The sequence below is a fragment of the Aquipuribacter nitratireducens genome, from assembly GCF_037860835.1.
GTDB classification, from domain to species: Bacteria; Actinomycetota; Actinomycetes; order Actinomycetales; family JBBAYJ01; genus Aquipuribacter; species Aquipuribacter nitratireducens.
The window spans coordinates 1-57,671 of sequence record NZ_JBBEOG010000009.1; the positions used below are offsets into that span (position 1 = coordinate 1).

A 57,671-nucleotide genomic window follows, 5' to 3' on the forward strand; every position below is an offset into this window, starting at 1 on the left:
TTCCCCGGCCTCAAGCGGCGCCTCGGCGCGTCACCTCCGCACCACACTCAATGGCGAAGAGCCCCCATTTGGAAGGACCGTAGGCTCCCGACCCGCTGGCCTCGGCAAGCGCCTCGCCAGCTCTTCAGAGATCACGAAGACCTCGTCAGCCCGCCGACCAAGATCGAGGTATGACTCGCGAAAGGCAGCCCGGTACGGCGCCTCGCGCGGACTGGACAACCAGTCGTCGCGCCCGTAGTAGACGACACCCGCAACCCAATGAGCCGTGGCCCACGCAGCGACGAAGGGATGGACGGTCACGAGCACTGCGCCGTCGAGGGCAGCGCGACGACCGATCTCCAACGCATATTTGTGATACGAGCGGCGCAACGAGTTCGGCGACGCGGAATCGCGGCGCCTTAATCGGTGAGGGCGGACGTGAAGCGCCGAAGACGCGGCGACCTGCACGCGCCGGGCGGAATAGAGACTCCTACCTCTGGCGACGTCGCTTACGACCGAACGCCACGGGTCGACGACGACGACGCGCCCGGGGAAGGCCCCGATCAGAGCCAAGAGAATCTGATCCGGAGGTCGACAAAACTCCCGGCGCTCAACGTCGGCGAGAGTCTCATATGACAAGACGAAGACAACATCACGGTTCACTAGACGCCTCGAATCGGTAAATGAGGGGTGCCGACACTCCTTGATGCGCGTCGAGTACTCCACGCAGCATGGCCATCCCGTTGCGAATACCGTCGCGTCCCGACGTGACCTCTCCTAACCACCAGCGAAAAAGTTCGCTGCTAGTCACGACGGGTGGCCTCAACCGGCGAACTTCAGGGTCAGCGCACAAGAGTGTCGAGTTCCTGCCGATCCAGTAGTGACGACGTCTACCATGGCCGCTTGTCGCCGTACGTAGGAGCCACGAACGGCGACGTCGGCTGGCATCACCGAAACCGTGCGTCATGTCCGCAGTTTCACACACCGCAAGCGTGTAGCCCGCTCGCCTGGCTCGGGCAGAGAACTCAAAATCAACGACGTCCACGAAAAAGTCTTCTCGGAAGGGCCCGATGTCGCTGAGCGACTGCGAGGACAGTGTAAGCCCAGAAGTCAGCAGCCGATGCGCGTCATCGGTCGAACCTTTTGCAAGATTGGGACGACCAGGCGAGAAGTGGCTGCCTTGCGCAACAACCCGTGGCCATGCAGGGTGCCGACGCATGAAGTCTAAGAGGACTGACAAGTAATTGGCAGCGGGCTCGGTGTCCTGGTCAAAGCAGCTGACCACGTCATCAGGTGCAGGCCGAAGCTGCGCGATGCCTGCGTTGAGAGCAGCGGCCAGGCCGACGTTTCCTCCACTGTAAATGTATTCGACGCCGCACTGGAAAGCGATCTGGGCAGTCACCGGCCGATGACTGTTGTCGACTAAGGCGACGCGGTCGTACTGCCGGCAGAGGGACTCTAGAACGCTGCGGAATGCCTGCAGATCGGGCTCGAAGGCGACCACTACAGCGTGGGAGATCACGTCCGATTCACCGCCCTGCTGTCCGAGTCGGCGCTAGGCGTCTTGTGGCCGCCTGACCGTCGTGCGGAGCAGCCATTCGGACGACACGGTCGAAGGCTGCGCAAATGCCGAGCATTAGCATGGTTGCAGACAGCGATTGAGTGAACGAGAATGTGTCGTAGGTAAGTGTTGAGAAGGAGAGTGCGCCTACTCCTCCTGTAAGTGCCCAAGCCAGAGACTTCACGCTTGCATTGCCAGGCACGGCGCGACGAGCGCGCCGACACAACAGCACGGCGCACACGATCGCTGCGAGCCAAGCCACAAGCCCCAGAACCCCCTGCTCAACGACCGTGAGAAGAGCCTGGTTGTCGAGGAATCGGTAAACTTCGGGCCGATAGGTTCCGATGCCTATTCCGATGACAGGGCTCCCGAGCCACAATTCGCTGATCTCGGCGTAGTCCTCCGTCCGAGCTGTGACGCTCGGATCCGTCGAGGCGTTGCGGAACAGGCTAGCGACGGTTCCGAGCACGCCGGGGGAAACAGCACGAAATAAGACGACGAATGCGATGCCGAGGATGACCACATTCACTCGCACTCGCTTTGACCAGCCGAAGGCTGCTAGAATCACGGCCACTCCAGCCGCCAGAACAGCGGAGCGCGAGACGGCAAGCGGCAACGCGGTCGCCATCAGACCCGCGGCCGCAAAATGGACGATCCGGGTCGCCCCCCGCGTTTGCGTTACGCACCATATGGCGATCGGGAGGGCAATGGCGGTGAGGACAGAGAACTCGATGGGATGCGCCGTGCCGCCGGAAACCCGTAGGAACTCCGACCTCGTGTTGACGTCAGTGTTCCCGTTGACTGCCAGGGGCAACACCTTGGTGATTACGCCGATGTCGAGGCCCAGCGCCCACTGGGCGAGCGCGAGCGCCGCCCCAGCCCCTCCTGCGATGGACCAGACGCTCAGGATGCGACCGAGACGGCGGGTCGACACGATGCTGGTGCTTCCCCACAGCGCCAAGCCCGACGCCGCGAGAAGCGCAATCATTGCCCGTTGAGAGCCTGCCAATTCCGCTCCTGCAGCTGGTCGCAACGGAGCCCAAGCCCAGGAGAACAGCGCAACTCCGAGGATCACGAGGACGCAGATGGCCATGGGTTGCCGGAGAGCGCCCGAGGTGGAGCGAAAAGACCGAAGACCCCAGAGAACTAGGAGGAAGCCTCCTAGTAGCCGGATAGGCGCGCCATGGGACTCGAGTGGGCCGGGCAGAACGTAAGTCGAGGGCAGCAGATAGATCAGGACGACCACTAGCCCCATGCCGGCTAGCGACGCGTCGCGAGGCTCAGGTGCCCCTGAAGAGCGGGGCGCGTCGTGACTCATCGTCCGTCGCGCGAGAGGACCGACCTTCTCGTGCGAGACCCTGCAGCCTCGCCGTCGGAAAGTGTCGCGGTGGTCGGACTACGTGACTCTAGCCCCTCGAAGAAGTCATTTGAGTCGTTATCAAAATCGGTCTCCATGGCTGGCTCTTCGCGACCTCGCCGACGCCGCCGCCTGGCATTCAACGCGGCATCGACGGCGAGGGACAGCACGCCGGCTAGGGCCGCGCTCCCGAGAACAAGAACCGCAACGTTCCGGCTCCGACCGGGACGCTCGAGAGTCGGTTCGTTGGTCGGCACAGCTCGTGCGGCCACGAAGTAGGACCCTTCAGCAGCAGCCGCCTCCCGCTGGATCTCTTCGGTGAGCGGTGCCGCCTCTGCGACAACAGCGTCCGCCGTGGCCACCACCTGCTCCGCACTGGTTCCCACGACTTCCACCTCGACGATGGAGAAGTAGCGGTCGACCGAGGTTGTGTAGGCGGCCGTCCCCCCGCGCGCCGCGATCTGCGCACGGGTGTTCGTCGACTCGAGGTTGTCGGCGAGGACGGTGGCCATGAAACGGGCACCACCCGTCGTGAGATACGTGTTGTCGAACACCTCCTCGCTGTCAGGGGTCGGGGCGAGAACGACGACAGCAGTCGAGGATCGCCAGGTCTCCGGGTAGGTGTCATATGTTTGCCAAGCAAGGAGGGAACCCAGAACCAAGACCGGGACGAAGACGTACCAGCGGCGCAGACACGCCATCAGAGCGGACACCGCATCCATCGTTGCCTCCGTAACCGGACGAGGGCCCGCCGTCAGGCGAGCCCTCGTCGCTGTCAGCTCCAGCCGCCGGGCGGCGCGACCACCCGACCGCTCGTGTCGATATTGCCGTACCAGACGATCCACGTGCGGGCGGATGCGTCACCTCGAGCGATCGCATCCGCCCGCTCCTGCTCGGTCCTCACGAACCGTGTGCCAGCCTCCGGCGAGATCGGTGTGCCTCCGCCGAACACGTTATTCCTCACTGTGATCATCTGCGGGCGGCCGTGACCACCGTCCCTGGAGTACATAGTGAAGTAGCCCGTGGGGTTCGCGAGGTAGTTCTCCTCGATGAGCACATTGTTGATGGGGCCGAAGTCGGTCTTGATCATGATTGCACTGGTGTTCCAGCCCGAGATCCAGTTCCTCCGGATGGTCGTGTCTCCCCCCTGCCAGAACTGGACGCCGTCATGGTGCTTGTCCTGATAGCGCGTACCGTCGCGCCAGATCTTGTTGTACTCGATGACCGTCTTGGCGGTGCCGCTCGAGCGGACAGGGTTGAGACCGTCGGTGTTGCCGGTGATGTTGCTGTGTCGCACCACCATCGCCTCGCCGCCCACGGCCGCGCCACCCGTGTTCATCGTCGAGCGCTCGACGACCGCACGCCCACTACGAACCAAGAGCTTGTCGGAGAAGACCGAGTTGCGGAAACCGGTGTCAACACCATAGACGTCCTGTCGGGCAGTGATCGACTTGTCGGCGTGAACGACCCCGTCCTGCTCGAGCATGCCGTAGGCGCCGCCGTTAAAGAGTGCCTTTGTGCCCGCCACAGCGCCCGCGTTGGCGGCCCAGTCGTAAGTCAACGGGTTGAAGGCGAGCGTAGCTTGTGGCGTCGACGTGGCGGTAGCAGTCGGTGACGGGACGGGAGCCGACGTCGCGGTGGCGATGGACCCGTTCGAAACGCCGAAGGAGGTGGTGACCAGCGTCTGCAGCCCCCCTTGCGTCACGCGAGCCGTTAGACGATGAGTGCCGTTCGCGAGCCGCGTGGTGTCCAGCGCGTTCGCCAGTTCCGCCGTCCCGCCCTCAAGGTCGTAGGGAGCGTTGGACTCGGACTGACTCGGTTGCGTATCCGTGCCGCTGTCGAGCCAGAAGTCGACCTTGTCCGCGGCACCGCCACTCACCGAGAGGAAGATGTACGCGGTCCCGCTGACGGTCGTACCAGCAAGTGCGGACGCAGGCGAACGGGTGGCCGACTGGCTCCAGCTGAACGTGGCGCTCCCGCCACCGACCAGGCTGCCCGCTGGCGCCGTGGCAGCTGCAGTCGGGCTGGGGGTCGACGAAGTGGTAGAGGCCGTGGGCGACGGCTGGGCGGTCGTAGGCGGCGTCGTGGACGTGCTCGACGCACTACCGGTCACCGAGGGCGTGGCGCTGGGGGACGGAGGCGGCGCCTGGGTGGCACTGGCACTGACTGTCGTTGACGGGCTCGGCGACGAAGTTGGCAGCGGTGCGGTCTTGTCCACCGTGAAGGTGGCAGACGAACGACTTTCCCCTGCCGAGCTCCTCACGATCACGCTGACCGTGTACGCCCCATTCGGGAGCGCAGAAACCTGCAGTGGGACAGGATGACCCTTGGCCGTGTCGCCCAACAGATCGTACGGCGCTGTGCGCTCCACTCGCGGTGCGTCGAGGAGGTTCTCTGCAGAGAACGTCACGCTCGCGCCCTTCGGGACGTTGACGAGCTCGACGTACACGGCGCCGGAGTTGACGACCGCGCCTGACAGCGGCCGCTCCGAGCCGTTTGCCACCGTGGCGTAGACGAGCGTGGGCGTCGCGGTCACCACGGCGGCGTAAGCCGTACCGGTGACAACGAGGAGGGACAGCACAGTGATTTTCGCCGTTAGGGCGAGCCGGCGGATGGGACGAGGCAGGTTCATTTCGGTTCCTTCGAGGGGGAGACTCGGCTCCACGTCCATCGGGGCGCTGCCCCCTCGAGGTGACGAGTTCTGAGCAGATTCCACTGTATGGAGCACGATTAGCCCGATCGGCCCAGTGAGCGGGCGTGCGCGGAGCGCGGATGAGGCATTGAGGCGCTCCTCGGATCAGTCACGGAGGCTCCGCGCCTCGCGGTAGCGGGCGAAGACTGCGAGGAGGCGCATGCCTCCCTCGCCTAGGACGTAGTTGAGTCTGTCACGCAGCGGAAGCTGCCCACGACCGGCTAGCACCTTGCCCATGGCGCCGAGCGGGAGCCGGAAGCCTCGAACCGCCTCGATCAAGGGCGACCGGAGGTCTTCGCCCGCCTTGACTCGCTGCTCGAAGACGCCCCGTGAGGTCCGACGCAGCTTCTCGAGCATCTCGCTGTAGGTGACCCGGGCCGGGTGCCGGACGACAAGTTTGTCGTCATACAACAGGGGCACGCCAGCGCGGGAGACCCGCAGGCCCCACTCGCGGTCGCCACCGGACATCAGGTCCGCGTCGAAGAGGCCGTAGGAGTCGAAGAGCGCGGCGGCGCAGAAGAGATTCGCCGTGACTGCCCAGCCATCCTCGACGTAGCGCTCCTGGGGGAAGGCGGACAGTGTCTCCCACATCTCGACCGGACCGGGCCGACCAGGGGAGATCGCCTCTACCCGGACGTTGCCCGCCACGCGCAGGTACCCCTTCCGCACCCATGCGGTACCGCGTTCGACCCAGTCCGCCTCAGGCAGGCAGTCAGCGTCGGTGAAGGCGATCACGTCCCCTCGGGCGACGCGGATGGCGGCGTTGCGGGCACGGTACGAGCCAGCCTCCTCGACATACATGTAGCGCGACACCGGACTCCGATCCACGACATCCTTTAAACCGGGACAAGGCCCTCCGTTCTCGACGACCAGAACCTCGTAGTCGGTGACCGTCCGTTGTGACTCGAGTAGAGCAAGGGTCTTACTGAGAGTAGGTGCAGGACCACGCACGGGGATCACAACTGTTGTGACTGACATCACAACCCTCTCCTCATCACTGTCCGGACAGCATCCCGAAGTCCCCGCTGCACCGCTCCCAGCACAACGAAGAGCGCTGCCCATGTCGCCACCAGGACGACGAGACGATCCCCGGGCTCCCACTCGCGCAACGCCAGCGCGACGGCTGCGCAACCGCCGGCGACGACTGCGGCGGCGAGTAGCGGGACCGCGACCGCTCTCGCCCATGCGAAGGGAGGCACCGGAGTCCCTCGTGTGGCCACGGCCATGCTCGGCACGAGAAGCAGTGCGGTGACGCAGGCGTAAGCCAACCCGACATCCCGGGCTGTTCCACCCAGCGCGAGGCCAAGGACAAAGGCCATCACGATGAGGGGCCGCGTGACGAGCCCCCAGTACAGCTGTGCGCGGGTCCTGCCAGATGACGCATAGAGCCACCCGGTTGTGGCGCTCATCACCTGTGCGAGGGCCGCCACCGCTAGCACCTGAAATATGGGAACGGCACCCACCCATGCCTGCCCCAGGACGACTGGGACGCCGTCCGGCGCCGCAACAAGCAAGAGCAGGGTGAGGCTAATCCCCGCGTAGGTGGTAGGGCGCAGGAGCCGAACGTAGGCCTCGACATACCGGGCGTTGTCAGCTTGCAACCGAGACAGAGCCGACACGGCCACCGGGGCGATGGCATGCGTAATTTGTTGGACCGGCAGGAGGGTGAGTGTGTAGGCCCGGCCGTACAGGCCCAGCGCGGCCGCCCCAAGGTATCGGCCGATAAGGACGTTGTCAGCGTTTCGCGCCAAGTAGTTCAACACGCTGAATGCAGTTACATCGACACCGAAGGTGATAAAGCCTCTGAGTCCGGGCGCACGCAATGTCGGGCGACCCGGCCGCCAGTCGCACGACACCCATACGCTCAGGGTCCTGACGAGCGCCTGGACAAGCTGGAGCACGACTAGAGCCCACACTCCGGCGCCCAGCACAGCCGCGACAACCCCTGCCGCCGAACCCGCCACATAAGCCGAGACATCGCGTGCCGCTAACGATCCGAACCGCATCCGGCGCATGAGCAACGCCTGATGCTGCACCCCGAAGCCGGACACGAAGAAGACGGCGCTGAGGGCCAGCGCCACCGGTAGAACCGCCTCCTCGCCGTAAAAGCGAGCCAGCGCCGGGGCCGTGGCGGCCAGCGCAAGACAGAGACCCGCTCCGACGACCACGTTAATCCAGAAGAGGGCGTTGACCTGCTGCAACGTGACAGCCCTCCGCTGAACGACCGCGGCTGAGAGGCCTGCCTCCTTGAGCTGGTCGGCGAGAGCGGTCACAGCGACAACCATGCCCACTACACCGAAGTCGGCTGGCGTGAGCAGCCTGGCTAGGACGACCGTCGACCCAACTTGCAGCACGAAACGCGCCGCCTGGGCCGCGACCATGTACAACCCGCCTCGTCCGGCCCGTCCGCCCAGTGATTCCCGGGACGGGTCGGTCTCCCAACCGTCCCCGGAGGGCGGAGCGGTCACTGTCACTGCACTCTTTCTGCTTCGTAGGCCGGGCTAACTCGGCGGCGCAAGCACCTCATGGCTCACGTCCGTCGAGAAGCCTGCCACTCGGCCACCACCGACGACGTGCAACTGGCCGTCGATCACCCCAGCCGCCGCGCCATGCCGCCCGGTTGGCATCTCACGCCAGGACGACCAAGCGCCCGTCGCTGGGTCGAAGACCTCCACGGCGCTGAAGGCGAGGCCGTCCGCTCGTGCCTCGCCACCCGCGACGACCACCTTGCCGTCGAGGACGCCTGCCGCAGCGGTGCGTCGACCAGTTGGCATCGAGGGACCCGGCACCCAAGCGGACGCGTCGACGTCGAGGACCTCCATCGACGCCAGGGTCGGTGCCGTTGTGACGCCGGTTGACTCACGCGTTCGTCCCCCGACGACGTACATCCGAGTGCCGACGACGGCCGATGCCGCATTGTCCCGAGGCGTCGCCAGGCGCGGTCCGGCGGACCACCGTTCGGTCGTCGGATCGTAGATCTCAACCGTGTCCACGGAACGACCCTCCGTGTCCATTCCACCCACGACGATGAGGCGGCCCTGCAGCCACTGCGCCGTAGCGCCGCCCCGGGGGGTGGGCAGAGGGGGCAATGTAGTCCAGGAGTCCGTTGCCGGGTCGTAACTTGCGAACTGAGAGGTGGCGCCCGCGAAAGCCTCTGTAGATCCCCCCGCGACGTACAAGCGCCCTAGGTATGCCGTGACGGCAGGGTTTTCGACCGCGACACCGGGCAGCGGGGCACGCAGCGACCATGACTCGGATTCCGCGTCGTAAACGCGCAGCGTCGACTTCGGTCCAGAGCCGTTCTTTCCACCGATTACGTAGAGCTGGCGATCGATAGCCGTCCCTCCCGCGTCGAGGATGTCCTGCGGCAGCGGTGCGGCCTCCTGCCAACACCCGGTTTCGCGAGGGACAAGCACGGTCACCTGGCCGGCACCGAACTCCCCGACGAGCAGCGTGCCATTTGGCCCCGAGCCGATAGGCAAAGGGTCACGAAGGTTGTCCAGCAGCGGTTCATTCGCCACGACCGCCTCACCGTCAGGCGAGAGGCTGGCGTAGGCGAGGTTGTCGCCCAGCGAGTAGTTGCCGTAGATGAGACTGCCGTCCAGGAGGCCGCAGAAACCACCTTCGCTGCTGTACTCGACGATGCCATTGGTCGAGCGGTTCCGGCCAGTGTCGAGCAAGGGCGCCACGTAGTTGGTCGGCACCGGGACGCCCTGGAAGGAACCGTCGCCGAAGACGCACTCGCCGCGGGCCGGGTTCGGATGACCGTAGTAGCCGCCAGCCACGATGCGGTTGATCTCATCGTTCTGCGTTCCGGGGTTATTCCCCCCCTGCGTCCAAGGCCGAGTGTCGCCGAAGCCGAAACATGGTGCAATCGGCGAGGGAGGGTAGGACCCCTCGACGCCGAGGCCGTTGTCGGTGCCGTAGATCGTTCCGTTGCTGTGGAACGTGAAGTCGTACATGTTGCGTAGACCGCTGGCAAAGACCTCTACGTCACATGGGGCGGGACCGTACATGTCGCCCATGTTCTGGCAGCTGCCATCGAAAGTTGGGTCGTAGATGTCGGCGGTGATTAGCGCCGCCGACAGCGCCTGCTCGCCTCGGTCGCCGAACTCGGTCGCCGCGAGGTTCGCACCGCCAGCGCCGGTGTTGCCCCCGATTGCCATGTAGAGCACGTCGTCCGGCCCGAAGTGAAGCGACGTCGGGCCGTGGTTGGCGTAAGAGCGGGGGAGTCCAGTGACGATGTCCTGCGTCGTAGCGAAGTCTGGGCCCGACAGTCGAGTGACACGACCCGAGTCGACGACGCCGTGGTCGGTCACAGGGGAGGAGTGAGCCACGAGGACGCGAACGTCTTCGGACGTCGACGTTGGCTCAACCGCTACTCCCAAGGCCAAGCGGTTGCCCAGCACCTCGACCGTGCGTTCCTTCACGAGTGTGTGGTCCGCGTTCAAGCGGAGAACGTGAAGGTCCCCGAAGAGATCTGTGACAAACACCTCGCCATCTGGACCGGTGGCGATTGAAGTCGGGAACGCGAGCGGCGAGGCGACGCGGTCGAAGACGAATGCCCCGGCTGAGTCCACTACGGGGTCGGCGGACACTGAGAATTGCGAAAACGAGAAGGGGATAGGGGTGCTGCTATTACGCGAGGTCGCCAGGACTCCCGCGAACGAGCGGGTACCGATGCGCGGGTCGATTCCCGCCGCGTCGAAGCTAAAGAACTCTCCGGGGAGAGTGGCTGTGCCGATCGATCGCAGCGGCTCACCCGTCACTGCGTACGTGCCAGCAAGGGTCCGCTTCGCGGGGTCCGTCCGGAAGTTAAGCGACACGGCGGCGCCAGCTGGCAGAACGACGCTGGCCTGCTTCTTGAAGATGGTCGCGCCGTCGAGCTCCACGGTGTACTCGAGCCTCCAACCTCCGGGGACGCCGACGAGCTGCAGAGCAGCGACATTGCTCTGGCTGTAGCCGAACCAAAGTCCGGCCTTCTCGTACTTTCCTCGTGACGCCGGGACGTCGACGACCGTCGTAGACAGTGTCGTCTGGGCGAGGGGCCCGTCGAAACCCACACCGAGAGCGTTCTGCTGGTCACCCGTGTTCAGCGACCCCGAACTCGCCTGCACTGTCAGCCGCCCATCATTGAGATCCACTGCATAAGCGCTGCGGTCCCGAAGCATCTTGCCATCGGCGGTAGGCAGAACCGTTGAGAAGCCAGTTCCCGCACCCGAGGCGTCGATCATAAGCCCTGAGTCGTAGAGCCAGTTGAGGTCGTAAGGGGTCGGCACCTTGATGAGCTCGCAGGCGACGGGACTGCACCCACCACTGTCGCCGACCTGGACTGTGATCATGAGGGCGTCCGAGAACGCGCCCGGGCTGCTCGCAGTCACGGTTGTGGTGAAGACACCGGGACTGAGGCCAGCCGCGTTCACGGTGATGGAGACGAGTGACGGTGTAACGACTTCTTCCTGTGCCAGTCCGATGAAGGATGCGTCTGCTGTCAGTGCAACGGGCGTGCCATCGGTGTCGGCGTCGACCGCGACCTGGAACGTGACGGGGTCCGCCCCTTCCGCCACCTCCACCGTGTACTCCTCTTGGGCAAAGGAAAGGCTGTTCGTGCCGTTGGACGTTGTGAAGGTCGACTGGAGAACGAGCGAGGTCGCTGTCGTGGTCACACGGGTCGTGTACGTGTGCTCTCCATCCGGGAGCGATGCTGAGTCAAACGGCAGCGCCGTCCCATTGGCGGCCTTCCCTACGAGGTCGAAGGGAGCCGATTGATCGACCCTAAATGGAGCGCTGGTCATGGCCGGGTCGTCGAGCCAGAACTCCACCTTTCGGACGTCCTCGTCCGGCTTGATATAGGCGTAGACGACCCCGGTCAGCGTTGCTCCGTCTAGCAGAACGCGACCCGTCCGACGATCGTCCGTGCCATAAACCAGAGCGGCCGTCGCAGTCGTCTCACTGACAGTGGCCCGCACGATGAAGGAGGTGCCGGCGTGTGTCGTGGACGTAATGTCGACACGCGCTTCGGAAGTGCCCGAAGGCAGCGTCTGAGGATCAACCCGAACACGCAGTGTGCTGACTCCAGGCGACACCGGATCAAGGGAGGCGCTGGCCCAAGCGCGGTCAGCGGTCGCGATGGCGCTCACGACAGCCCCGTCCGACGTGGACAACTGGGCGGTCACTTCCTTGGCGGGCTCGGTCGGCGTGGCAAAGGTTGTCGTCGCCGCCGTGGTCGACAGAACAAGCCGCGCGACGGACTCGTTTCTTACGTTGAAGGTCGCGCTTGTCGTGCGGGTTGAGCCATCCACGAGAGTAGAACGGGCAGTGACGCTGTGTAGGCCATCGGCAAGAGCGCGGGTGTCGAAAGGAACCGCGGTTGACGACGTGCCTCCATTCAAGTCGAAGGGTGCCGACTTTTCTGTTCGGTAGGGCGTGCCGGTCGCGCTCGGGTTGTCGACCCAGAAGCTCACCCGCGACACCGCCGGATCGGGCGCCGTGAAGACGTACACGTCCCCTGACACGTCAGCACCCTCGAGCGGCCGACCATTCGATCGGTCGCTCCGCTCACTCACCACTATCCCCGTCGATGCACCGCTCGTCGCGACAGTGAAGCTGACTGGCAACCGCAGGATCGCGTAGGTGCCCGTCGTCGGGGTGACGGAGATGGTCGCTTGGTGCGTGCCCACGCCAGAGACGACTGGGTCGGCCTCGATGCCAATCGTCATCTCCGAGCCGCTCGGTCGCGCCGACGTGACGCTAGCCCAGGCGACGTCCACCGACACCTGCGCCTCGAATGTCGTCCCGGCAGGGGACGTCACGCTGACGACCGCCCGGGCGGGCGATCCTGCCTCGCTGCCGGCGATAGCGACCGCAGACGGGCTCGCCGCCAAGCCAGTCTGATTACGGACCGTGAACGATGCGGAGACGACACTTGCGGCACCGGCCGAGGTCGTCACACGAGCGGTGATTGTGTGCGTGCCGTCGGAGACTGCGGTTGTCGACCAGGCATTTGCTGTCGATGCCGACCCACCAGCGAAGTCCCAGGGTGCGGAGCGCTCGGAGCGGTAGGGCGTCCCGCTCATGTCCGGGTCGTCGAGCCAGAACTCGACACGCGCGATACCAGCCCCGTCGTCAGGAACATAGACGTACGCGTTCCCCTGCAGGACGGCGGCCTCGAGCGTCGCACCATCCGATCGGTCGGCATGGCTGGAGACCTGAACCAACGGGGTGGCGGCAGCCGCGAGGCCAGGGGTCACCAACAGGCTTCCGGCAAGTGCGACGAGCGAGAGCAGAACGAGCAACGTGGTGCTGCGGCCGAAGCGTCCAAGCCAACGGGCCCTCGTTTGCGGCGTCAAGGAAACCGGCGAGACAGCGAACATGGTGCGGCCCTTCAGTATGCGGAACGGTTCCACAGGACCGAGTCCAAGGTCCTGAGGCGGATGGAGGAGCCGATCTCGAGTACCCACTGCGAAGCGCGGCGCAGCACGAGTCGCTTCGACTCGTCCCGGTCCAGCGCAGAGAGGTCGTCGGCCTGCCATGGGGCGGTCATGCCCGGCGCGTCGCGGAGGCGTCGCCGGTTGTGTCGTTCGGAACGGAAGGCTCGGCGCGGCGGACCGAGCGGCGCCGCGTCGATCGAGAGCAGGCGATCTGAAAGCACCGTGACGGCCCCAGAACGCTGAGGCCCCGTTGACGAGGCCGGGTCGCGCACGACCAGCAATCTCTCCGTCCCAACATGCCGAGGGAGCGGATGGTCAAGCAGGCGCTGACGTTGGCAGCGTCTGCCAACGAGGAGCAGTCCCCGCTCGGCTCGCCAGGAAGAGAGCCCGACCATTCGGGCGCAATTTCTACCGAGCCTTGGGCGACCGAGGCAGGATGCAACCATCGGTGTCGAAGGCTTCACGTTGCGTAGCGGGTCCGCAGAATTCGCCGGAGGCAGGGCCAAGGAGTTACTCACAGTAGACACCTCTTCCACCCTTGGGTCTCGAAGGGCGTGGAAACGCACGCCCCGTGCTCATCCCTCACGGAGACTACGGGCGAGTGGGACGCCGCGGTGGGGAACTCGGCAAATGACTTGCTGACCACATCAACGCGTGACGCCAAGAAAGATCGTCGTCACGATTAGCGAGGTAGGACGCAGCCCACCACAGGCTAAGGGTCAGCCAGCTTCCGTCCAGCCCGCCAGCCAATCCGAACGTTCGGTCCAGAGTTCTCGAGACACGGAACCTGGACGCGACGTCAGTGACCGCAGGCCCACTCCCGTTGCCATAAGGCCGAGCGCAACGCGACGACGGATCCCGTGCCATCGCTTGCGCGCTAGGTGCGCCCGTCCGCGCATTAGCAGCCGCTGCTTTGCCAGCGTCGACGAGCTTGAGGCTCCGACTGCGTGGACGATCTGCGCCGCGGGCGACACCGACGGGCGATAACCCGAACGCCACGCCCTCCAGCACAGGTCAGCGTCTTCGCCGTACATGAAGAACGCCTCGTCGAAGCCGTCAAGTTCGTCCCACACGAGTCGGGAGGTCAGCAAGAGGCACCCTGTCACGACGTCGACCGCCCGCTCACTGTCGCGCTGCCACTGCCCGAGCGACTCCGGGTCGAGCACCCGATTGCCGCGAAACAGGGTCGACAGCCCGGTCGCGTAGCAGGCGAGGCTCCAGAGCGTCATCGCGCCCCAGCACGAACGGGGGTCGAGCGTGCCATCGGGCGCCACCGTCCGGCCGCCGACGATGCCGCGGCTCGGGTCTGCGTCATGGAACCTGACGAGCGCCTCCAGCGCGGCGGCCGTAACGAGTGTGTCGGGGTTGATGAGGGCGACAAGCCGGCCGCGGCTCAGTCCGACGCCAACGTTGCAGGCGCGCGCGAAACCGACGTTGACGTCCATCTGGTGCGCTCGAACCCCTGCAGCACGTGCTTGCGCGATGACCGCGCGTGTCTCGGACCCGCTCGCGTTGTCTACGACAACAACCTCGGCATCGAGGGACATGGTTTCGACTGCCGCGACCAGACTGTCTAGACAGCGGCGAGTCCAGTCCGGCGCCTCGTACGTGACAACGACTACGCTCAGGTCAGGTCCGCTCACCGCGTTACCCCGCCTCGGTGGTGGCTGGGGCGTCGGGAGCACCCCCGCGCCATCCGATGACCCGAGCGGGTGCACCGGCGACGATGGCTCCGCTCGGCACAGCCCGCGTAACGACGCTGCCTGCTGCGACGACTGCGCCGTCGCCAACTCTCACCCCGGGCAGCAGAACGGCGCGTACCCCCAGCCAAACGTCGGCGCCGACTATGACATCGCGCTCTTGCTTCGGCTGCTGCATCACGGGCGCACCCCACACCGTGCCGTAGTTGCTGGCGGTGATAAAGACCTCCGGCGCCAGGAGGCAGTGGTCGCCGAGGACGATGCGCCCGGTCGAGTCCCCCGCCCACAGCGAGCTCCGCTCGCCCACGTGCACCTCGCGTCCGAGCGCTATCCGCTGAGCGTTGCGAAGGCTCACTGATGGCGACATCCGCAGCCCGGGGCCCGCGATGAGCCTCCGCCGCTGCTCGACGTGGGAGTAGCCGTAGAAGTTGACGATGCGCAGGACGTGGGCCCACAACCGCGGGTCGAACAACCGCCTCAGGTCCGAGCGCCGGCTCACGCCACCGGCTCCCGACTCGTTGCATCCGTCGCCCACTCGCCCTGCCGGCCACGCGCGCGCCGCACCGCGGCCGTCAGCCGGACGAGGAGCGAGACAACGACGTAGACCGCGACGTCGGCGGGGGTGGCCCGCCGCGAGCGCACGAGACCCAGAAGGTCTCCGCCGCGTGTGGCGGCCTGATCCGGTCCGAACTCCCGCTCGAGCGCCTCGTTGCCTAGCACGACGCGGGCGCGCCGGCGCACGAGCGCCCTTAGCGTTCGTGGCGCCGTCAAAGTGAAGACGACGTCTGTCGCCGCCCTCTCTCCCGGGCCGAACTGCCGACGGATCCAGGCGTCGTCGTTGGTCACGTCTGGGAGCGCCGCCACGACGTCGGCGCCGCACCGGTCAACTGCGACAACCCCACTTCCGACGAGGTGCTCGCGTGCATACGGCAACCCCGACCACGTCCGCACCCACGACCTCACCCACACCGATGACTGAGAGGCGTCGATGTCGGAGCGGGCTGTTGCGACGTGAGGGCCCGGCCTTTCCGGCAGTGCCGACACGAGCGCGCTCAGCGAGTCGCCACTCAACTCCACGTCGGCGTCGAGCAGTACGAGCGGGTGCGCGGAAGCAAGCGCCACCCCGCGCCGGAGGGCAGCGGCCTTGCCGAGGGAAGGCAAGACCTCCACGCGCAGGGCATGCCCCGCCGCGGTGAATGCCGGTACAAGCGAGAGAGCTTCGTCAGTCGTGGCGTCAGTCGAGCCATTGACGACGACGACCACGTCGACGCCAGGCCGGGCGCCATCAACGAGAGTCGTTAGGCAGCGCCGCAGGACCGCCGCCTCGTTGTGAGCTGGCACGACGACTGACACCCACGACTCGCTCACAAGCGCGACGCTTCGATCGGGCGTGCGGCGCCACCGCCCACGGGGCCACGCGCGCCACGTGCCCCCTTAGACAAGACGCGCTGCACGGCCGCCACGTAGGCGTGGGCGAAGCGGTCCCACGACAACTCGCCCTCGATGCGCGCGCGTCCGACCGCACCCATCCAACCTCGGCGTGCAGGGTCATCGAGGAGCGCGTCGACGGCGTCGGCCATCTCCTCGACTGTTTGTACGTAGACCGCTGCTTCGCCGGCGCTGCGGCGGGTCTCGAGGAGGTCCGTCGCGACGACGGGCAGCTCGCACGCCATGTACTCGAGCGTCTTGTTCATCGTCGAGCGCTCGTTGAACGCGCTCGGCGGATCGGGCGTGAGCCCGACGTCAGCAGCTGAAAGCCACGCAACGACCTCCGGCTGCTGCACGCGTCCGGTGAAGTGGACGTGGCCGTCGAGGCCGAACTGCGCTGAAAGCCGCCGCAGCCTGGGCTCGCTGTCGCCGAAGCCGAGGAGCACAAAGCGGATGTCGTCGCGGCCGCGGTCACGAAGCGTCCGCGCCGTGTCGAGCACTCGCTCGACGCCGTCCTGCGGGCCCATGACGCCGACGTACACGACGAGGTTGGCGAATCGGTCCCGGGCGCCGGGCTTCGGTTCGCTGCGGCGCATGATCCTGTGGTCCGGCGTGCTCATGACGATGGTCGTCCGGTCGAGCGGCACCCGGCCGCGGCCCGTCGCTATCTCGCGGTAGCTCTCGTTCGGCGACACGACGAGGTCGGCGGTCGCGTAGCTCGCCCGCTCGAGCCACAGGAGGAGCCGGTGCAGGACGCGGTCCCGGAACGAGCGTCGCCCGAACCGGTCCAGGAACACCTCCGGGCACAGATCGTGCTGGTCGTAGACGAACCCCTTGCCCCAGAGCCGCCAGATCAGCGCGAGGAGCCAGTACGTGTCCGGGGGGTTGCACGCCTGGAGAACGGCGAAGCCCTCACTTCTGTGACAGCGCCACGACAACTGGGCGGTTCGTAGCCACGCCACGACGAACTCGCGGAAATAGCTGAGGATCCCGCTCGTCGGCGGCGGCGGCGCGTACGAGCGAACGGTGACGCCGTCGTGGTCGTGGACTTCTGCCTCATCGGGCGTTGCGCGCGGGCAGATGACCGTCACGCCGGTGCCGGCGGCGAGGAGGGCTCGCGCCTCGTTCTGCACCCGACGATCGAACCGGTACGGCATGTTCTGCACAACGATCAGGACACGCCCCCGCGGGGGCGCCTCGCGGGGAAGCGGGACGGTCATGGCTTCTCCAGGGGCAGGTCCCGGTCACCGGCGGCCACATGCAACATGCCGGGAGCGGGTCTCGAGTAGGGGCCGCCAAGACCCTATTGGGACGCGCGCGCGCGGCGTGTGCTTTTGCCGCCAATCCCCTGCCCAGCCCACTCATGGGCCTTAGGCTGGCGCCGTGCTGAAGCGGGTCGACGCGCGCCTCACCGAGGTCGAGGTCGACGGCGAGATCGCCGTCTACCACCCGAAGACGGACCGCGTCGTGCTTCTCAACTCTTCCGCGTCGGCGATATGGCGACGTTTGCCCGTGCGGGGCGTCCAGGACCTCGTCGACCATCTCGTCGACGTCTTCAATGTCAACGTTGACGAGGCGCGGGTGGGCGCTGAGACAGGGATCGCGCTGCTTGCAAACGAGCGGCTGTTGGCCGATGCCGATGACCACGTCGGCTACCCCGCCGATGACCTGCCCGATCAGCGGGCATGAGCCTGCACCTGCTGGCTGGCGACGGCGCGCTCCTTGCACTCGACGGCGACTACGACATCCTCGCAGCGCTCGAGGCGCTCTGGCAGCCCTTCACAGCGGCCGACGGCGCAGGTTCGTCGGACGTCGAGCATGTGGTCGTACGGGATCTTGCAGAGGCGTCAGCCGTCGTAAACCGAACGCTCGTCGCCCGTCTGCAGTGGCCAGCTGTTCATGCGGCTGTCGTGGAAATCGGAGGCGGCGCGGTCGCTGTGCCCGCGGTGTCGGGCGCTGGGAAGTCGACGCTCTCGGCCGCACTTTGCTGCGCGGGTGCCGGCTACCTATCCGACGAGGCGCTAGTTCTCGACGACGCGCCCGTCACAGACGAGGCGTATGAGGGGCCAGTCTCGGCGCTGCCTTACCCGAAGCCGGTCGCCCTGAGCCGGTGGAGCGCCCGCGCCGTCGGCCTGAGCGAAGCCAGAGGCGTCGATGGCGAACAGCTTCTCGACGGGGATCGCGAACTTCTGTTTCCGGCGGCGGCGCTAGGCGGACCTTGCAAAGCGGTGCCGATCCTGAACGTTCTGCTACCACGCCGAACCAGCGGCCCCCCGCGGCTAGAGCGGGTGCCGCGGATTGACGGTCTGCGGGCTCTGATTGATCTGTCGTTCAACCATTACCGCGACCCGGTGCGCTTCCTGCTTGCCGCAGCCGCGACAGTACGAGGCGCCGACGTCCACGTCCTGGAGATCGGCGAGCCGATGGCCACCGCCCGCTTGGTACACGAGTCCTTCAAACCATGACTATGACGCGGACACCCACCCCAGACGTGGATCCGCCTACGGCCGGGCGCTCGTCGACCGCGTCGACGACGAGCAGCTCGACCTCCGGCTGCTCCTTCTGAACCGCCCTGGGTTCGGTGGAGGCTCTTGACCCTGGAAACGAGGATGGAGCCATGCCGAAGGAGAAGACGCCTGGGAAGCCCCAGACCCGGCGGTACAGCCAGGAGGAGAAGGACGCGGCGGTGCGCATGGTCCGTGCCCTGCGGGCCGAGCTCGGGACGAGCCAGGGGACGGTGCAGCGGGTCGCGAGCCAGCTCGGCTACGGCTCGGAATCGGTCCGGCTGTGGGTGCGCCAGGCGACGACGGCCGTGCGCCGGGGGTGACGAGCGAGGAGTCGGCGCGGTTGAAGGAGCTGGAGCAGGAGAACCGGGAGCTGCGCCGCGCGAACGAGATCCTGAAGCGGGCCGCAAGTTTCTTCGGGTCAATGCCAGTCTCGGGGGTGCCCGGTCGGGGTTCGCTCGTTTCTTCGCTGCCTCGGTCGTCGTCGTAGTGGTGTCGTACGTCAGCGCGGTCGATGGCTTGTCCGCGATGTGCGGCTCCGGCCGGGTGTCCTGACGTCCGCGGGGCGTGGCCTGATAGGAGCCTGTCGCGGCGGCGAGCCGTGCTGGATTGAGGCGTGCCCGCCCTCGCGGACGTCAGGACACCCGCACGTTCGACGTCTCTGGAGGAGCTGCTCGTGGTCATGATCGGCGCTGATTCGCACAAGCGGACCCACACCGTGGTCGTCGTCGACGAGGTCGGCCGCCGGTTGGCCACGACCACGGTGACGGCCAACTCCGAGGGTCACCTGAGGCTGGTGGAGTGGGCCGCCCGCTTCAGCGACCACGACACGGTCGGGGTCCGCTTCGCGCTCGAGGACTGCCGTCATCTGACCCGCCGCCTGGAGGCGGACCTCCTCACCGCCGGGCACCGGGTCCTGCGGGTGCCGACCCGCCTGATGGCCGACTCCCGACGTGCCGCGCGTGAGCCCGGCAAGTCCGACCCCATCGACGCCGAGGCCGTCGCGGTGGCCGCCCTGCGGCACCCGGACCTGCCGGTCGCCGAGCTGGACGGCCCCGCCCGGGAGGTCAAGCTGTTGTCGGATCACCGCCGTGACCTGGTCAGACAGCGCACGAGGATCGCCGCGCAGGTCCGCTGGCATCTGCACGAGCTCGACCCCGACCTGCTCATCCCCAGCCGCGGTCTGCGCCGGCAGCGGGTGGCCCGTGAGCTGCTGCAGGAACTCGACCGCTTCGACGGCGTCGTCGCCCGGCTCGCGCGGCAGCTGCTGGAACGCTGCCAGGAACTCAGCGGGCAGATCAACGAGCTCGAACGTGAACTACGCGACCTGGTCGCGCGCCTGAACCCGTCCCTGCTGGCGGTGCCCGGCTGCGGGGTGCTGTCCGCGGCAGTGATCATCGGTGAGACCGCCGGCGTCCACCGCTTCCGCGACAAGGACGCCTACGCCCGCTTCACCGGCACCGCTCCGGTGCCAGTGTGGTCGGGCAGCAGCCGAGGCAAGGTCCGCCTCAACCGCGGCGGCAACCGGACACTCAACTGCGCCCTGCACATGATCGCCGTCACCCAGGCCCGCGGCGTCGGGCCCGGCCAGGCCTACCTGGCCAAGCAGACCGAGCGAGGCAAGGACCGCGTCGCCGCTCTCCGGCTGCTGCGCCGGCGCCTGTCCGACGCCGTCTACACCGCGCAGACCGTCGACCACCGCACACGCCTGCAGGAGCGCCCGCAGACGCGCCCGCAGCGGTCTCCCGTCCCGCTCGCCGTCGCGGCTTGACATAGGAGCATCGCGGAGCTCGACCGCCAGCACAAGAAGTAGTCGCCTTCATCGACGCCAACCGCGACCTGATTGTGGACGTCGTGGAAGGCAGCCGGCTCGGGGTCGAGCCCATCGTCACGGTCCTGCGTGAGGCAGGTCTGACGGTGGCCCCGAGCACGTACTACGCCGCGAAGCAGCGGGAGCCGTCCGCCCGCTCCCTGCGCGACGCCGAGCTGCGCCCGGCACTGCGCGGTCTGTGGGACGCGAACTACCGGGTCTACGGGGCGCGGAAGCTGTGGAAGGCGGCCCGCCGCGCCAGCCACTACGTCGGCCGGGACCAGGTCGCCCGGCTGATGCGCGCCGAGGGCATCGAGGGCGCCCGCCGGACCAAGCGGGTCCGCACCACACGCGCCGACCCGGCCGCGGCCCGGCACCCCGACCCAGTCCGTCGCGAGTTCACCGCACAGGCCCCGAACCAGCTGTGGGTGACCGACCTGAGCTACGTGCCCACGTGGGCGGGATCGCCTACGTCTGCTTCATCATCGACGCGTTCAGCCGGATGATCGTGGGGTGGCGGGTCGCCTCGACCATGCGCACCGACACGGTGCTCGACGCGATCGAGATGGCCCGCTGGTCCCGCGGCACCCACCTGACCGGCCTGCGCTGCCACTCGGATGCCGGCAGTCAGTTCACGTCGCTGCGCTACGGCGAGCGACTGGCCGAGATCGGCGCGGTCCCCTCGATCGGCACTGTCGGGGACTCCTACGACAACGCCCTCGCGGAGACGGTGAACGGCTACTACAAGGCCGAGCTCATCCGCGGACCCGCCCGATCAGGACCGTGGAAGAGCGTCGAGGACGTCGAGCTCGCGACCCTCGGCTGGGTCCACTGGCACAACACCCAGCGCCTGCACGGCTACCTCGACGACATCCCGCCCACCGAGTTCGAGGAGGCGTTCTACGCTGCTGCACGGACCGACCAGCCCTTGGTCGGGATCCAATAGCCCGAGCCTCCACCGAACCCAGGGCGGTTCAGAGCTCGAGAACCGCTCCCCGCGGGCGAGGGCGTCGACGACGACTGACTGAGCCCCATGGGGTGGTGGGCTTCGAGGGATCCTCGGTGCCCTACTTGCCGCTTTCGAGTGCGGCAGGTTCGTCAGTATCCACGGTGGTGCTGAGCAGCGCCATGGACTCCTCGGAGAGGTAGCGGCGGTCGCCGGCGATCCATTCGTCGTGCATGTCGATGAGGACCGCACCGACGAGGCGGATGACGGCGGCGGCGTTCGGAAAGATGCCGACGACGCGGCTGCGGCGCTTGATCTCCTTGTTGACCCGCTCGAGGGGGTTGGTGGACCAGATCTTGCGCCAGTGGGCCTTGGGGAAGCCGGTGAAGGCGAGGACCTCGGCCTTTGCGTCGTCCATGAGGGGGCCGATCTTGGGGAAGGAGCCGGCGAGCTGGTCGCGGACCTCGTCCCAGGCGGTGGCGACCGCGGCGGGGTCGGGTTGGGCGAAGATCGTGCGGAACACCGCCGCGGCCATGTCGGCGTGGCTCTTGGGGACGTGGGCGAGCAGGTTGCGGACGAAGTGCACCCGGCAGCGCTGGTGCCCAGCACCCTGGAAGCAGCGGGTGAGGGCCTTCACCAGGCCGGAGTGCTGGTCGCTGATGACCAGGCGCACCCCGCTGAGCCCGCGCTGCTTCAGGCTGAGCAGGAACGCCCGCCAGAACGTCTCGTCCTCACCTAATCAGCGCTGTCACCGACATCAAGCCCCAGGACCTCACGGGAGCCGTCCGCGGCGACACCGGTCGCCACCACCACGGGCCAGACGGGATGAGATCGACACGACCTGCCCGCCCTGGCCGGGCTTGTTCCGTACGTGCAGGTAGGTCGCGTCGAGGTAGACGTAGGGGAAGGTGGTGTGGGTCAGGGTGCGGGTGCGGAACGCGCCGACCGACTCATCCAGCTGCCCGCAGATCCGGGAGACCTCGGACTTGCTGATGCCGGTGTCGGCGCCGAGGGCGACGACGAGGTCGTCGACGGCGCGGGTGCTGACCCCGTGGACGTAGGCCTCCATCACCACCGAGTACAGGGCCTGGTCGATCCTGTGTGTCGATGCGGCGACGAGGCTCGAGGAACCCCGGGTAGAAGGTGCCCTTGCGCAGCTTCGGGATGTGCAGCTGCACGTCGCCGGCCTTGGTGGTGAGCAGCTTCGGGCGGTGACCGTTGCGGTCGGTGACCCGCTCCTCGGAGCGTTCGTAGCGGGCGGCGCCGATCGTCTCGGTGGCCTCGAGCTCGATGAGCTCCTGCAGCACGGCGCGGACCGACTCACGGATCATGTCGACGCCGTCACCGGCGCGGAACGGCTCGAGCAGCTCCGACAACACGGACGGGGGCAAGGCAGACTGGGACACGGCCATCGGTGGCTCTCCTTCAGTGCGTGACTTGGTCGTTTCACACCGAAGATGCCGCCGATGGCCGCCTACATCAGGTCGCCTCGCCGCACCTCAAACCCCACCACCCCGCGGGACTCTCCTCGACGACTCGGCCGATGTTGTGGCGGGTCCCCTTAAGCGGATACCCGGGTTGCTGCTCCTCCCGCGCGGCGTTCGACTGGCGCGCCCGTCGCAAGACGCACTTGAAGCCGCTCTCGGGGCAGACTCGGACGATGCCGAGAAGTGGGCCTGACGTACTGAGACGAGCGGTCCTGGCTTTCAGCATCCGCAGTCGCCGCCGCAAGGCCGCCGCGATCGGCCGCTTCCTCGCCGACCACGACGTCCGCGACTGCATCTTCGTCGGCTGCAGTCCCGGCACCAACCTCAACGAGGGCATCGTCGAGCGGGCCGTCGCAGCCCGCGCCCGGGTCTTCGCCGCCTTCGACGTCCTCCATGCCGAACCGACGTGGCCGTTCCTCCGCGCCGACGCCACCCGCATGCCGTTTGCCGACGGCGCCGCGGACATGCTCCTGGCCAACGCCGTCATCGAGCACGTCGGCGACGAGGCCGACCAGCGGCGCTTCGTCGCCGAGCACGTGCGGGTGGGCCGCACGTTCGTCATCACGACGCCCAACCGGTGGTTCCCCATGGAGTCGCACACGGCGACCCTGTTCCGGCACTGGTCGCCGCGCTGGCGGGCGAGCAGGAGCGAGTTCACCCGCCTGCTGTCGCTGCGCGAGTTCCGCGACCTCCTCCCGCCGGGCACGCGGGTCGTCGGCCGGCCGTGGTCGGCGACGTTCACCGCCTACTACGCGGGACGGCCCCCGCTCGCGGACGAGCGGGGGCCGGGACCGGCGGAGCAGGCGGACGTCACATCCGCTTGAGCGGCACCGACGAGCCGTCGGTGAAGAGGTTGCCGCTGAGGGCGGGGTAGACCTTCGTCGTCGCGATGAGCCCGCAGTTGCTGTAGCGGGTGTCGCGGCCGAAGCGGTTGTCCCGCAGCGTGACCGTGCGGAGCTCGACGAGGTCCTTGTGGTTGAGGTTGATCGAGCACTGGCCGCCGTCGACGTGGTTGCGGCTGATCTCCGCGCTCGTCTTGGCGAAGTCCTGCGTGACCTGCACCGCCGCGTTGTGGGTGTTCTTCACGTCGATGGTGTTGTCGATCACGCGGATGTTCGTGCCACCGAGGATCTGCACGCCGTCGTTGTGGGTCGCCTTGCCGCCCTGCAGCGGGTCGGAGGAGAAGTAGTGCGGGTCGTGGAGGTAGCTGTCCTCGATGAGGACGTTGCTGCCGTGGACCTTGATGTTGTCGACGCCACCGTGGACGTGGACCCGGCGGGCGGTGAAGTTCGCGCCCTTGATGCCGTCGAGCATGACCGACGGCTTCGAGGGGTAGACCTCGCTGTCCTGGATGACGAAGTTCGTCGCGGACGGGGTGACGGTGACGACACCCTCGACGCGGGTGGCCTTGCCGCCGCGGACGACCGAGCGCTTGACGACGACGTTCGGCGCCTCGACACGGAGGAAGCCGCGGATGTCCATCGCGTCGACGACCGTCCCGGCCGTCGTGATGCGGAGGTTGCCGTAGTGGACCTTGAGCGACGTGCCGGCGGGGACGCCGGTGGTGCTCGCGCTCGGCCGGCCGGTGCTGGGCGCCGGGGCGGGTGCGGGCGCGGGTGCCGGTGAGGTGCTCGGCAGGGCGGGGGCGCTGCTGGTGGCGACGGCGACGATCGAGCCGATCCCGACGGACAGCTGGCGGGCGGAGCCCGAGAGGTACGCGGTGGCGCCCGTGAGGCCCGGGCGCGTGATGCGGTCCGACGTCGACGAGGTCGCGCCGACCTGCCAGCCCGGGGTCGCGGAGCCCTTGATCCAGGCGCGGCCGGCGAGCGACACCGGCGACGAGCCGACGACGTGGCCCTCGACGGTGAGCGTCTGACCGGCGCGCAGCTTCTGCGGCAGGGTGACCGAGCGCAGCGTGCGCTCCGTGCCGTTGACGACGTGACGCAGGTCGAGGCGCATGGCGCCGTCCGGCATGAGCCGCACGAGCGCGTGGTAGCGGGTGCCGGCGTTCTGCGCCCGCAGCGGGACCCCGATGTAGAGGGGACCGCCCGAGGGCAGCTGCGGGACGGTGAACGACGACGCGACCCGGAGGTTGACCGCCGTGGCGGTCTTCGGCGTCGTGTGGGACGTGCCGGGGCGCAGGGTGACGGTGGCGGCGGAGGCCGGCACCGTGAACGACGCCGTGAGGGCGAGGACGAAGCCGAGCAGGAGCGCGAGCAGGCGCGAGCGGCTGGAGGTCACAGGAATCGGGCCTTCAGATCGGGTACCAGGGCAGGGGGGTCGGGGACTGACCGTCGCAGATGATGCACGGTGCGTGACGAGATCGCCAATTCGGCTCAACGAACGGACGCCCGGACGGCGTGTCGACGGCCTCATGACGTGGGGGCCATGTACTTGACGGTCACCGCGGCGCCGTCGGTGTACCGGTTGCCGCTCAGCGTCGGGTACGCCTTGGTCGTGAGGATGATCGCGCAGTTGCCGTAGCGGGTGGCCCGGCCGAAGACGTTGTCCCGCATCGTCACGCCGTACAGGTCGGCGAGCTTCTTGTGGTTGAGGTTCGTCGTGCAGCCGCCGCCGTCGGCCCAGTTGCGGCTGAACTCCATGCGGGTGACGGGGGCGTAGTCCTGAGTCACCTGCAGCGCGGCGTTGAGCTCGCGACGGCTGTCGAGGGTGTTGCCGATGACGACGATGTCGTCGCCGCCGAGCACCTGGAGGGCGTCGTTGTGCGTGGGCCCGCCGTTCTGCAGGGGGTCGGAGGAGTAGTAGTGCTGCGCGTGGAGGTAGCTGCCCTCGATGCGGACGTTGCTGCCGTGGACCTTGATGTTGTCGACGCCGCCGTGGACGTGGACGCGGCGGGCGGTGAAGTTGGCGCCCTTGATGCCGTCGAGCATCACCGACGGCTGGGAGGGGTAGACCTCGGTGTCCTCGATGAGGACGTTGCGGGCCTTCGACCGGAGGGTGATGACGCCCTCGACGCGGACGGCGGGCCCGCCCCGCACGATCGAGCGGCGCACGACGACGTCGGCGGCGTCGATCCGCAGGAAGCCGCGGATGTCGAGACCGTCGATGACGGTGCCGGGCGTCGTCACGGTGATGTCCCCGTGGTGGACCTTCAGCTGAGTGCCGGCCGGCACGCCGGTGTTCGACAGGTCGGGCTTCACCGCGCCCGGCGTCCACACGGTGGGCGTCGGGGTGGGCGTCGGGGTGGGCGTCGGAGTGGACGTCGGAGTGGACGTCGGAGTGGTCGTCGGAGTGGTCGTCGTCGGCGTGGGCGTCGGCGTGGCGGTCGTGGTGGCGGTCGCCGTGAGGTCGCGGTACGCCGCGGCGACGGGCGTGGACGTCGTCGACAGGTAGGCGAAGAGCCCGGAGTCGCCGCTACCGGTCGTGGCGCCGGTGCTCTGCGTGGTGCTCAGCTGCCACGCGGGCGCCGTGGCGCCGGCCGCCCAGGCCCGCGACCGCACGACCGTGCTGCTGCCGCCGGACACGGACGCCTCGAACGCGAAGGCGACGCCGGGGCGGACGGTGAGCGGGACGGCGACCTCGGTGCCGACGGGCTTCTCGACACCACCGACGACCTGGCGGACGTCGAGGCGGACGGAGCCGTCGGGCAGGACCTTGACGCGCGGGCGGTAGCCGGTGCTCGTCCCCGTCATCCGGAGGTGGCCGGCCAGGTACAGGGCGCCGGACGACGGCAGGCGGTCGAGGGTGAACACGGTGCGCACGGTTCCGTCGGCGAAGGTGGTGCCGGTGGACCGGGCCGTCCCCGTGCCGGGCGCGGGGGCGAGGGTGCCCGAGGTCGCCGTGGTCGCGGTGGGGCTCGACGTCGCCGTGGCGGTCGGCGTGGCCGTCGCGGTGGCGGTCGGCGTGGCGGTCGGCGCCGGGGACGTCGTGGCGGTGGAGGTCGGCAGGACGACCGTGCGCGTCACGGCCTCCGTGCACGTCGCCGCGCCCCCGAGCGTCCGGCGCGACCCCGTCGAGGCCGGCGTCCAGCCGTTCTCGCCGGACGCGGCGGTGCAGTACGCCGCCGCGGCCGACGGTGCGGAGCCGGGCGTGCCCTGCGGCAGCAGACCGGAGGCGGCGACCGTCACGGCCGTGAGGACGACGGCGGCGCGCGTCCCTCTCGTCAGGGTGCGGCGGGCGTGGGCGGGGGGCAGGAGTCGCATCGGTGTCCGTCCGTCTTCGCTTTCGGGGTCTGACACACCGGATCGGGCACGTGACGAGGGGCCTGAAGGCGTGGACACGCCGACGAACGGGTGATCCGCGCAGATCTCACCCGGGTGGACCAGCCCGTCACCCGTCTGCGCGCGGCGCCCGGGCGGATACTGGCGGGATGGTCGAGGTGGGCGGCGCGTGAGCGCACGGATCGGGTACACGACCGGGGTGTTCGACATGTTCCACGTCGGGCACCTCAACGTGCTCCGCGGCGCGAGGTCCCGCTGCGACCACCTCATCGTGGGCGTGACGACCGACGAGCTCGCCGAGCAGCGCAAGGGCCGCGCCCCCGTCGTCCCCCTGCTCGAGCGCATGGAGATCGTGCAGAACGTCCGCTACGTCGACGACGTCGTGACGCAGACGACGATGGACAAGCGCCTCGCGTGGGAGAACCTCAAGTTCGACGTCATGTTCGTCGGCGACGACTGGCGGGGCACCCCCGCCTGGGACGCCATCGAGGCGGAGTTCGGTGCGCTCGGGGTCGGGGTGGAGTACCTGCCGTACACCCGGCACACCTCGAGCAGCGCCCTGCGCCGGTCGGTGTTCGCCGAGTGAGGGTCGGCTTCACCTCGGGGGTGTTCGACCTGTTCCACGTCGGCCACCTCAACGTGCTGCGCCGCTCGCGGCTGGACTGCGACCAGCTCGTCGTCGCCGTCGCGGAGGACGACGTCGCGACGCAGCTGACGGGCCGGCGACCGGCGGTGCCGTTCGCCGAGCGGCTCGCCGTCGTGCGCTCGATGCGCCCGGTCGACGTCGCGATCGGTCGGATGTCGACGGACGTGCTCGACCTGTGGCGGCAGGTGCGCTTCGACGTCTACTACAAGGGCGGGGACTGGCCCGGCAGCCCCCGCGGCGACGCCCTCGAGCGCGCCTTCGCCGACCTTCCCGTCGAGATCGTCTACTTCCCCTACACCCGGCACACGTCGAGCGCGCGGCTGCGGGAGGTCCTCGGCGAGACCGGCCCCGCCGCACCGGCCGACGCCTAGGCTGGGCCGGGTGCCGCAGAGGTCCGGGCCGGCGACGGTCCTCGTCGCCCACCCCGGCGGCGAGCTGTACGGCTCCGACCGGGTGCTCGCCGAGTCCGTCGCGGGACTGCGCGAGGCGGGGCTCGACGTCGTCGTCGCGCTCGCGGGCCCCGGTCCGCTCGTGGCGCGGCTCGAGGCGCTCGGCGCGCGGGTGACCGTCTGCCGCACGCCGGTGCTGCGCAAGCAGTACCTGTCCCTGGTCGGCCTGCTGCGCCTGGCCCGGAGCACCGCGGCCGGCCTACGGCCCTCGTGGGCGCTGCTGCGTGCCACGCGGCCGGTCGCCGTCCTCGTCAACACCGTCACGGTGCCGCTGTGGATCGTGCTCGCACGGCTGCTGCGCGTCCCCGTCGTGTGCCACGTCCACGAGGCGGAGCGCAGCGCCCGCCCGCTCCTGCGGCGCCTGCTCGCCCTGCCGCTGCTCGGCGCGCGACGGGTCGTGACGAACAGCCGCTTCAGCGAGGGAGTGCTGCTCGACGCGGTGCCGTCCCTCGCGAGCCGGACGCAGGTCGTGCCGAACGGGGTCGAGGGACCGTCGGCGTGCGTGCCGCCGCGGGCCTCGCCCGACGGGGAGGTCCGTCTCCTCTACCTCGGTCGGCTGTCACCGCGGAAGGGCCCCGACGTCGCCGTCGCCGCGGTCGCCGCGCTGCGGGACCGCGGGGTGCCGGCGCGGCTCGACGTCGTCGGGGCCGTGTTCCCCGGCTACGAGTGGTTCGAGCAGGAGCTGCGCGACCAGGTGCGGGCGCTCGGCCTGACCGACCGGGTCGCGCTCCACGGCTTCCGGCCCGACGTGTGGCCGTGGCTCGCCGGGTGCGACGTCCTCCTCGTGCCGTCCCGGACGGACGAGCCGTTCGGCAACACCGCGGTCGAGGGGGCCCTGGCCGCGCGGCCCGTCGTCGCGAGCCGCACCTCCGGCCTGCTGGAGGCGACGAGCGGCCTGCGGGCCGCCCGGACCGTCGCCCCGGACGACCCGGACGCCGTCGCCGACGCCGTCGTCGCGATCCGCGACGCGTGGGCGCACGTGCGGGACGACGCGCTCGCGGACCGCGCGTACGCCGCCGACCGCTACTCCCCCACCGCCTACCGGCGCCGTGTCGCCGACGTCGTCGCCGGCGTCGTGTCCGACGTCGCCCCCGGCGTCGTCCGGGGGTCCCGTCCGTGACCGTAGGCCCGGTGACGCCGGGCGTCCTCGGAGCCGGCCGCGGTCGCTCCGCCGTGGCGTGGAGCGGGGCGTCGGTGGCGGGCCGGCAGGCCTTCCAGCTGCTGTTCGCCCTCGTCCTCGCCCGCGTGCTCGGCCCCGAGGGCTTCGGCGTCGTGAGCCTCGCGACGGTGTACGTCACCCTCACCGTGCTCCTGCTCGACCTCGGCCTGGCGGCGGCGCTCGTGCAGCGACCCCGGCTCCCAGCGGGTCTCGCAGGTGCGACGGCGACGGCGAACCTCGGGGTCGCGGTCCTGCTGGGCGCGCTGACGCTGCTGCTCGCCGGGCCGCTCGCCGGGTTCTTCGACGCACCCGCCCTCGCGGACGTCCTCGTGCTCCTCGCCCCCGCCCTGCTCGTCAAGGCCGCCGCGGTCGCGCCCCGGGCGCTGCTCGTGCGGGACCTGCGGCTGCGGCCCGTCGCGGTCGCCGACCTCCTCGGCGCGGGCGCGGGCTGCGTGGCCGGGCTCGTGGCGCTCGGGCTGGGTGCCGGCGTGCTGTCCCTCGTCGTCCAGACGGTCGTCCTCGACGCGGTCGCTGCGACCGTCCTGCTGGTGGCGGCGCGCGGCCCGCTGCCCAACGCCCGGCTCCGGCTGCTGCGGGACTCGCTCGGCTTCAGCGGCCAGGTGCTCGCGACCGGGCTCGTCGCGTTCCTGTCCCGCAACACCGACAACGTCCTCGTCGGACGGGTCCTCGGCACGACCGCCCTCGCGTACTACGGCATGGCGTACCGGGTCCTCGTCCTGCCGGTCCAGCTCGTCGGTCAGACGGTCAACCGCGTGATGTTCCCCGCCTTCGCCCGCATGGCCGACGACCGCGACCAGCTGCACCGCACGGTCCTCGTCGCCACGCGCGCGCTCGCGCTCGCCGCGGTGCCGGCGATGGGGCTCGCCGCCGTGGCCGCATGGCAGCTCGTCGAGGTCGTCCTCGGGCCCGCGTGGCGGCCCGCCGCGCCGCTCGTGGCGGTGCTCGCGCTCGCGGGGGCCCGGGAGACGGTCTTCTACGTGACCCCCACCCTCGCCAAGGGGCTCGGCCGGGGCGGCACTGTCCTGCGGTTCGAGCTGCTGTCGACCGCGGTGCAGGTGACCGGCGTCGTCATCGGCCTCGCGTTCGGGGTGCTCGGGGTGGCCGTGGGGTACGCCCTTGCGGGCGTCGCGCTCGTGCCCGTGCTCCTGCGGCTGCAGCACCGCCTCGCCGGTGTGCGCGCCCGCGAGACCCTGCGCTGCGTGGCGCCGCCCCTCCACGCGAGCGCGTGGGGCGCCGGCGCCTACCTCCTCGTCACGCTCGCCGGGTGGCCCCCGGTCGCCACCCTCCTGCTCGGCGCGACCGCGTACCTCCTCGTGCTGGGCCTCGTGCTGGGCCTCGTCCACCGCCGCAGCACGGCGTCGACGGTCAGGCTCCTGCGGGGCGTCCGGCGCGGAGCGGGCGACGGTCCCGTCCAGGAGGTGCCGACGTGAGCGCCCGCCTCCTCCTCCTCACGCCCAACCTCGACAACAACTCCCTCGGCCGCACGTACTGCCTGTGGCTGCTCGCCCGGGCCTGCGGCATGTCGGTGACGGTCGCCTCGCCGAAGGGCGAGCGGGTGTGGGCGCCGCTCGCGGAGCACGAGCTGGCGGCGGCGTGCCACCGGGTGGCGCCCCTGGAGCCGGGCGGCTCCCTCGACCCCCGCCTGCTCGCCATGGCCCGGGACTGCGACCTCGTCGTGGCGGTCAAGCCGGTGGAGAACAGCTTCGGGCTCGGGCTCGCGCTCACACGGGCGACCGGGCGCCCGCTGCTCCTCGACGTCGACGACCCGGACATCGAGGTGCGGACGACCTGGCTGCCGTGGCCCGAGCGCGCGGCCCGTCGCCTCCTCACCCCCCGGTACCGGACGCTGCGGCGGCTGCGGCAGGAGGCGACCCGCGTGCCGCTGCTCGTGAGCAACCCCGAGCTGCAGCGGATGTACGGCGGCCGGCTCGTGCCGCACGTGCGCGAGGCCGCCCCCGCAGGCGCCCCGTCCGCGTCGCGCCACCCGGTGGTGCGGTTCGTGGGGTCCGTCCGCCCGCACAAGGGCGTCGACGTGCTCCGGGCCGCCGTCGCCCGGCTCCACGGTCGCGGCTTCACGCTCGAGGTGACGGGCGCGGCACCTCCCGACACCGCGCCGTGGGAGCGCTGGCTCGGGACGACGTCGCTGGCGGAGGGCGAGCGGCTCGTCGCGACGGCCGACGTCGTGGCGGTCCCGAGCCTCGCGTCGGAGTGGTCGCCGGCGCAGCTGCCCGTCAAGCTCGTCGACGCCCTGACGGCGGGGGCGTGCGTCGTCGCCTCGCACGTCGGTCCCGTCCCGTGGGCCCTCGACGGCAGCGGGGTGCTCGTGCCGCCCGGCGACGTCGACGCCCTCACCGACGCCCTCGCTGGCCTCGCCGACCCCGCCCGCCGGGCCGAGCTCGGGCGGCGCGCGCGCACACGCGCTCTGCAGGCGTTCTCCGTCGAGGCCGTCGCACCCGTCTTCGCGGAGGAGGTGGCGGCCGCGTGCCGGACGTCAGCGACGGCGTGACGGGGACGACGCGCGGGAACGGCGTCGTCGTGGCCGTCCTCACGTACCTGCGGGTCCCCGAGCTGCTGCGCGTGCTGCCGGAGCTGAGGACGCAGGCGGCGGACCTGGCGCGGCCCGCGCGGGTCCTCGTCGTCGACAACGACCCCGCGGCCGGTGCGCGGGACGCGGTCGAGGCCGCCGGCCTGCCCGGCGTCCACTACGTCCACGAGCCCGAGCCCGGGATCGCAGCCGCCCGCAACCGCGCCCTCGACGAGGCCGCGCAGGAGGCGCTCCTCGTGTTCGTCGACGACGACGAGGTGCCGTCACCGGGGTGGCTCGCGCAGCTCGTCGCGACGTGGGAGACGCACCCCGGTGCCGCCGCGGTCGTCGGCCCGATCGACTGCCGCTTCGACCGGCCCCCCGGGCCGTGGGTGGCCAAGGGGCGCTTCTTCGACCACCGGCGCCTACCGACCGGCAGCACCGTCGACGTGGCCGCGACCAACAACCTGCTCCTCGACCTGCGCGCCGTCGACCGGCTCGGGGTGCGCTTCGACGCACGGTTCGGCGAGAGCGGGGGGTCGGACACCCTGTTCACGCGGGAGATCGCGACACGGGGCGGTGTGATGGTGTGGTGCGCGGAGGCGACGGTCACCGACCGCGTGCCCGACGCGCGGGTGCGCCCGGCGTGGGTGCTGCGGCGGGTCCGGCGCGGGGGCAACACGTGGAGCCGCACCTCGGTGGCCCTGGCACCGCCCGGCCCACGCCGGTGGCGGGTCCGGGCGTCGCTGCTGGTGTCCGGCGGCGCCCGCGTCGCCCTCGGCGCCGTCCGCGCGCTCGTCGGCACGCTGCTGCCGTGGACCGCGCACCAGGCGCGGGGCGTGCGGCTCGCGGCCCGGGGTCTCGGCATGGTGACGGGCGCCGTCGGTGTGGTCGACCACGAGTACCGGAGGGCGCGCAGGTGAGGGGGACGACGACACACCCGATGAGCCGCACGACGACGGACGGGTCGACCACGACGACGGCCGCGGCGGCGGTGACGACGGCCGCGGCGGCGGTGACGACAACGCCAGCCGTGTCGGCCGTCCGCGTCGCGGCGGTGGCGGTCCTCGTCTGCCTCGCGTTCGCCGGGGTCAGCGGCATCCCCCGCGCGGCGCAGCTCGGGGTGCTCGTCGTCGCGGCGACGGCGCTCGCGGTCACGGCCCTCGCGCGGCACGCGAGCACACGGGCGGCGGTACCCGTGGCGGCAGCCGTCACGCTGCTCGTGTCGGTGCCGGTGACGCGGGTGCCGAACGCCTCGACCCTCCTGCTGCTCGTCCTCGCCGCGCTCGCGGCGCTGGGCACGGTCGGGGTGGTCGCCACGAGCCGGCGGGCCCTGCCGCACGGCACGTGGCTGTGGCTCGCCCTCGTCGGCGTGCTCGCCGCCGCGACGCTGCTGGCCGGGCACGACGGCGGGCTCGTCGGGCTGCTCGTCGTGGCGCTCGCCGCGTTCCCGGTGTTCGTCCTCACGGGGGTCGCCGGCCCGGACGGGCACCGGCTCCTCGCCTCTGTCGTCGTCGCGCTCGCCTGCACGCAGGCGGTGCTCGCGCTCGTCGAGCCGTGGCTGTTCCCCCGGCACCTGTGGGCGCCCGCGCAGCTGGGGTCGGCCGGTCAGGTGGTCCCCCTGCGCAACGAGGTGATCGGGGGCCTCGAGCGCTCGCAGGGCACACTCGGGCACCCCCTCCCGCTCGGGATGCTCCTGCTCGTCGCGCTCGCGCTCGCCGCACCGCTGCTGCGCTCGCGGCCGTGGCTGCGCACGGGGGTGCAGGGCCTGCTGCTCGTCGGCATCGTCATGGCGGGTGCCCGGACCGCGCTGCTCGTGGCGGTCCTGCTGCTCGCCCTCGCGTCGGCGGGCCGGGTGAGCGTCGCGCGCGTGCTCGTCGCCACCGGCGCCGTCGGCGTGGCCGTGGTGACGGCCCTCAGCACGATCGACGACCTCGGCGACCGCGCAGCCGCGATCGAGTCGTCCGGCTCGTTCCAGCACCGCCTCGAGGCCCTCCGGTCGTTCGAGCGTCTCCTGCTGTGGCAGGACCTCCGCGCGGTCCTCCTCGGGAACGGCTACGGCTCGGGGGCCGAGCTGCGCAGCGCCGGACTGCTCCAGCAGGACGGGTTCGCCGCCGTGGACAACCAGCTCGTCCTCACCCTCTCCCAGGGCGGCCTCGTCGCGCTCGGCCTGCTCACCGTGCTGCTCGTCCGGGCGCTCCTGCGCTCCGGACCCGAGGTCCGCCCCGCCGTGCTCGCGTGCCTCGCCATGGTCGTGCTGTTCGACGTGCTGCTGTGGCCGAGCACCGCCGCCCTGCTCGCGCTCGTGCTCGGCCTCGCCATGGCACGCGGGCCCTCGCCGGCCGCCGCCGACCCGGCCGTACCCGCCACGAGGGCGCCGTGACCGCCGAGGTGCTCGTCGTCTGCACCGCCAACGTCTGCCGGTCCCCCGTGGCCGCGGCGCTGCTCGACCGCCGGGTGCACGCGAGCGGCCGCGGCGACCTGGTCGTGCGCTCCGCCGGCACCGCAGCCGTGACAGGCGCAGGCGTGTGCCCCGAGGCCGTCCGGCTGCTGCTCGGCGCCGAGGACGGCGCCCCCGACGGTGGCGACCCCCTGTCCAGCCACGCCGCCCGGCCCGTCGACCGCGCGGCTCTGCGGGCGGCGGACCTCGTGCTCGTCATGACCCGGGACCACCGGGCCGCCGTAGCGGCACTCGACCCTCTGAGCAGGTCCCGCACCTTCACCCTCCGCGAGGCGGCCACCCTGGGGGAAGCCGTGGGGGTCGGTGACGCGGCGGACGTCACGCGCCTCGTCGAGGCGATGGACGCCGCGCGGGGCCTGGTGCCGCTGGCCGCCGCGCCGCCCTCCGGCTCGTGGCGGCGACTGCGACGGCGCCGGACCGAGGTCGACGCCGGGGTCGACGTCGCCGACGCGCACACCGACCGCGTGTCCCACGCCGCCGTCGCCGCGCTCCTCGACGACTCGGTCGCCCGTCTCGCGGCTGTCCTGGCAGGGCCCCGCCGCGTCGCCTCCGGCTGACGTCGCCCGCGCCCTACCGGCGGAGCGCCGGGTCCTCCCGGGGCGCGGTCGGCCCGTCGGGACGCCGCAGCGTCAGGGGCCCCGGCCACGCCCGGCCGCCGGCTCGTCGCCGCGCGCGCCGGTCCTGCTCGTAGCGGTAGGCCCGGTCCGCGCGGCTGCGACCGCGGGGCACGGCGGTGAGGACGGTGCCGATCAGCGAGGCGCCGACCCCGCGCAGCGCCGAGACCGCCGCGCTCACGTGCTCCCGCCTCGTCGAGCCGTGCCGGACCACGAGGACGGCCCCGTCGGTCGCGGCGGCGAGCACGAGGGCGTCGCTGACCGGCAGCACGGGCGGGGTGTCGACGACGAGGACGTCGCACCGCTCGGCGAGGTCGGCGAGCAGGGCCGCCATGTGGCGCGAGCCGAGGAGCTCGCTCGGGTCCGGCGGGATCGTGCCGGCAGGCAGCACCTGGAGCATGCCGCTCCCCCACCGCACGAGGACGTCGTCGACCCGATACTGCCCCGCGAGGACGTTGCTCAGGCCCACGGCCCCCTCGATGCCGAGGACCTCCGCCACCCGGGGCCGCCGGAGGTCGGCGTCGACGACGAGCACCCGCCGGCCCGACTGGGCGAGGGTGAGCGCGAGGTTGCACGCCGTCGTCGTCTTGCCCTCGCCCTGGACCGCCGACGTCACGACGAAGCGACGCGGCGGGTTGTCGACGTCGACGAACTGCAGGTTCGTGCGGATCGTGCGGAAGCCCTCCCCGCGGTCGTTCTCGGGGTCGAGCACCACGAGCGGCCGGGAGGCAGCGGTCGGGTCGTTCTGGACCATGCCGAGCGGGCTCGCGGCTGTCAGCGCCGTGAGGTCGGCAGGACCCCGGACGGAGGTGTCGACCGCCTCCCGGAGCAGAGCGAGGCCGGCCCCGACGGCCACGCCGAGGGCGAGGCCGAGCAGGAGGTTGAGCACCGGGTTCGGCGTGACCGGAGCGGCCGGCGCGACGGCGGGCGAGGTCACGGTGACCTTGACCGGCGACGGCCCGCCGGCACGCGGGGTCTCCAGCTGCTCGATGACCTGACCGAGCTGCACCGTCACGGCGTTCGCGAGGGCGGCCGCCTCGTCGGCGTCGGCGGCCGTGGCCGAGACGTCGAGCAGGACGGTGTCGGCGGGGTTGACCGCGTCGACGCGACCGCGGAGACCGGCGACGTCGGTGTCGAGGCCCAGCTCGTCGATGACGGGCTCCAGGACCTGCGGGCTGTCGACCACGTCGGTGTAGGAGGCCACCCGCTGGAGCGTGAACTGCGAACCCTGCAGCAGGGTCGTGGAGCCGTCGGAGGCGGACAGCGCGACGAACGACGTGGTCTGCGCGCGGTACACGGGGTCGGCGACGGCCGTCGCCGCGACGGCGCCGACGACGCCGAGCACGAGCGCCACCAGCACGGTGACCCAACGACGCCGCAGCACGAGCACGTAGTCGCGGAGGCTCATCGCGCAGGCCCTGCCGCCGCGCGCCGGGCTCCCCCTCGCGACCTCATCCGGGCAGCGTACGGCCCCGTGACCTGCGGCAGGGGCTCACCGGGCATCGCGTCACCGCGGCCGCCGCGTGTCGCGGTCCTCAGCCGCCGCCGGCCTTCGCGCGTTCCCGCCCGGCGTCGGTCACGCACCAGCCGGACGAGCCCGGCTGCTGGACCGGCTCGACGACGACCCGCCGGCATCTGTCGCGCACGGCCGGCGCGGTGAGGGTCACCTGCCGGGTGGTGCTGTGGGTGGCGCCGTCGTCGTCGGTGACGGTGAGCCGGATCGTGTAGGTGCCTGCGGCCGCGTACGTGTGGCCGGTGGTGGCGCCGGCTGCGACGGCGCCGTCCCCGAAGTCCCAGGCCCACGCCGTGACGGTGCCGTCGGGGTCGCTCGAGGCACGCCCGTCCGCACTGACGGCGAGGCCGCTGACGGTCGTCGTGAACGAGGCCGTGGGAGCGCGGTTGCCCGGCGGTGGGGGCGGCGGCGCGGTGACGGTGACCTGCCTGCTGGTCTGCGCCGTGGCGCCGGCGTCGTCGGTGACGGTGAGGGTGACCGTGTACGTGCCCGGGGCCGCGTAGGTGCGGATCGCGGTGGGCCCGCTCGCGGTCGTGCCGTCCCCGAAGGCCCACGCGTAGGAGGCGACGGTGCCGTCGGGGTCGCTGGACGCGCGCCCGTCGACCGTCACCCGCAGGTCGCTGGTCGTCGTCGTGAAGGACGCGGTGGGCGACTGGTTGGCCGGGAGCTGTCCCAGCCCGAGGGCGTGGTGCGTGGCGACGGTCTGCGGGGTGAGGACCGAGTGGTAGACGGCGACCTCGTCGACCTGCCCGTCGAGGTAGTCGCTCGCGGGGCGGTTGGGCCACCCGGACAGGTTGTCCCCACCGACCCGCCAGTACCCGGTGACGGGCGTCGCGGAGGTCGTCGCGGCGTTCTGCGCGACGAGGGCCCCGTCGACGTACAGCTTCTGCCCGTCCGTGCCGAGGGTGCCGACGACGTGGTGCCACTGCCCGTCGACGACCGCGGTGGCGCTCCGCAGCACACGGCTCGCGCCCGGGTAGACGCCGAAGCCCACCCGCCCGCCGCTGTCGACGTACAGGTGCCGGTCGAAGGTCTGGCTGTTGCCCGTGCGCTGGTTGCCGAACCCGACGATCTTCCCGCCGGCGGTGCTCGAGGTGCGGACCCACGCCTCGACGCTGAACACCTGCGGCCCCATGACCGCCCCGCTCGACGCGGCCGAGCCCGTGCTCGTGCCGCTGAAGCCGACCGCCCCGTCGGGGTCCCCGACGACGGCCCCCGGCACCTGCCGGGTGGCCCCCGACGAGAGCGTGAGGTCGTCCCCGCCGGCCCGGTCCTTCACGGGGCCCGACGCCTCGCCGAGACGCCACAGGTGCTGGGCGCCGTCGGCCCGCACCCGGCGGGGGTAGCTCGTGAGGGCCGTGCCACCGGCGACCGTCGTCGTCACGGTGTTCCCGCGGTTCTCGTTGCCGACGCCGTCGCGCACGTAGACGCGGTAGGCGTACGTCTGCCCGGGGACGACGTCGGTGTCGGTGAACGACAGGTACGGCCGGTCGAAGCTCGCGGAGTCGACCGTCACGGTGTGGACGGGGGCGCTCACCTGCCCGTTGCGGACGACCCGGTAGGTGAGGGCGCGGTTGTCGTAGTCCCACGACGTCTGCCACGCGACGCGGACGCTGCCCGGCTCGAGGGTGTCGAGGACCGGCGTGAGCGACGCGGACGACTGCGGGCCGATGACCTCCGGCCGCAGGCCGTGGCGTGCGAACCGGACGAGGCCCTGCTGCCGGATGTTCATCGCCTCCGTGAACTCGCCGCCGAACGCGACGTAGTCCGCGTTGCCGGTGACCGACCACGGGCCCTGGTTCTGACCCGTGTACGTGCCGGCGTCCATGTAGGGGTACCAGTGCAGCGCGTCGGGCCGGGGCAGCCCGCCGAAGTCGAAGTAGCGGCCGGAGTCGACCGAGTTCGGCAGCAGCGTCCCCTTGGGCTGTGTGGAGAAGGCAAGCGCGCGGTCGAAACGCCACGGGGTCGTCTGACCGAACGACCCGACGTTGCCGCAGTAGTGCGCGTGCCCCGCGGCGTACACGGTGTCCCCGACGGGCGCCACGCTGTAGTGGTCGCCGTGGCAGTCCGCGACCCACGTCAGCTGCCCGTCGCCCGCCCGGGCGGCGAAGACGCCTTCGAGGTTGCCGACGGCGAGCGAGCCGAACGTGAAGCCCGTCCCGTACAGCGTGTCGCCGTCGACCGCGAGGCTCGTGATGCCGCCCCGTTCGCCCCCGTTGCGGATGACCGCGGCCGCCGGCACCGGCAGCGAGGAGCCCGTGACGGGGTCGAGCGCCCCGAGACCCTTGACCCCGTTGCCGTTGAGCCCGAGGAACTTCCCGCCGACGTAGAGGCGGCTCCCGTCGCGCGTCAGCGTGAGCGCCTGCACCGGCTGGTCCTGCGCGGTGGGCGCCCAGTCGAGCAGCGCCCCGTCCGAGGCCCGGAACGCCGCCAGACGGGTCCGCGGCACTCCGTTCGCGCTGAGGAAGCTGCCGCCGACGTACACCGTGTCGTTCGTCGCGGCGATCGCGCTCACCCGGGCGTCGAGGTGGGCGTCGAAGGCGTGCACCGCCCGGCCCGTCACCGCGTCGAACGCGACGATCCGCTCGTGGCGCACCCCGGACGCGGACGTGAAGTCACCCCCGACGTAGACCCGCCGACCGTCCGGGCTCGCGGCGACCACGTGCCCGGTCGCGTTCAGCCACTCCGTGAACGTCGTGTCGCGCTGCCCGGTGCGGATGTCGTAGACGAGGACGTTGCGCCGGTCGACCTCGTTCTGCCCCGGAGCGGAACCGGCCGGCCGTGCCGTCGTGAAGCTGCCCGCCGCCCACACGCGGTCGCCGATGACGGCCTGCGACCACACGACGCCGTTCACCTGCACGGTCGGCAGCGCGTCCGCCGCGACCGTCGCGGGGGTCCCGGGCGGCGGGACCGTGTCGCCCGCCGCGGGCACCGACGCGACGAGGGCCGACGCGGCCACCGCGAGAACCGTGAGGGCGGCTCCCGCCACGCGACGCAAGCGTCGGGCCGGACGTGACATGGGCACCTCGGATGCTGGTCTCCGGCCATGACTGTGGCCGGTCGCCACGGTAACCCAGGATCACGACAGCGGCGGTCCGATTGGTCGGAACTGTGGACGACGGCCACTCAGCGTGAGTGAAGAGGCGGTATCCGTCATCGAGTCGTTCGGGACCGTACCGACAGTGAGGCCCGTCGCCGACGTCGCCCATGGCCGCGCCGCGTTCACGCGGGACGCGTCACCGGGTGGCGTCGCCCCGGAAGACGACGACGGTCGGTGACCCCGGCAGGCTCACCCGCACGAGGACGTCGTCGCGCTGGTCCTCCGGCAGGACGAACACGTAGGTGCCCCGGGCCGACCCCCCGGCCGGGACCGGGCCGGTGAGCGGATCGGCCGGCGCCCCGCTGACAGCGCCGGCCTCCGTGCCGGCGTAGGCGAGGGAGACGGCCACCCCGTCGATGTCGAGGGGCGCGGCGCGCGGGTTGTCGACCTCGACGGTGACCGCGAGGCCCGGGCCGGCGACCTCACCGGGTCCGATGGCGTCGACGTCGACGGCAGTGAGGGAGGTGAGCGCGACGCTGACCTCGCCCTCGGTCTCGACGGTCCGCTCCAGCGGTGCAGGAGGCAGTGTGATGCGCGTCGGTGTCGGGACCGGCTCGAGGCCGCCCTCACCGGCGGGGGGAGGCACGACCCGGGTGGCGGTCCCGGCCGGCGTCCCGCCCGGCGGCGTCGCACCGCTCGGCAGCGCCTCACGCTCCGGCGCGGGAGCGGTGCCGGCCGGGGCCGCCGGGCCGAGCGTGGGGCCCGCCGCTGCCGGTGCCGTCGCGACCGTCGTCCCGGAGCTTCCGGGGGGACCGTCGGCGGTGTCTCCGCTGCACCCGCTCGCGCCGACGGCCACAACGGGGGCGAGGAGCACCACGAGGGCAGCCGCGCTCGGCCGCCTCACGGGACGAGTCGCCGGTCGAGCCCCCGCATCGTCCGGTACCACGCGACGCACGCGAGCAGGAGGTAGCCGCTCGCGGCCGCGAACATGACGCCGTAGCCGACGAGGAACGCGACGGGGCTGCCGAGCAGCAGGAACACGAGGCAGAGGACCCCGTAGTCGAGGGGGATCTTGGCGAGCGCCCGCACCAGCGACGGGCGCCGGGAGTCCGGGCCGAGCACCCGGGCCTCCCCGCCGACGTTGCGGCGCAGCTGTTCGTTGAGGATCTGCCCGAAGAACGACACGGCCCCGACGACCGCGTAGCCGAGCGGGAGGAGGAGGACCGCGTCGGGCAGGTCGGTGAACCGGTACAGGCTGACCGCAACGGCGAGGTGGAGGCTCGAGATCTTCACGCAGTCGACCATGTGGTCGAGCCACTCCCCCGACACCGAGCTCTGCCTGCGCAGCCGTGCGAGCTGGCCGTCGGCGGCGTCGAGGGCGTAGCCGAGCACCAGGCACGCGCTGACGACGACGCCGGTGAGCCAGCCGACGGGGACGAGGACGAGCACGGCGATCGCGGCGAAGGAGAACGCCGCGCTGATCGCCGTGACGTGGTTGGGCCGCAGTCCGGCGAGGTACGCGAGGACGGCGAACCTGCGACCGAGCCACCGGTTGACGTACAGGGAGTAGGCGGGCGCGCCCTTGCCGGACTTCTGGGCGGCGTTCATGCGTCGGAGCACGTCGCCGTAGCGCTCGGGGGGACCACCTCGGCCCGCATGACCGGGACGAGGGTGCGCCCTCGTCGTGCTCATGGTGACCACCCGCTGCCGCGCAGGCGGCGACCGCTCGGCCGCGGTCGCTGGACGCGCCCGGCCCTCAGGTCCTCGCACAGGGCCTCGTACTGCTCGGCGACGGTGTCCCAGTCGTAGGCCTTGGCGCGCTCGCGCGCCCGGAGGCCGCGCAGCTCGACGTCGTCCGGGCTCGACTCCGCCTCCGACACGAGGCGACCGACGTCCGCGGCGGTGCGGAAGAACTCGGCGCCGGCGTCCTCGACGACCTCGCGGTTGAACACGCTGTCGAAGGCGAGGACCGCCGCGCCGGCGCCGATCGCCCTGAGGAGGGACGGGTTGGTGCCGCCGACGGAGTGCCCGTGCACGTAGGTGCACGCGTTGGCGTACAGCTGGTCGAGGAGGTCGGGGTCCCAGACACCGCCGAGGAACCGGACCCGGTCGTCGGCGAGGGCGTGCACCCGCCGGGTGTAGGCGTCCGCGTACGGCGCGGAGCCCACGACGACGAGCGGCAGCCGCGCCGTGCTCGAGACGTAGCCCTCGACGACGAGGTCGACCTGGTTCTCCGGCTCGAACCGGGCGACGACGAGGTGGTACCCACGCGGCCGGAGACCGAGGGGCCGGAGCACCTCGGGGCGGCGCTCGTCGAGCAACGGTGCGCCGTACGCGATCTGTCGCGTGGGAGCCCCGAACTCCTCGCGGTAGTAGGCCGCGATGCCCTCCGCGTCCGCGATCAGGGCGTCGGACCACCGGACCGCGAGCGACTCCACGACCCGGTAGTAGCGCCGCCCCGCCGGCCCCCACTTGGCCCGGCGCCACTCCAGCCCGTCGACGTGGGTGGTGACCGGGACGCCGCGGGCGCGGAGGACGGGCAGCAGGGGCGCGTTCGCCGCGTTGAACACGACGGCGGCGTCCGGCCGCCGTGCGCCCACCGCGTGGGCGACCGACTGGACCGTGTGGCTCAGGGTCTCGAGGGAGCGCCGGCGCAGGGCGGGCAGGTGGACGAGTCGCATGCCGCGGTGCTCTGCGGGCCGGTCCGCCCCGACGGTGGTGCGGCAGTAGACCGTGATGTCGTGACCCATCGACGCCAGGCGGGAGCCGACCTCTTCGACGCACGTCTCGAAGCCGCCGTAGCGCGCCGGGACGCCGCGCGTCCCGATCAGCGCAATCCTCACGCGGCCACACACCCTTCCGTGCTGAAGGGTCAGTGTGGCATCCGGATGATCTCCGACGTAGGACCTGCGTCCTGCACGTCCCGGAATCGCCCGATCGGGTGACGAGCTCCTGGCAGCCGCCTCAGTACGCGCCGCGTCGCCGCAGGACGACGTCGACCGTCCGCACGAGGATCGTGAGGTCGAACCCCAGGGACCAGTTCTCGACGTAGCGGACGTCGAGGCGGCGGCTCTCCCGCCACGACAGGTCGGAGCGCCCGCTCACCTGCCAGAGCCCGGTCAGGCCGGGGCGGACGAGGAGCCGCCGCGCGATGAAGCGGTCGTACTCGGCCGCCTCCACCGGCAGGCTCGGCCGCGGCCCCACGAGGGACATCTCCCCGCGCACGACGTTGACGAGCTGCGGGAGCTCGTCGAGCGACGTGCGGCGGAGCCAGGCGCCCACCCGAGTCACCCGGGGGTCCGCCTTGAGCTTGAAGAGCAGCCCGGCGCCCTCGTCGGCGTCGAGCAGCTCCGCGCGGCGCTGCTCGGCGTCGGTGCGCATCGTGCGGAACTTCAGCATGGTGAACGTCGTCCCGTCCTTGCCCATGCGGGTCTGACGGAACAGCGCCGGGCCGGTGCTGTCGAGGCGGACGGCTGCGCCGATGCCGACGAGCACGGGCGCGAGCACGAGCAGCGCGAGCGCCGACACAACCCGGTCCGCGATCGCCTTGAGGACCCGGCGGGGACCGTCGAGCTCCGGGCGGTCGAGCCGCACCACGGGCAGGCCGCACACCGCGGACAGCGAGACCCGTGGCCCGATCGCCTCGACGAGGGGCGGGGCGATGGCGAGCTCGCGGCCGGCCGCCTCGAGCTGCGCCTGCAGCCCCCGGAGGTCCTCGATCTCGGCGAGGCCGAGCCCCGGGCACAGCATGACGACGTCCGCGTGGCAGCGCTCGCTCGCCGCCACCACGTCACGCACGGCCCCGAGGCGGACCGGCGTCGAGACGTCCGGCTCGGGCCGGTCGGGAGTGCACGCCGCGACGACGTGCCAGCCGTGGTAGCGGTCACGGTGCATCCGCTGCGACAGCAGCCGCACGTCGTCGGCCGGACCGACGGCGAGCACCCGGACGCTCACCGCACCCGCGCGGTGTGCGGCGTGGGCGCGGGCGCGGACGACCCGTCGGGCGGCGCCGGTCGTCGCGCACAGGAGGGTGACGAGGAGCAGCGCCCCGCCGGCCCACTGCGCCGGGAGCAGTGCCCACCCCACCGCGAGCACGACGACGGTGAACGCCGCGGCCGCAGCGATGACGCGCTGCAGCTCGGCGGACCCGCTCCAGAGGAAGCGTGGCTCGTAGGCGCGGCTCAGCAGCAGGCACCCGAGCCACAGCGCCACCGCGACAGGCGCGGCGGCCAACGCCAGGGCAGGGAGGTCGCCGGCGAGCACCCACCCGCCCAGCGGGACGAGCGTCGCGAGCGACGCCGCCACGAGGTCGGCCGCGACCGTGTGCGTCGACCGCCGCCGGGACGCGAGAACAGGGCGCTGCTCCTCCACCTGCGAGCGCTCGGTGATCGGCGCCGGTCGCGGTCGCGGCGCCCGCTCCGCGCGGACGAGCTCACCGAGCACGTGGAGCTGCTTGCGCACCGACGCGGGGAGGGGGTCGAGACTCGGGCCCAGGGTCTCCTCGAGCGGCTGGTCGGCCACCGGAACGCCTCCCGTCCTCGTCGTGCGGCGAACCGGTGCTGCGCGCGCCGGACGGTCGGTGCGCGGGGGGTCCACCCGGGAGGGACGCTAGGCGATGTCGCCCCGCTCCGTGACGGGTTTCGCGCAAACGGGTGAGGAGTTCCGTGGACCATCACTCACGGTGGCGAGCCGTCACCGAACAGGTGATCAGGTTGCTGTGTGGAAGCGACCCTGAGCGGCAGCGAGACCCTCTGTGAGGACCATCTCGACGGCGTCGGCGGCGTCGACGACGAGCAGCTCGACCTCCGGTTGCTCCTTCTTCGCGAAGCCGGAGAGCACGAAGTCGGCGGGGTCCTGCCGCCCCGGGGGCCGTCCGATGCCGCAGCGAACCCGCACGTAGTCGCGGGTGCCGAGGGACTGCGAGACCGACCGCAAGCCGTTGTGGCCGCCCTCGCCCCCGCCGATCTTGAGCTTGAGGCGGCCGAGGTCGAGGTCGAGCTCGTCGTGGACCACGACGACGTGGTCAGGCTCGACCTTGTGGTAGCGGGCGAGCCCGGCGACCGGTCCACCGGACACGTTCATGTACGTGGTGGGCTTCGCGAGCACGACGCGCGGCCCGGGCGCCCCGCCGGGGGCGGCACCGAGGCGGGTCTCGACGACCTGCGCCTGGTGCCGGGAGCTCGAGAACCGCTCCCCGCGGGCGAGGGCGTCGACGACGACCTGGCCGATGTTGTGCCGGGTCCCCTCGTAGCGGGGACCGGGGTTGCCCAGGCCGACGACGAGCCACGTGCCGTCGCTCATGCCGACCTGGGCCTCTCCCTGGTGCTGCGTGGTGCTGCGTGGTGCTGCTGGTGCTGCGGGCGAGCGAGCCGGCCTCAGGCCTGCTCGGCCTCCTGCGCGGCGTCCTCGGCGGCGGCGTCGCCCTCCGCCGCGGCGGGCTCACCGGCAGCGGGCTCCTCCGCGCCGGCCGCCCCGGCGCCGACCTCGGCCTCCGCCTCGGCGAGCTCGGCGTCGAGGTGGGTCTCGTTGACGCTGACGACGAGCGCCTCGGGGTCGGTGACGAGCGTGACGCCCTCGGGCAGCACGACGTCCTTCGCGTGGAGCTGGAAGCCGGCCGGCTTCTCGTCGACGTCGACGTGGAGGCTCTCGGGCAGGTGCGTCGCCTCGGCCTCGATGAGGAGCGTCTGGTGGTCGACGACGACGACCGTGCCGCCCATCGCCTCGCCGTCGGTGACGACGGGGACCTCGACCTGGACCTTCTCGCCGCGGCGGACGGTGACGAAGTCGACGTGCTCGATGAAGCCCTTGATCGGGTCGCGCTGGACGAACTTCGCGAGCGCGAGGTGCTCGTCGCCGGACAGGTCGAGCGTGACGACGGCGTTGCGGTGCTTGAGCGCGAGCATCGTCTCGTGGCCCGGCAGGGACAGGTGGAGGGGGGCCTCGCCGTGGCCGTAGACGACGGCGGGCACCTTGTCGGCCCGGCGCAGCCGGCGCGCCGCGCCCTTGCCGAACTCGGTGCGGCTCTCGGCGGGAAGGCGGATGTCGGCAGACACGGTGGTGCTCCTCAGCTGGTCGCGGGGACTTCTCGGACGGTCTCGGCTCGACGACGCAGCGGGGCCGCGTCTCGTCGATGACGGTCCGGCCGGAGGCCGGCCCCTCGCCGGGACAACTGCGACAGCCTAACCGACGCGCACGACAGGCACGACGGGCCGGAGCGCCGGCGACGGCGCTCCTCCTGTCAACGGCGGCTCAACCCATCCAGCAACCTGCGCCCGAACCGCGACGCCCGCTCGCGGTTCCTGGCAACCTCGCGCGGCAGCCGCCAGCGGACCTGGTCGAGTCGGCGGGCCGGCCGCCCGACGGGCACGCCTGGGTAGACCATCTGACGTACATCGGTGCAGAAGACCGGTCGTCCAGCGATCTCGGCGATGCGCTGCGCCTGCCGCACGTCGCTCTCGATGAAGAGCCACGCGCTCGTCCGCCGGTACACCTCAGCCTTCCGCTCGGCGTGGTCCGAGGCGGCGCGACGCTCCTCGTGGCTCCCGGCCGGGTGCATCACCAGTTCCTTGTACCGGATCCCGTGGGCGGCCAGCCAGCGCTCGGTCTGCGGCCGGTACCGCTCGAGGCGCGATGTCACCAACCACCCCACCTCACGGGCCGGAACGAGCCGGGGTGGGACGTCGTCGATGAACGCCTCGTACGGCGCCCCGTCGGCCTCGCTCCCTTCAGGATCGCGGCAGAGGACTCCGTCGATGTCCATGCATGCCTGCCCGAGGTGTGTGTGGTGGAGCACGTTCCACTCGAAGGCTCTCGGGACCGGGACCACGGAGTGGTGGTAGTCGACCCGCTGCTCGCCGTCGAGGCGCGCAGCGTAGACAACCCCGTACGAGATTCGTTCCTCCAGTACGTGCCCCCTCACCTTGTCTCTGGCCTCGGCGAGCGCGCCGCCGTAGTGGAGGCTGTCGTCGACGACGAGTATCCGGCGGGCGCTCGCGATCACATCGGCAGGTGATCGGTTGCGCATGCGCTGGCCGGCCCCTAGCAGACGACCTGCGAGCAGACCCTCGAGATCGGCGAGCGGCGTGTGGAGGTGGAGGGCAAGGAGGTTGGCGGCGAGCAAGCCGCTGCGAGGGATCCCGGCGACGATGTCGATGTCGCGTGGCAGGCGATCGGCCCACTGCACGACGTCGCGGCCGAGGTCGGCGACGCTTCTGTACTCCATGTCCGCCTCCGGTTGTCTGGAGATTGGGGTCTCGAGGTGGCCGGGTCGCTGAGGACCCTAGCGACGGGCGACGCCGGAGGGGTCCCGGTCGCCGCTGCTCCCGACAGCCGTGCGTCGGGACGCGCCGCGGCGCGCCCACGTCACGAGACCGGGTAGCGCGAACAGCCACTGCACGGGCGCGGTCGCGCGGCAGCGCGCCAACACGGCACCGGCCCCGAGCGCGACGACGGCCCCGACCAGCGCGAGGACCGCCCAGTTCCTGACGCCGGCCGCGACCAGGAGCCCGATCACCACGGTGGCGACGGGGAAGTGCGACACGTAGTAGACGAGCGATGCCTCCCCGACGTGTCGCAGCGGTCGCGTCCACGTCATGCGCGCGACCACGGGCGCGAGCTGCACGCCGACCATGAGGCCGCCGAGCGTCGCGAGCGCGGTGGGCGGACCGTACCCAGAGGTGGGGTCGGCGGCGTCCACAACCGTGCTACCGACGACCCACTGGACGACGACGAGCAGGAGACCGACCGGTACCACCCAGCGGGACCTCGTCAGCCACCGCCACACTGCGAGCCGGCTCCGTACCAGGTGACCGAGCATGAACAGGGCGAAGAGGTAGACCAGTCGCTCTGTGTACTTGGAGCCGGTCGGCGCGAGGACAGCGAGAGCGAAGGACACCGCGACGACCCATGACGCAGGCAGGGCACGGAGCATCCAGGCAGCGGCGAAGAAGACCAGGAGGAACAGGAGGAACCAGAGGTAGGTGCCACCGCGCGCGTAGAGGAACGGCGAGGCCACCGGCCAGGTGACGACGGCGAACACCGCCGTCCACACGAGGTACGGCCAGCCGATGTTCGACAGCTTCCCGGAGAAGTAGCGGCTTGGCGGCTTCTCGAGCGCGCGGCCCAGCAGCATCCCGGAGAGGATCACGAGCAGGGGGATACGAAAGGGCGCGAGGTACGCGTTCGCCGCCTCCACCCATCCCGGCGCGGTGACGCCGTCCATCTCCGTGAGCACGACGGCGTGATAGACGACGACGAGGACGACGGCCGTGCCGCGCAGCAGGTCCATCCACTCGTGGCGAGACGCTCGAGGGCGTCCTGTCTCGTCCGGTGTCACGGTGATGCCCCTCGTCGACGGGTCGCGTTCTCGGCCGCGTCTCCCTCGACGTCACTCGACGATGACGCATGAATGCGGACCGACGCGAGTCCTGGTGGCCCGGTGCGACGTGGGGTTTGTCACGTCGCTCCCGTGACATCAGTCCGCGACGTCGGGCCGGCCGTAGTCCTCGGGTAGGACCTCGAGGGCGTCCCACGGGAAGTCGGCGAGAACCTCGTAGGTGGGCGTCCCGTCGAGTAGCTCCTCCCAGGGGTTCTGGCCGGTCGCCTGCTGCTCCGGCACGCCGCTCTCCGTGGTCACCGCGAGCGTGTCTGCGCGGTCGGTGACGACGAAGCCGTACTCCTGACCAGCCCGGGCGATCATCTCCGCGACGGGGTGAAGATCGAGCGCTTCGACGTCCACGTCGTCGTCGAGGCGCAACCGCGTGCCCTCGGGGACGGCGTCGGGGTCGTCGCTCCAGCCGTCAGAGCGCTGCGCGGGCCAGCTGTACTCCTTCCACGTCGCGGGCTCCGGGATCGCCAGCGCGACAGCGTGCTCGATCCGCCCCGCGCGGACGTCCGCGATGCGGACCATGCCGGCGGTGTGGGACAGCCCGGTGGCGGTGGAGCCCCAGCCGTCCTCGAAGATGCCCTCGCTCTCCGACACCTCGTCGAGACGGCCGCCCCAGCAGGCGTACCAGCCGCCTTCGCGCTCGTCGGCGCGCCAGAACTCCCACAGCTGGTCGGTGGTCGGCGAGTAGACCGACAGCGCCCGGTCTCGGCCCTCGGCGGGTTCGGCGCCCTCGGGGATGGGGACCTCGGCGAACTGGTCGTCCCAGCCGTCGGGCAGGTAGCCCTTGTCCTGGCAGTCGTCGAAGGCGACGTCCGTTGTCGGCGTGCCGGGTTCGGCCACGTAGTAGCTGTTGTTGTAGTCCCACACGTTGAGGGAGGCGACTCCCCCGTACCGGTCGGCGAAGGAGGCGAGCAGGTGGTCCCGCAGCGCCTCTGACCGCTCGTGCAGAGGCGCGTCCGACACGTCCTCCCGCCACAGGCTGTCCGCCGAGAACGGGTAGCCCGCGAGGGACTTCGAGGCCGCCGACGGCTCGGACCGCGGGTCGACGACTACCGCCTCGCTCGGCACCGGGTTCGACGCCTCGGATCTGTTGTCGCGCGCCTGCGGCCCGACGGGCTCCTCGACCGCGGCGGCGGGAGGCGAGGCCGTCATTCGTGGCGGGCTCGCCGTCCTCTCCCAGGTGCCTGCGCCGAGCGCGACGGCAGCGAGCCCGCCGACGGCTCCGACGGACAGCAGCACGATTCCGGTCCGCGAGGAAGCGGACCCCGTCGTGCTGTCGTCCGTGTCGGTCATGCCTCTCCCGGCTAGGCCCCGTCGTTCGTTCGCAGCGCCAGGATAGGCGGGTAGGAGCGATGACCTGCGGTCAGCGGCCGGTGATCTGCTCGGCGAAGAAGTCGTCGAAGGGCCGGAGGTACTGCTCGGCGAGGTCGGAGGCCGCGGTCCGCGCCCAGGGCCCCCGGAGCATGGCGTCGAAGGTGGACCGGAACTCTTGGTACGCGGCCGCATCGGAGGCTGAGTAGCACACCTGCGCACCTGTCTTCCCCAGCCCGGCGACGAGTCCTTCGAGGTGAGGCAGCGGAGAGGCCTCTGGTCGCGGGTCGAACAGGTCGGTGAAGGCGCGGACCAGCAGCAGTCGGAAGTTCTTGTCGCGGAAGGGCCCTCTCGCGCGCAGGAAGCGCCGGTAGGTGCTGATGACGTAGTTGAAGTGCAGCACCCCGCCCTGCGGCATCGCGACGAGCAGCCGCTCCTGAGGGGTGTGTAGCTGGCCCCAGAAGGTCGTGTCGAACGTGTGGAGCTGCCCGTCCACCTCGGCGTCGTGACCCATGAGGCGATGCGGCGGGAACGAGCGGAGCCACTCGACCGAGGCGACCATGTCCCAGGTCGCCGCCAATGTCCGACCCCGTGCGGCGAACCACGGATCCCATGCCGGCTCGACACCAACGGCGACCGCGTCGTGCGCCACGGCGCGCTCGAACTGCTCCCGGTGAGCACCCGAGCCCGGGAGGAACAGGTCGGCGTCGTGCAGTAGGACGTGGGTGCTCTTCGACGCCCGTACACCGGTGATGATCTGGTAGGCGTGATTCCGTCCAGGGTCGCCCAGCCGCGGCAGGATGCCTCTCTCCGGTTGCGGGAGCGGCAACAGCCGCAGCTCACCGGGCCAGTCCGCCGCCGACTCGGCGCAGATGCCGCGGACCTCGTCCGTCAGCCGGTCCGGCAGCACAACGGTGACCCGCCGATGCTCCGGATCCTGCAGACGCGCCGTCGCGAGCGCCATGCGGAGGAACACAGGCAGGTCCCCTGGTACCGGGAGCAGCAGGTCGTAGCCCGGTTCCCGAGGGCCGTCGTACTCACCCCAACGCGACAGCCGGGCACGCCACAGCGGGCGGGCAGCGGACGGCATGGCACCCCCTGTCGACGAAGGTCCGGCGGTCGTCCGGGCCGCCTCAACCGTAGGCGGGCCGGACCCGTACCGCCTGTCAGTGCGTGCCGTGCTACTGCGGCCTGCCGTAGTGCATCGGAAGAACCTGTACGTGCTCCCACGGGAAGTTGGCCAGCACGGCGTAGGACGGCGTACCGGCGAGGAGACCGACCCAGGGGTCGGTACCAGTCCGGGCCTTCTCGGCCGCCCCGGACTCAGTCGTGACGGCGAGCGTCCCCGCCTTGTCGGTGACGATGAATCCGTGCCTCTGACCGGCCACGGCGATCATCTCGGCGACCGGGTGGAGGTCGAGCGCAGCGACGTCGAGCTTCGGGTCGAGGCGGAAGCGGATGCCTTCGGGCATGGCGTGTGGATCGGTGCTGAATCCGTCGGAGCGCTGGGCAGGCCAGCTGAACGTCTTCCAGTGAGCAGGTGCAGGGATGGCGACGTTGACCGCGTGGTCGATGCGCCCGGCGCGGATGTCGGCGATGCGCACCATGCCGGCGGAGTTCGCCAGTCCTGTCGCGGTCGAGCCCCAGTTTCCTTCGAAGATCCCGTCGGACGTCGAGGCGTCGTCGATCCGGCCGCCCCAGCACGCGTACCAGCCGTCCGTGCGCCTCTCCATGCGCCAGAACTCCCACAGTTGGTCGGTGCCTGGGGAGTAGACGGAGAGGGCGGCGTCGCGCCCGACGGCCGGAACCGCGCCGTTCGGGACAGGAACCGACCCGAAGATCGTGTTCCAGCCGCTGGGCGTGTAGCCCTTGTTCTGACAGTCGTGGAAGCGCACCGGCACTCGTGGTACTTCGGGGCCTGCCTCGTAGTAGCTGTTGTTGTACTGCCACACGTTGAGGGACGCGACGCCGCCGTAGAGGTCGGCGAAGGATGCGCGGAGGTGCGCCGCCATGGCGGCGCTCTCCGGATGGAGCGGCGCTGTCCGGACATCCGCCGTCCAGACACGGCTCTTCGCGAACGTGTAGGCAGCGGACGACGCGACAGGGCTCGGGCTCACCGTCGGGGACGGACTCACCGTCGGGGACGGACTCACCGTCGGGGACGGACTCACCGTCGGGGACGGACTCACCGTCGGGGACGGACTCACCGTCGGGGACGGACTCACCGTCGGGGACGGACTCACCGTCGGGGACGGGCTCGGCCTCTTGCCCGGCTTCTTGGTGGGCGCCGCCATGCGCGCGTACTGCCCCTCGGCCCAACTGGACGCGACGACATGCCGGCGCGCGCGAGAGCCGGAGGTGGAGTCGCTCGCCGACGACATCCACGCGGCGACTCGCGAGTCGCTGGAAGCCGCCCAAGAGGCAACAGGGGAAGCGGCCGACGCCTCGGACAACTGGCTCGTCGGGGCCATCGCCGTCGCCTCGGCGGCCGACGTCGGCGTCGAGCCAGGAAGCACGGCCCCCGCGGCCGACCCGAGGCCGGAGGACGGCGCCACACCTGCGCGCGGCGCCGTCGCATCAGCCCACCGCGCGATCTGGAGGAGACGCGCCGGCCCGCTCGAGCCCTCGGGCATGAAGACCTCTTCCGACTGCGCAGTCGCTGCCCCAGCAACGAGGGAGCCAGCGGTCACGGTGGCGAGCAGAGTGGCAACGAGGGCAGTGCGACGTGGAGGCATGAGGAGACGTCCATCTCGAGCAGGGGGTGGTCTCCCCTGAAGGACGGTCGAACCACGGCGCGACGGGAGCACTGCGACGGCGGACCACCCGCGATGAGGAGGCCGTTGGACGCATCGTCATCGTGAGGCCCCACGGCTGCCGAGCGTTGGGCCGGTGGGGCGACACACTCGGCTACCAACGGGACGCACCGTGTCCATGTGAACGGCGATGGGCCTCCGCGCGCTCCTGTCGGTTAGCCTCGAGGGCGGCGCGGACGGTGCGGACTGCGGCAGATCCATCACCGAGCCGACCGTCGAGCCCCTTGGAGCCGCACATGACGCAGCAATGGCCGAGCGCCTACGCCGAGCCGCCCGGCGAGCAGGGCCCCGGCGCTCTCCGGCGTCACGGGGAACGCCTTCTCCGTCGCTGGTACATCAGCGCCCCGCTCGTTCTCGTCGGCGCGGCCGTCGGCGTCGCCGCTGCGGCGGCAGCGCCGCCGTCCTACACCGCGGAGGCGCGGCTGGTGGTCGGTGGTCAGACGCTCGAGGCACGCTCCGTGCCCGGCGTGGTCTTCGCGACTCAAGAGCTTGCCGAGAGCTACTCGCGCTTCGTGGACGACGCGGCCGCGACGGGACGCGTGCAGGAGCTGGTCGGGATCCAGACCAGCGAAACGATCACCTCGGTGAGCGCGTCGCCGATCCCTGAGTCGAGCGTCATGATCGTCGAGGTGAGCGGCAGCGACGCGGAGGACGCGCAGCGGACAGCACAGGCGCTGTCGGAGGCGCTCGTCGACCAGGTCTCGGGCGTCTCGACGCAGGACGAGGCGGAAGGGGCTCTCGCGCGCTACGAGGAGCTGAGTACGGAGGCGTCGCAGCTGCAGGCGGAGATCGCGAGCCTCGAAGCCGACCTCGCCCAGCTCGGCACGAGTGGCGCGGGGGGGGCTCGGGGTCCGGAGGCGGATGTCCTTCGTGCTGAGGTCGCCGCCGCACAGTCACGCCTGAGCGTCCTGACGCTGCGGCAGGAGGCGGCCGGTGACCGGTACCTCGAGCTCACCACCACCGACCAGGTGAGCCTGACCCTCGTCCGGGACGCCGAGGTGGTTGCGGATGGACGTTCCCTGCTTCTCCTGCTCGGTGGTGTCGTCGGCGCTGCCGCGGGCCTCGCCGTCGCACTGGCGTTGGCCGCTCGGAGGCAGGCCGCCGGTCCCCGGCTGGTGCGTCACCAGGTAGCCCCCGGCGGCCCGGCACGCTCGCCGCAGCGCCCGACCGAGGACACCTCCGGGTCCCGCGTCGAAGGTGGCGACGCGGCCGCCGTCGTCAGCGTGGACGATGGCGTCTCGCCCTCCGAGGACGACCCCTTCGACGCCCTGCGGGGCGAGCGCCCCGGCGAGGTGTCTGGCCGCCGATGACCACGGGTGTCGTCTCGGGCGACCGGTCAGAGGTGGAAGAGGCGGCCGTTCGCCAGGGCCTGCCCCTGTACGTCTGGGCGTTCACGCTCCTCGTCCCGCTCAGCATGTTCACCGGCCAGGCAGGGGCCCTTGGCGTCCCGCTCCCGCTCGACAGGTTGGTCCTGGCGACGGGTATCGGCCTCCTCATCCTCACGCCGGCCGCGTGGTCCCGCCTCCGGCTGCGCCCGGTCCACGTCGTCATGGGCGTTGCCGTGGCGGGGATCGCGCTGTCCGCGGCCGCCACCGGCGTCCTGCTGGACCAAGTGGCGCTGTTCGCCCTGCTCGACCGGGTGCTCGTGCCCTTTCTGCTCTTCGCCCTCGCGCCAGTGGTGTGGTCCACGCCGCGACGGCGTGCGCTGCTCGTCAAGGTGGTCGTCGTCACGGGGCTGTACCTCGGGACCACCGCGCTGCTGGAGATGGTGGCGCCGCAGCTGGTATGGCCGGCCTACATCGTCGATCCGGAGGTCGGCATCCAGTACGGCCGGGCGCGGGGACCCTTCGTCGCCTCCGAGGCGGCGGGACTCGTCCTCGGCATGGCGGGGGCCGTGAGCGCCCTCGGCGTCGCGCGCCTGCACGGGACGTGGCGGTCACTCGCCGGCCTGTCGGTCCTGCTCTGCACCATCGGCACCGCCCTCACCCTCACCCGCTCGATCTGGCTCGGCACCGTGCTGGGGCTGCTGGCGGTGTGCGTCCTCGAGCGCCGACTGCGCCTGCCGGCTCTCGTGCTCACGGTGTCGACGGCACTCGTGGGCGTCGTGGTCGTCGCCTCCGTCCCGACCCTGCAGGAGTCCTTCACCGACCGTGCCACGACCTCGCGGTCCCTCTTCGACCGTGCCAACACCAACGCCGCGGGGCTCAGAGTCGTCGAGGACCGGCCGCTGACCGGCCTCGGCTGGACTCGCTTCGCGGCCGGGGAGGGCATGGACTACATCCGACAGGCCGACGACTACCCGTTGACCAATGTGCGCATCGAGATCCACAACGTGCCGCTGTCGCGGGCGGCGGAGACGGGCCTGCCGGTGGCCCTGGCGTACGTCGTCGCCGTCCTGCTCTCCCTCGTCACGCCGCTGCTGCGACACTACGACGGGGAGCAGCACGGCTGGCGCCTCGTGGCGGTCGCGAGCGTCCTCATGTGGCTGACGGCCGCGATGCTGAGCCCAGTCCCGTACCCGACCGCCAACTACCTCGTATGGCTGCTCGCGGGCGTTGCGGCGGCACCGGTCCTCACGCGGGACGGCGGGGACCCGTGGGCCGCCGTCCGGCCGCTCAGTCCCCCGACGCCCGCGAGGTGAGGGTCCGCCACATGTCTGCGACCTCACGCCGCACGCGGGGCCACGCGGCGGCGAGAAGCACCCCGACGGCCGCAGCGACGGACCCGGCCACGAGCACGGTGACGACCGCCCCCTGCTCGTCGAGCAGGAGGGCGCTGCCGAGCGCGGCCCCGGCCATGGCAGCTGCGACGAGGAAGGGGCGCACCACCGAGCCGATGACGTCGACGAGCGAGACCGGCGTCCCCCGTCCGGCGAGGTAAAGCCCGACGGGCGCGAGGGCCACGCCGATGACGGCGGTGACCGCGGCGACGCCCTCGATGCCCCACGGTGTGCCGACGAAGAAGCCAGCGATGCCGATCGGGCGGCTCACGAGCGCCCAGCGCGCCCACTGCCACGCTCGCCCGGACGTCGCGTACAGCCATCCGTTGGTGTACCCGACGACACCCGCCAGTCCGGCGATCGAGAGCCACCGGAAGACGGGCACCGCCTCCGTCCACTGCGGACCCAGCATGATGGCGACGACGTCGTCGGCGAGGACGACGAGCACCAGGACGAGCGGCATGCAGACGTAGGAGAGCCCGGCGACGACCGTCAGGTAGTAGCGCCGATACCGCTCGTCGTCGCCCCACAGCGCCCCCAGTGTCGGGCGCATGACGTTGGCGACGGGCTGGAGAACCTGCTCGAGCGGCGCGTGGAGGAGGTTGTACGCCCGCGAGTACAGACCCACCGGCGGGGCGCCGAGGAACGCACCGATGACGACCGCGTCGGCGTTCTTCCCGACGTAGTTGACGAGGTGGAAGCTCGACACCCCGCCGCCGAAGTGGAGCATCCCGCCGATGCCGGAGCGCCGGCGCGGCGGTCCGGGCCGCCACGGCACCGCCGCCCACGCCAGCGCGACCCCGAGCCCGGTCTGGACGATGACCTGTATGACGAGCGCCCAGTAGCCCGCACCGAGAAGGGCGGCGGCGACGGAGGCGAGGATGCCGAAGACTACGGAGACGCCCTGCCGGATCGCGACCTGCCGGTACTGCAGGCGCCGCATGAGCAGGGCGTGGTGCTGGACGCCGAGCCCCGCGAGGGCGAACGACGTCGCCGTGGCGAGCGTGATGCCGAGGAGCTCCTCGCGGCCGAAAGCGAGCGCCACGAGCGGCGCGCTGGCCATGGCGAGAAGCATGAGGACGGTGCCGAGCGCGACGTTGAGCCAGAACAGGGTGCTCGACTGAGCGTGGTCGATGCGCGGACGCTGGATGACGGCCTCGCTGATGCCGAGCGTGCCGACGACCGTGACGAGCCCCGTGATGGCGGTGACGATGGCGACGAGACCGTAGTCGTCGGGGGACAGGATCCGCGCGAGGACGGGGATGCTCGCCAGGCGGACGGCGTAGGCGATGCCCTGGGTGCCGACGTTCCACGCGATGCCGCGGGCGCTGCGACCGCCGGCGCCCGCCATCTCCGGACGCTCGAGTGCGGCGTCGCGCGCCGCGTGGCGTGCCTCGCGGCGGGCGGCCTGCCGGGCGGCGGAGCGGGCACCGGCGCGCGTCCGGAAATCCGCCGTCACGCGGTGGGCGTCCGCGACGGGACACGGGCCAGCCAGACCTCCGCCTCGGCGCGCACGTCCTGCGGGACCTGCGCCGCGGCCCACCGCTCGGCGCGCTGCCGGAGCACACCGGGAGCGGCCGCGGCGACCGCGGCTCGGGCGATCAGGCGGGGTTCGCGCCGGCGCACCGCCAGGCCGGCGTAGGTGCGCGCAGCGTCCCAACGCCGCCCGGAGCGCAGCTCGAGGTCGCCCCAGATGAAGTCCCAGCTGTCGAAGTCGCCCTCCACGCCCTGCTCGGCCTGCAGCCGCTCGAGGCGAGGACGCAGGGCCGCCTTCGCGGCCCGGCCGTTGGCGGTGCCGCGGGACAGGCCGCCGCCGTGGACGAGGTAGCCGACAACAGGTCGGTCGACCACAGCGAGCGGCGCGACCAAGGAGACTCGGACCCACATCTCGTAATCGCCGTGGTGGCGCATGTCCTCGTCGAACCCACCGACCTCCTCGACCACGGAGCGGGCGACGACCGTGCCGGAGCCGCCGCCGGGGATGAGGTTGGTCGCGACCTGGCGGCGCTGCATGCCGGGCGGCGGGGGGGCCTGCCACGACAGGATGCGCAGGTCGTCGTCGACGGATACCGCGCCCGCCGTCACCCAGCCCGCTCCGGGCGTCTGCTCCACGGCGGCCAGCTGGGCGCTCAGCTTGTCCGGGGCCCACAGGTCGTCGTCGTCGAGATAGGCGACCCACGACGCCGTCGTGGCGGCGGCGCCGGCATTGCGCGCGGCGCACGGCCCCCCGTGCGGCCGCGGAGACGGCACCACCCGGAAGCGGGGGTCGCCGAGGGCATCGACGACGCGCTCGGCGACGCCGCCCTCGCCGTCGTCGACGACGACGACCTCGAGGTCCACGCCGGTCTGCCACGCGACCGTGCGCAGGGTGCGGTGGAGCAGGTCGGGACGGTCGTGCGTCGGCACGACCACGGCGACGTCCGCCCCCATCACGCCCTCCCGTCCGTTGCTGGCACGAGTCGAGAGTACGGGCGGCTGCCGAGAGCGGCGTCCGGCGGGGGCCTGGTCACCGCCGGGCCGGAGAACTCAGACGGGCTCCGGCTGTGGTGCGCCGTCGCGGAATCCGACCACCCGCGCCGGGGAGCCGACGACGATCGCACCGGCCGGGACGTCGCGGGTGACGACCGACCCTGCACCGACGATCGCCCCGTCCCCTATCGTCACGCCCGCCACGACGACGACCCGCACCCCGAGCCACGCACCGTCGCCGATGACGACGTCCCGCTCGCGCCGCGGCTGGTCCATGATGTGGGTCCCCCAATGGCTGCCGTAGTCGCTGGCGGTGATGAACACCTCGGGTGCCAGGACGCAGCCGTCGCCGAGTCTGATCCGACCGCTGCCGTCCCCGGCCCACAGCGCGGAACGCTCGCCGATGTACACCCGCTGGCCGACCGTGATGCGCTCGGCGTTGCGCAGGCTCACGTTCGGCGACATGTGCAG

45 protein-coding genes and 3 pseudogenes (1 of these 48 running past the window's edge) are annotated in these 57,671 nt (G+C 71.1%); 16 read left to right on the forward strand and 32 right to left on the reverse strand.

Features of this window, described 5'->3' with window-relative positions; all coding sequences use genetic code 11:
• Window positions 1–631: 631 nt before the first annotated feature.
• The 12 genes from WAB14_RS18265 to WAB14_RS15055 all read right to left on the reverse strand — a co-directional run bounded on the left by WAB14_RS18265 (window position 632) and on the right by WAB14_RS15055 (window position 17,280).
• On the reverse strand, window positions 632–1,501 hold the full coding sequence (locus WAB14_RS18265; RefSeq protein WP_422665464.1) for a glycosyltransferase: 870 nt from the start codon (window positions 1,499–1,501) through the stop codon (window positions 632–634).
• Window positions 1,502–1,508: 7 nt separating this feature from the next.
• On the reverse strand, window positions 1,509–2,474 hold the full coding sequence (locus tag WAB14_RS15005; protein WP_340270994.1) for an O-antigen ligase family protein: 966 nt from the start codon (window positions 2,472–2,474) through the stop codon (window positions 1,509–1,511).
• 380 nt (window positions 2,475–2,854) lie between these two features.
• Window positions 2,855–3,610: a hypothetical protein gene (locus WAB14_RS15010; RefSeq protein WP_340270996.1), complete on the reverse strand. Its 756-nt coding sequence runs from the start codon at window positions 3,608–3,610 to the stop codon at window positions 2,855–2,857.
• A 62-nt stretch (window positions 3,611–3,672) separates the two neighbouring features.
• Window positions 3,673–5,568 (reverse strand): right-handed parallel beta-helix repeat-containing protein, encoded by a 1,896-nt coding sequence (locus WAB14_RS15015; protein ID WP_340270997.1) that lies wholly within the window; start codon window positions 5,566–5,568, stop codon window positions 3,673–3,675.
• Between the two features lie 126 nt (window positions 5,569–5,694).
• Complete coding sequence (locus WAB14_RS15020) at window positions 5,695–6,567, reverse strand: glycosyltransferase family 2 protein (RefSeq protein WP_340271188.1); 873 nt, start codon at window positions 6,565–6,567, stop codon at window positions 5,695–5,697.
• Entirely contained in the window at window positions 6,567–8,063 is a 1,497-nt protein-coding gene (locus tag WAB14_RS15025; protein ID WP_340270998.1) for a lipopolysaccharide biosynthesis protein, read from the reverse strand. Before WAB14_RS15025 ends, WAB14_RS15020 begins: the two co-directional genes overlap by 1 nt.
• 27 nt (window positions 8,064–8,090) lie before the next feature.
• The gene (locus tag WAB14_RS15030) at window positions 8,091–12,995 is read right to left on the reverse strand and encodes a Kelch repeat-containing protein (RefSeq protein ID WP_340271000.1); all 4,905 of its coding nucleotides are present in this window, start codon (window positions 12,993–12,995) and stop codon (window positions 8,091–8,093) included.
• Window positions 12,974–13,291, reverse strand: a complete 318-nt coding sequence (locus tag WAB14_RS15035) for a hypothetical protein (protein ID WP_340271002.1) — start codon at window positions 13,289–13,291, stop codon at window positions 12,974–12,976. The genes WAB14_RS15030 and WAB14_RS15035 overlap by 22 nt, the downstream gene beginning before the upstream one ends.
• Window positions 13,292–13,738: 447 nt before the next feature.
• Window positions 13,739–14,662: a glycosyltransferase family 2 protein gene (locus WAB14_RS15040; protein WP_340271003.1), complete on the reverse strand. Its 924-nt coding sequence runs from the start codon at window positions 14,660–14,662 to the stop codon at window positions 13,739–13,741.
• Window positions 14,663–14,666: 4 nt separating this feature from the next.
• The gene (locus WAB14_RS15045) at window positions 14,667–15,218 is read right to left on the reverse strand and encodes an acyltransferase (RefSeq protein WP_340271005.1); all 552 of its coding nucleotides are present in this window, start codon (window positions 15,216–15,218) and stop codon (window positions 14,667–14,669) included.
• Window positions 15,215–16,087, reverse strand: coding sequence for a glycosyltransferase family 2 protein (locus WAB14_RS15050; RefSeq protein WP_340271006.1), 873 nt, complete (start codon window positions 16,085–16,087; stop codon window positions 15,215–15,217). Before WAB14_RS15050 ends, WAB14_RS15045 begins: the two co-directional genes overlap by 4 nt.
• Window positions 16,084–17,280: a glycosyltransferase family 4 protein gene (locus WAB14_RS15055; RefSeq protein ID WP_340271007.1), complete on the reverse strand. Its 1,197-nt coding sequence runs from the start codon at window positions 17,278–17,280 to the stop codon at window positions 16,084–16,086. Before WAB14_RS15055 ends, WAB14_RS15050 begins: the two co-directional genes overlap by 4 nt.
• 250 nt (window positions 17,281–17,530) lie before the next feature.
• Here WAB14_RS15055 and WAB14_RS15060 point away from each other — a divergent pair, with 250 nt between their 5' ends.
• From WAB14_RS15060 to WAB14_RS15080, 5 genes and pseudogenes are all read left to right on the forward strand, one after another.
• Window positions 17,531–17,836, forward strand: coding sequence for a PqqD family protein (locus WAB14_RS15060; protein WP_340271009.1), 306 nt, complete (start codon window positions 17,531–17,533; stop codon window positions 17,834–17,836).
• Window positions 17,833–18,612 carry a hypothetical protein gene (locus tag WAB14_RS15065; RefSeq protein ID WP_340271010.1) on the forward strand — a complete coding sequence of 260 codons (780 nt, stop codon included), beginning with the start codon at window positions 17,833–17,835 and terminating at the stop codon, window positions 18,610–18,612. The genes WAB14_RS15060 and WAB14_RS15065 overlap by 4 nt, the downstream gene beginning before the upstream one ends.
• A gap of 152 nt (window positions 18,613–18,764) precedes the next feature.
• A pseudogene (locus WAB14_RS15070) lies at window positions 18,765–19,069 on the forward strand (transposase); the annotation flags it as partial.
• A gap of 198 nt (window positions 19,070–19,267) precedes the next feature.
• Window positions 19,268–20,422, forward strand: coding sequence for an IS110 family RNA-guided transposase (locus WAB14_RS15075; RefSeq protein WP_340271011.1), 1,155 nt, complete (start codon window positions 19,268–19,270; stop codon window positions 20,420–20,422).
• 14 nt (window positions 20,423–20,436) lie between these two features.
• Window positions 20,437–21,407 (forward strand): annotated as a pseudogene (locus WAB14_RS15080) (IS3 family transposase); the annotation flags it as partial.
• 121 nt (window positions 21,408–21,528) lie between these two features.
• On the opposite strand, the pseudogene WAB14_RS15085 reads toward WAB14_RS15080, so the two are convergent.
• Together WAB14_RS15085 and WAB14_RS18270 are read right to left on the reverse strand one after the other, a co-directional pair.
• Window positions 21,529–22,476, reverse strand: a pseudogene (locus tag WAB14_RS15085) (IS256 family transposase).
• On the reverse strand, window positions 22,358–22,819 hold the full coding sequence (locus WAB14_RS18270; RefSeq protein WP_422665465.1) for a transposase: 462 nt from the start codon (window positions 22,817–22,819) through the stop codon (window positions 22,358–22,360). Before WAB14_RS18270 ends, WAB14_RS15085 begins: the two are co-directional and overlap by 119 nt.
• A 248-nt stretch (window positions 22,820–23,067) precedes the next feature.
• Here WAB14_RS18270 and WAB14_RS15090 point away from each other — a divergent pair, with 248 nt between their 5' ends.
• Complete coding sequence (locus tag WAB14_RS15090) at window positions 23,068–23,718, forward strand: methyltransferase domain-containing protein (protein ID WP_340271013.1); 651 nt, start codon at window positions 23,068–23,070, stop codon at window positions 23,716–23,718.
• On the opposite strand, the gene WAB14_RS15095 is transcribed toward WAB14_RS15090, so the two are convergent.
• Together WAB14_RS15095 and WAB14_RS15100 are read right to left on the reverse strand one after the other, a co-directional pair.
• Window positions 23,705–25,135 (reverse strand): right-handed parallel beta-helix repeat-containing protein, encoded by a 1,431-nt coding sequence (locus WAB14_RS15095; RefSeq protein WP_340271015.1) that lies wholly within the window; start codon window positions 25,133–25,135, stop codon window positions 23,705–23,707. The genes WAB14_RS15090 and WAB14_RS15095 overlap by 14 nt on opposite strands.
• A gap of 131 nt (window positions 25,136–25,266) precedes the next feature.
• Window positions 25,267–27,057, reverse strand: coding sequence for a right-handed parallel beta-helix repeat-containing protein (locus WAB14_RS15100; RefSeq protein WP_340271017.1), 1,791 nt, complete (start codon window positions 27,055–27,057; stop codon window positions 25,267–25,269).
• A 187-nt stretch (window positions 27,058–27,244) separates the two neighbouring features.
• Here WAB14_RS15100 and WAB14_RS15105 point away from each other — a divergent pair, with 187 nt between their 5' ends.
• Genes WAB14_RS15105 through WAB14_RS15140 form a run of 8 tightly spaced genes read left to right on the forward strand, consistent with a single transcriptional unit; the run spans window position 27,245 to window position 34,892 of the window.
• On the forward strand, window positions 27,245–27,661 hold the full coding sequence (locus WAB14_RS15105) for an FAD synthase family protein (protein WP_340271019.1): 417 nt from the start codon (window positions 27,245–27,247) through the stop codon (window positions 27,659–27,661).
• Window positions 27,658–28,092 carry an FAD synthase family protein gene (locus WAB14_RS15110; RefSeq protein WP_340271021.1) on the forward strand — a complete coding sequence of 145 codons (435 nt, stop codon included), beginning with the start codon at window positions 27,658–27,660 and terminating at the stop codon, window positions 28,090–28,092. The genes WAB14_RS15105 and WAB14_RS15110 overlap by 4 nt, the downstream gene beginning before the upstream one ends.
• 10 nt (window positions 28,093–28,102) lie before the next feature.
• Window positions 28,103–29,290, forward strand: coding sequence for a glycosyltransferase (locus WAB14_RS15115; RefSeq protein ID WP_340271023.1), 1,188 nt, complete (start codon window positions 28,103–28,105; stop codon window positions 29,288–29,290).
• Between the two features lie 11 nt (window positions 29,291–29,301).
• Entirely contained in the window at window positions 29,302–30,780 is a 1,479-nt protein-coding gene (locus WAB14_RS15120) for a lipopolysaccharide biosynthesis protein (RefSeq protein ID WP_340271024.1), read from the forward strand.
• The gene (locus WAB14_RS15125) at window positions 30,777–31,856 is read left to right on the forward strand and encodes a glycosyltransferase family 4 protein (RefSeq protein WP_340271025.1); all 1,080 of its coding nucleotides are present in this window, start codon (window positions 30,777–30,779) and stop codon (window positions 31,854–31,856) included. The genes WAB14_RS15120 and WAB14_RS15125 overlap by 4 nt, the downstream gene beginning before the upstream one ends.
• Window positions 31,832–32,797, forward strand: a complete 966-nt coding sequence (locus tag WAB14_RS15130) for a glycosyltransferase family 2 protein (protein ID WP_340271026.1) — start codon at window positions 31,832–31,834, stop codon at window positions 32,795–32,797. Before WAB14_RS15125 ends, WAB14_RS15130 begins: the two co-directional genes overlap by 25 nt.
• Before the next feature lie 20 nt (window positions 32,798–32,817).
• Window positions 32,818–34,257, forward strand: a complete 1,440-nt coding sequence (locus WAB14_RS15135; protein ID WP_340271028.1) for a hypothetical protein — start codon at window positions 32,818–32,820, stop codon at window positions 34,255–34,257.
• A complete protein-coding gene (locus WAB14_RS15140; RefSeq protein ID WP_340271029.1) occupies window positions 34,254–34,892 on the forward strand; it encodes an arsenate reductase/protein-tyrosine-phosphatase family protein in 639 nt (212 codons plus the stop codon). Before WAB14_RS15135 ends, WAB14_RS15140 begins: the two co-directional genes overlap by 4 nt.
• Window positions 34,893–34,905: 13 nt before the next feature.
• Here WAB14_RS15140 and WAB14_RS15145 read toward each other — a convergent pair whose 3' ends face one another.
• From WAB14_RS15145 to WAB14_RS15205, 13 genes are all read right to left on the reverse strand, one after another.
• The gene (locus WAB14_RS15145; RefSeq protein ID WP_340271030.1) at window positions 34,906–36,357 is read right to left on the reverse strand and encodes a tyrosine-protein kinase domain-containing protein; all 1,452 of its coding nucleotides are present in this window, start codon (window positions 36,355–36,357) and stop codon (window positions 34,906–34,908) included.
• A gap of 127 nt (window positions 36,358–36,484) precedes the next feature.
• On the reverse strand, window positions 36,485–39,451 hold the full coding sequence (locus tag WAB14_RS15150; protein WP_340271031.1) for a PKD domain-containing protein: 2,967 nt from the start codon (window positions 39,449–39,451) through the stop codon (window positions 36,485–36,487).
• A gap of 247 nt (window positions 39,452–39,698) precedes the next feature.
• Entirely contained in the window at window positions 39,699–40,406 is a 708-nt protein-coding gene (locus WAB14_RS15155; RefSeq protein ID WP_340271033.1) for an LEA/WHy family protein, read from the reverse strand.
• Window positions 40,403–41,110, reverse strand: a complete 708-nt coding sequence (locus WAB14_RS15160) for a CDP-alcohol phosphatidyltransferase family protein (protein WP_340271035.1) — start codon at window positions 41,108–41,110, stop codon at window positions 40,403–40,405. Before WAB14_RS15160 ends, WAB14_RS15155 begins: the two co-directional genes overlap by 4 nt.
• Before the next feature lie 80 nt (window positions 41,111–41,190).
• Window positions 41,191–42,345: a DUF1972 domain-containing protein gene (locus WAB14_RS15165; protein WP_340271036.1), complete on the reverse strand. Its 1,155-nt coding sequence runs from the start codon at window positions 42,343–42,345 to the stop codon at window positions 41,191–41,193.
• Window positions 42,346–42,466: 121 nt separating this feature from the next.
• A complete protein-coding gene (locus tag WAB14_RS15170) occupies window positions 42,467–44,023 on the reverse strand; it encodes a sugar transferase (protein ID WP_340271038.1) in 1,557 nt (518 codons plus the stop codon).
• Between the two features lie 186 nt (window positions 44,024–44,209).
• A complete protein-coding gene (gene pth / locus WAB14_RS15175) occupies window positions 44,210–44,803 on the reverse strand; it encodes an aminoacyl-tRNA hydrolase (protein ID WP_340271039.1) in 594 nt (197 codons plus the stop codon).
• Between the two features lie 74 nt (window positions 44,804–44,877).
• A complete protein-coding gene (locus WAB14_RS15180) occupies window positions 44,878–45,555 on the reverse strand; it encodes a 50S ribosomal protein L25/general stress protein Ctc (protein ID WP_340271040.1) in 678 nt (225 codons plus the stop codon).
• A 185-nt stretch (window positions 45,556–45,740) separates the two neighbouring features.
• Window positions 45,741–46,724 carry a hypothetical protein gene (locus WAB14_RS15185; protein ID WP_340271041.1) on the reverse strand — a complete coding sequence of 328 codons (984 nt, stop codon included), beginning with the start codon at window positions 46,722–46,724 and terminating at the stop codon, window positions 45,741–45,743.
• Window positions 46,725–46,781: 57 nt separating this feature from the next.
• On the reverse strand, window positions 46,782–47,789 hold the full coding sequence (locus WAB14_RS15190) for an acyltransferase family protein (protein ID WP_340271043.1): 1,008 nt from the start codon (window positions 47,787–47,789) through the stop codon (window positions 46,782–46,784).
• 186 nt (window positions 47,790–47,975) lie between these two features.
• Window positions 47,976–49,181: a hypothetical protein gene (locus tag WAB14_RS15195; protein ID WP_340271044.1), complete on the reverse strand. Its 1,206-nt coding sequence runs from the start codon at window positions 49,179–49,181 to the stop codon at window positions 47,976–47,978.
• Window positions 49,182–49,251: 70 nt separating this feature from the next.
• Window positions 49,252–50,163, reverse strand: coding sequence for a hypothetical protein (locus WAB14_RS15200; protein WP_340271045.1), 912 nt, complete (start codon window positions 50,161–50,163; stop codon window positions 49,252–49,254).
• 217 nt (window positions 50,164–50,380) lie between these two features.
• Window positions 50,381–51,211 carry a hypothetical protein gene (locus WAB14_RS15205; RefSeq protein WP_340271047.1) on the reverse strand — a complete coding sequence of 277 codons (831 nt, stop codon included), beginning with the start codon at window positions 51,209–51,211 and terminating at the stop codon, window positions 50,381–50,383.
• Between the two features lie 1,259 nt (window positions 51,212–52,470).
• Here WAB14_RS15205 and WAB14_RS15210 point away from each other — a divergent pair.
• Entirely contained in the window at window positions 52,471–53,322 is an 852-nt protein-coding gene (locus tag WAB14_RS15210; RefSeq protein WP_340271048.1) for a hypothetical protein, read from the forward strand.
• Entirely contained in the window at window positions 53,319–54,653 is a 1,335-nt protein-coding gene (locus tag WAB14_RS15215; RefSeq protein ID WP_340271049.1) for an O-antigen ligase family protein, read from the forward strand. Before WAB14_RS15210 ends, WAB14_RS15215 begins: the two co-directional genes overlap by 4 nt.
• Here the strand turns inward: WAB14_RS15215 and WAB14_RS15220 are convergent.
• From WAB14_RS15220 to WAB14_RS15230, 3 genes are all read right to left on the reverse strand, one after another.
• Complete coding sequence (locus WAB14_RS15220) at window positions 54,628–56,190, reverse strand: lipopolysaccharide biosynthesis protein (protein WP_340271051.1); 1,563 nt, start codon at window positions 56,188–56,190, stop codon at window positions 54,628–54,630. The two genes, WAB14_RS15215 and WAB14_RS15220, sit on opposite strands and share 26 nt — an antisense overlap.
• Window positions 56,187–57,161 (reverse strand): glycosyltransferase family 2 protein, encoded by a 975-nt coding sequence (locus WAB14_RS15225; RefSeq protein ID WP_340271190.1) that lies wholly within the window; start codon window positions 57,159–57,161, stop codon window positions 56,187–56,189. Before WAB14_RS15225 ends, WAB14_RS15220 begins: the two co-directional genes overlap by 4 nt.
• A gap of 96 nt (window positions 57,162–57,257) precedes the next feature.
• Window positions 57,258–57,671: the 3' portion of an acyltransferase gene (locus WAB14_RS15230; RefSeq protein WP_340271053.1), read on the reverse strand. It continues 129 nt past the right edge of the window; the window shows 414 of its 543 coding nt (coding positions 130–543); the start codon falls outside the window, past its right edge; the stop codon is at window positions 57,258–57,260.

Coding starts and splice junctions, on each gene's coding strand:
- WAB14_RS15195 (WP_340271044.1), bottom strand. CDS start 49,181: ATGACCGACACGGACGACAGCACGACGGGGTCCGCTTCCTCGCGGACC.
- WAB14_RS15190 (WP_340271043.1), bottom strand. CDS start 47,789: ATGGACCTGCTGCGCGGCACGGCCGTCGTCCTCGTCGTCGTCTATCAC.
- WAB14_RS15225 (WP_340271190.1), bottom strand. CDS start 57,161: ATGGGGGCGGACGTCGCCGTGGTCGTGCCGACGCACGACCGTCCCGAC.
- WAB14_RS15205 (WP_340271047.1), bottom strand. CDS start 51,211: ATGGCGGCGCACCTCCGCGCATCCTTCGCCGACCTCTACGGCGGCGTC.
- WAB14_RS15135 (WP_340271028.1), top strand. CDS start 32,818: ATGAGCCGCACGACGACGGACGGGTCGACCACGACGACGGCCGCGGCG.
- WAB14_RS15065 (WP_340271010.1), top strand. CDS start 17,833: ATGAGCCTGCACCTGCTGGCTGGCGACGGCGCGCTCCTTGCACTCGAC.
- pth (WP_340271039.1), bottom strand. CDS start 44,803: ATGAGCGACGGCACGTGGCTCGTCGTCGGCCTGGGCAACCCCGGTCCC.
- WAB14_RS18270 (WP_422665465.1), bottom strand. CDS start 22,819: ATGGCCGTGTCCCAGTCTGCCTTGCCCCCGTCCGTGTTGTCGGAGCTG.
- WAB14_RS15100 (WP_340271017.1), bottom strand. CDS start 27,057: ATGCGACTCCTGCCCCCCGCCCACGCCCGCCGCACCCTGACGAGAGGG.
- WAB14_RS15160 (WP_340271035.1), bottom strand. CDS start 41,110: ATGAACGCCGCCCAGAAGTCCGGCAAGGGCGCGCCCGCCTACTCCCTG.
- WAB14_RS15185 (WP_340271041.1), bottom strand. CDS start 46,724: ATGGAGTACAGAAGCGTCGCCGACCTCGGCCGCGACGTCGTGCAGTGG.
- WAB14_RS15145 (WP_340271030.1), bottom strand. CDS start 36,357: ATGAGCCTCCGCGACTACGTGCTCGTGCTGCGGCGTCGTTGGGTCACC.
- WAB14_RS15215 (WP_340271049.1), top strand. CDS start 53,319: ATGACCACGGGTGTCGTCTCGGGCGACCGGTCAGAGGTGGAAGAGGCG.
- WAB14_RS15020 (WP_340271188.1), bottom strand. CDS start 6,567: ATGTCAGTCACAACAGTTGTGATCCCCGTGCGTGGTCCTGCACCTACT.
- WAB14_RS15200 (WP_340271045.1), bottom strand. CDS start 50,163: ATGGCGCTCGCGACGGCGCGTCTGCAGGATCCGGAGCATCGGCGGGTC.
- WAB14_RS15015 (WP_340270997.1), bottom strand. CDS start 5,568: ATGGACGTGGAGCCGAGTCTCCCCCTCGAAGGAACCGAAATGAACCTG.
- WAB14_RS15090 (WP_340271013.1), top strand. CDS start 23,068: ATGCCGAGAAGTGGGCCTGACGTACTGAGACGAGCGGTCCTGGCTTTC.